Here is a 51,924-nt window from a genome sequence, read left to right as displayed (position 1 = left end):
GACGACTCTGAGCGGTGCGGTAACGGATATCACCAGTGCGGACACCAACCTGAGTGGAGCCAACACTGAGATTTCCAGTGCGCTGACGACGTTGAGTGGTGCAGTAACCAATATTACATCAGCAACAACCATGATTGGTAATACTAATTCAGCCGATACTCTGGTTATTGATGGTGCAACGACAGCGATCAATTCAGATGCAATTACCCTTGGTAATGAGGTAACAGATACCCTCGTGGTAACTGGTGCAAGCACTCTGATCAACTCTACAGCAACAACGATTAATGCAGGCGGTGGAACGGCTGAAGTGATGGTTAGTGCTGGATCAGTAATGACCGATGGTAACTTTACTGCAACAAGTTCAGATAACGGTAGCATTCTAAGCTTGAATAACGCGGGTATCAGCATTCAGAATACAACGGGTAACGGTGGTGGTCTTACCATTAACGATACAACGATTAGTCTGACGAATGGTGTCGGTGCGGGCCATGGTTTGACTATCGGTGCAAACTCAACCACATTGTCTGGTGGTACAACCTCAACAACCTTTACTTTGGATAATAATGGAGCAACCTTTGCTGATACAGTAACGGGTGGTCCTTCCAAGGTTACTGGTATAGCGAATGGTACCAGCAAGTACGATGCGATTAACTACGGGCAGTTAAAAGATCTTGAAAGAGATATGTCCGGTGGTATTGCTACCATGGCTGCGATGGGTAACATCCCTGCCATGGTTGATGGTACACACTTCAACTTCGGTGTTGGTGTAGGTAGCTTCAATAGCAGAAGAGCATTGGCCGTTGGTGGTAGCATGAGACTGCGTAATAACACTGCAGTTAAGGCTAGCGTTGGTCGTTCATTCGGCTCTGGTGGTGGTTCACTGGTAGTGGGTGCAGGTGCAGCTATCTCCTGGTAGTCTACAGGAACAGGCTTAACACCTGATTAAAAAACCCCGCTACTTTGGCGGGGTTTTTTTATGTCTGTGATATTTGTTGGTGCGCAATGCGCACCCTACCGGGGGGGTATTGGGTGTTATTGGGTAGGGTGCGTACTACGCACCATTGTCTTAATCCTCTCGTCCTTGTTGTATCTTCTGGATCAATGCATCAATGATGCTGTCTTCGGCTTGTAATAGCTGTTGCCCAAAGTCGTTATAATTGACGATGATATTGGTTTTCCAGGAATCAATACTCAGGCTCTCCTGGAATTTGATCGGGTAGACGGCGACAATATAACGTTCAAACTTGATCTCAAGTATTCCGGCACAGAGTTTTTTCCCATCAAAGCTGGCAACACTGCGACCACTGAGTTGAAAATGGATGACGTTCAGACTTTCCGTGTCGGTCTTGATCCGTTTTTTAGCCAGTTTTTGTTCTGCCAGTTGCATCAGTTGCCCAGGATGTGGCAGGCAGTTATCCGATACCTCACCTGAAAATTTGAGTGTGACATCACTGATATCAGTATAAAGTTCATTGTCTGCCATAACCATGCCGCTATGCAGAACGCAGACGGTGAGTAATGTGTTGGTTAGTTTATTCATATTGGTCAGTTTAAAATTTCTACGTTATCATTGATAGTGATCTTTCCACGCTGCTGTGCAATCATATTTTGTCCAAAAAAGATCCTGTGGTTCTTTTTACGGTAGCCAGCAAGGGTATTCGCCGGTTCCTTCTGGATGATAGCTGTAGCGGGTTCAATATTAGGGATGATGCAACGACTACAGGGCTTTACAATACGAAACTCGATCCCGTTAATCACAATTCCCTGCCAGTCATCCTCGGCATGAGGTTGGCAGCCCCTGACAACAATATTGGGTCGGAAACGCTTCATCTCAATGGGTGTCTCAAGACGGTTATTGAGACCATCCAGTGATGCCTGCGAGATTAAAAGAAAAGGGAAGCCATCACTAAAGGCTGTGTGGTCACCCGGTTGAGCATAGTCGAGATCAACCTGGCGTTGTTCATTCTGCGGAAAGTAGACTAGCCTGCATTGGATATCAAGGAATTGTCCTAGCCATAGAGCAGCCGGATCACCGCAGTCCAGTGCCTGACAGTGATCATTCCACACCTGTACTTCGCTTCGTTGTTTGCTATCGATATGCGGAATAATCATGTCATCCTGTCCATCGGCTGACAGTATGAGTTGTTCTTGTTGAAATGAGGGTTGGATAAGCCCCATGCGAGGTAGCTTGCGTTGGGTCAGCATCAAACCATCAGAGTCAACCAGCATCCAGCGCCGGTCAAGGTGCAGACCATAGCCTTCTACCTGGCTTTGTTGCAGGCTAATCTGCCCCATTGATTTAACCGGGTAGATGTTGATTTCACTGATAATAAGCTTATTCATGGAGTCGCCTGGTAGGGTGCGTACCACGCACCATTATTCTTGCATGTGTTGGTGCGCAATGCGCACCCTACGGATACTACGCATTATTATTGTGTATTTTTGCATGCCGCTAACAATGCCTGCATCTTCTCACACCCCATACTGCGTGTCAGTTCAATATTTCTATCCGGGATAGACTCTGGATCAGGGTGGTGTGCAATCGCTTGTTCCAGACTTTGTTCGCGGATCAGATGTAGCATGGGGTAGGGGGAACGGTTGGTATAATTAGACGCGTCATCGAAATCAGCGTCATTAAAGCAGTAATCGGGATGAAAACTAGCGACTTGATAGGTGCCTTCATAACCCTGATCAACCAGGATGCTGTCGGCCATCTCCACTAGATCCAGATAGTGATAAAAGTCTTGCCAGTGATCCGGGTAGATGAGTAGGATGGTCTCGATGGTATCATCCTGATCCAGTTGCTTACAGGCCTCAATCAGCGCCAGCAGGCTTTCTTCCATGTCTTGTGCATGACTAAGCTGGAACTGAACACGATCTTCCTGTAACGGTTTGCGCGCAAAAGGGCATAGATCGAGACCCACCACCACCGACACCAACCAGTTACGAGTCAGTATAATGGGGTCAGGTCTTGCATCGTTTTCCATCTTACTCCTGTTCCTGGCTCTTTAAATAATCCTCATAACTGCCACTGTAGTTGACCAGGCCATCGGCACTCATTTCAATGATACGAGTGGCAAGGGAGGAAACAAACTCGCGGTCATGACTGACGAAGATCAGGGTGCCGGGGTAGTTATCCAGGGCGAGGTTAAGGGATTCGATAGATTCCATATCCAGGTGATTGGTGGGTTCATCCATAACCAGGATATTGGGTCGTTGTAGCATTAGTTTGCCAAATAACATGCGACCCTGCTCACCACCGGAGATGATAGTGGTTGATTTATTGATGTCATCCTGCGAAAACAACAGTCGCCCCAGGGTGCCACGGATGACTTGTTCATCATCATTGTCCTGGCTCCACAGATCCATCCAGTCATACAGGTTCATGTCATTTTCAAAGTCAGCGGCATGATCCTGGGCGAAATAACCGATAGTGGCATTTTCTGACCACTTGATCTCGCCTTCTATGGTGGGCAGATCATTGACCAGGGTGCGCAGCAGAGTGGTCTTGCCGATGCCATTAGGGCCAATAATAGCGACACGTTCACCGACTTCGATCGGCATGTTAAGGCCTCTAAACAGGGGTTTATCATCGTAGCCATTAGCAATATCCGTGACCTCGACCGCCAGACGGTAGAGTTTTTTATCCTGTTCAAAACGAATATAGGGGTTTTGGCGACTGGATGGTTTGATATCATCCAATTTGATCTTTTCAATTCGTTTGGCGCGCGAGGTCGCCTGTTTTGCCTTTGATGCATTGGCAGAGAAACGACTGACAAAGGATTGTAGTTCAGCAATCTGTGCCTTTTTCTTGGCGTTGTTAGCCTGCATACGTTCGCGTACCTGGGTGGCTGCAATCATATACTCATCATAATTGCCTGGGAACAGGCGTAGTTCACCGTAGTCAAGATCAGCCATGTGGGTGCAGACACTATTCAGAAAGTGACGATCATGCGAGATAATAATCATGGTGCAGTTGCGTTCGTTGAGAATGGTCTCCAGCCAACGGATGGTGTTGATGTCGAGGTTATTGGTTGGCTCATCCAGCAGCATAATATCCGGGTCAGAAAACAGTGCCTGCGCCAGTAATACGCGTAGTTTCATGCCGGGCGCAACCGCACTCATGGGGCCGGTGTGTTGTTGCAGCGGGATATCCAGACCTAGTAATAATTCACCAGCACGGGATTCAGCGGTATAGCCATCCAGTTCAGCGAATTCGACCTCCAGTTCAGCCACCTTCATGCCGTCCTCTTCGCTCATCTCGGGCAGGCCGTAGATACGATCACGTTCCGCCTTGATCTGCCATAGTTCTTCGTGCCCCATGATAACGGTGTCGAGGACAGTGAACTCTTCATAGGCAAACTGATCCTGCTTGAGCTTACCGATACGTTCATTCGGATCAGTGGTGACGGTGCCTGAGCTGGGCACCAGATCGTCACCCAGAATCTTCATAAAGGTGGATTTGCCGCAACCGTTGGCACCAATCAGGCCGTAACGGTTGCCGTTGCCAAATTTGACCGAGATATTTTCAAACAGGGGTTTTGCCCCGAATTGCATGGTGATATTTGCTGTTGAGATCAATGTGTTAATTCCATAAGATGGTAGGGTGCGTATCATGTAAGATGGTAGGGTGCGTATTACGCACCAATTGCACCAATGAAGGTGCGTGCATTATCGCATAATTTTATCTATGGTAAAACATCCGTATCTGGGCTACATTACAAAGTCATGTTAAACCTGAAGATATATTTCAGACTGATCGTGTTGTTACTGTTCCCGGTGATACTGCATGCGGCAGACGGTCGTTTGTTGTATGAGGAAAACTGCGCGGTATGTCATGGCAATAATGGTGCTGGCGGGGTAGGTATCCCTCTATCCAATCAGCAGTTTTTGCAGCAGTCACCCGATGAATATCTAAGGCGCAGCATTCGTCATGGTCGACCAGGACGTATTATGCCCGCCTTTGCTTCATTGTCCGAGGCAGAGGTAGATGCCATTGTTGGTTTTATTCGTGCGTGGGGTAAAGCGCTGCCAGCGCAGTGGGATGATACCCCGATTCAAGCGGATTCTGTGCGCGGCAAGCGTATTTTCACAGAGTATTGTGTTGCCTGTCATGGTCAACAGGCACATGGTGGCAAAGGTACGGGGCTACGTTTTTCGCGTGCTCGTGACTTGCCTGTGATAGCCCCGTCTTTAAGTAATCCCGGTTTTTTGGCATCGGTATCGGATTTGATGCTAAAGCGTATTATTCTACAGGGACGAAAGAACACCCCCATGCAGCCAGCCAGCATCCTCGGACTTACTGATATGGATGTGAAGGACATCGTGTCTTATCTTCGTGGTTTACAACAGCCATTATTCTCTAATATTAGCGATGTGGCTGAACCCGCAATGTTGATCTACGATTCCCCCTATGATTTTGATACCACACTAAACAATATAAAACGGGCTGCAGAGGGGATCAATTTTAGATTGATTCGCACCCAGGCTGTTAATGCCGGGTTTGTGGATAAAGAAGATGAGTCACAGCAACAACAGGTGGTATATTTCTGTAATTTTAATTTTCTTTATGAAGCATTAGCGTTGGATCCACGGGTAGGTGTGTTCCTGCCTTGTCGAATCACTGTTGTTGAGCAGGCAGGGCAGGTTCAGGTGATGAGTGTGAATCCCAAACGTCTGAGTGTGCTATTCAACAACGAACAGCTCGATACCGCCTGTGATGAGATGACAGAACTTTATCGCTCAATTATGGAAGAGGCAACACTGTGATGAGAAACGTGACTTCATTACAGCTACTTTTTATTAGTTTGTTGCTGCTTCCAGTGGTGTCGCAGGCTGTGGTGACTGATGAATTGATTATGATTCGTTCACAACAGGATTTTCCGACCACTATGGTGAATCTACAAGATGCCATCAAGGTGCAGGGTTATCAGGTGTCCAGGGTACAGCGGGTCGATGTTGGTTTGAGCAAGAGTGGTTTCAAGACCGATCGTTACCGTCTGGTATTCTTTGGTAAGGGTAGCGAGATTGAATTTCTGAGGAAAAAATACCCGTCACTGATTCCTTATTTACCATTAAAGATTGTGATCTTTGCCGAGGGTGAAGAGACTTTACTGGTGACACTCAATCCGAAGCAGCTTATGCAGATGTATAGTGAACCATCATTGCAGCCAATATTCGTTCGTTGGCAACAGGATGTGATTAATATTATGCGTGTTGTACGGGTAGCAGATTAATGAGAGACCTTCTGGTGATGGTGTGATATGTTTATGTTATCTTCAGCAATGACCAATATTTTTTAACAGGGTGATCATGTATGGATATTTCAGAATTACTGGCCTTTGGTGTACAAAATAACTCTTCCGATCTGCATTTGTCAGCGGGTTTGCCGCCAATGATTCGCGTCGATGGTGATATTCGTAAGATCAATATCCCGGAGATGGATCACAAGACAGTCCATGGTCTGATCTATGACATTATGAATGATAAGCAACGCAAGGATTATGAGGAGTTTCTGGAGACTGATTTCTCTTTTGAAATTCCTGGTCTGGCGCGTTTTCGTGTCAATGCTTTTAATCATAATCGTGGTGCAGGTGCGGTATTTCGAACCATTCCCTCTGATATTTTATCACTGGAGGATTTGAAGGCGCCGTCAATCTTCAAGAAGATTTCCGAGCAGCCGCGGGGTCTGGTATTGGTAACAGGGCCTACCGGTTCGGGTAAATCCACTACCCTGGCAGCAATGGTGGATTATTTAAACGAGAATCATGCCGCACATATCCTGACGGTAGAAGATCCGATTGAATTTGTACACAAGAGTAAAAAGTCTTTGATTAATCAGCGTGAGGTACATCGGGACACCCTGAGTTTTAATGCTGCGCTGCGCTCTGCCCTGCGTGAAGATCCGGATATTATTCTGGTGGGTGAGATGCGTGATCTGGAGACGATTCGTCTGGCACTGACTGCTGCCGAGACCGGGCATCTGGTGTTTGGCACCTTGCATACCAGTTCAGCCTCCAAGACCATTGACCGTATCGTCGATGTGTTTCCTGCTGCCGAAAAAAGTATGGTGCGCTCGATGTTGTCTGAATCCCTGCGTTCAGTCATATCGCAGACCTTGTTGAAGCGTAATGGCGGTGGTCGTGTCGCTGCCCATGAGATTATGGTGGGTACTCCGGCAATACGTAACCTGATTCGTGAGGACAAGATTGCACAGATGTATTCAGCAATTCAGACCGGAGCCGGTGTGGGTATGCAGACCCTGGATCAAAACCTGAAGGAGTTGGTCGCCGCCGGTATCGTGAGCAAGCAAGCGGCAATGGGTAAGGCCGTAAACAAGGATATGTTTAGTTAGTATTTCAAGGGGTCAGAGCTCTTGAAATGCCTTAAAGTGATTCACATAGAATTTTTCAAGAGCTCTGACCCCTTGAAATTTTTACTCCGAAAAAACCTCATAGGCATCGAATACCGGGCCATCAACACAGACCCGCTTCATAGCAACACCCTCTTTAGTGGTGATCGGGACGGTACAACCCGCGCAGCCACCCACAGCACAGGCCATGTGTTCTTCCAGTGATACCTGACAAGGCAGGTCATATTCCCGAGCCAGTCGTGCAACGGCTTCCAGCATGGCATGGGGGCCGCAGGCAAAGAATTCTACGCGTTGATGTTCGCTGTTATCCAGTTGTTCTAGCCACAGACGTACCAGATCGGTGACATAGCCCTGGTGACAACCAGCATAATCTTGCAGACTACACAGACGGCTGGCAATGTCCTTGTCATCTAGCATAGGCATGGCAGCAATCACTCCGTCGGGTAGACCGGGCACCATGATGCTGGAGGGTATTATCTTGAACGGAAAGGGAACCTCGGAACCCATTACCACTAGCGGTTGATGAGTGTCGTGCTGTTTCATTTCCAATGCCAGGAAAATCATCGGCGGCATACCCACGCCACCCCCGATCAGTACGGGTAGATCACGTCCTTCACTGGGCTTAAAAGGCTTTCCAATGGGGCCCATGACGCTGAGTTGTTCACCGGGTTTACGTTGTGTTAGTTCACGCGTCCCTTCACCCAGAGCCTTGTACAGAATCTCGATCCAACCCGCCTGCGGATCACAGCGTAATAGAGATAAGGGTCGCCTCATTGGCAGGCGTTCAGCACAACGAATATGAACAAAGGAGCCCGCATGGGCATGACGCGCACACTCCGGTGCCTGTAGTCGGATGACATATTGGTCACCGGCAAAGCCCTGGTGGGAAAGAATCTCGGCATCCTCAACAAAGATGCTATCACGATGTTGTTTATTGTTTTTCAAGGGGTCAGAGCTCTTGAAATGGAACATCTGTTTTTCAAGAGCTCTGACCCCTTGGTTTTTGGTGTACGATTATGCCATCAACCAGTGTGTAATAGACCTGCCCTCTGAACTCCCAGCCCATAAAGGGTGTATTTTTGCCTTGGCTACGCATGCTTTGCTGGTTCAGTATCCAATCTTGTTGTGGATCAAAGATGCAGATATCCGCTCGTTGCCCCACTTGCAGCTTACCTGAATCCAGTCCGAGGATACTTGCCGGGCCACTGGTTAGTCGCTCGATCAGGGTGTTGATGCTGAGGATATTTTCCTCCACCAGTCGCATCCCTAGCCCTAACAGACTATCAATCGCTGATATGCCTGGCTCGGTTGCTGGAAAGGGAGCCAGTTTGGCATCGTCTTCATGCGGTTGATGGTCGGAACAGATCGCCATGATGACGCCGTCGGCAACGGCGGCACGCAGGCTGTCCCGGTCACGTTGTGTGCGTAGCGGTGGGCGTACATGGCAGTGAGGGTTAAAATCAGCAATATCCATCTCACTGAGGAATAGTTGATGCATCGCGACATCGGCACTGACACGCACGCCTTCATAATGGGCGCGTGCAATCATTTGTGCGCCGCGTCGGGTGCTGATGCGACAGAAATGAGCACGCACACCCGTCTCTTCAATTAGCGCAAGGTACTGAGCAACCGCAGCGGTTTCGGCCGCTGCCGGGATAGCCGGTAGACCCAGGCGGGTGGCAATACGACCTTCATGGGCGCAGCCATGATCGGCCAGACAGGGATCTTCTGCATGCAGGAACAAGGTAATACCAAAACTACTGGCATACTCCATGGCTAAGCGTGTCACCTGTAAATTATCCGCGCTCCCACGTTGATTACTGAGGGCAGGGCAACCGGCCTTTTGCAGAGCACCCATTTCACTGAGTTCCTTACCTTGCAATTTACGGGTTAAGGCACCGATACCGATAACCCTGGCTGCCGCGGCATCTTCGGCCCGTTGTTTGATGAGTTCTAGTACCGCCGGGGTGTCAATCACCGGATTGGTGTCGGGCGGGCAACAGAGCGTGGTAATCCCGGCAGCGGCAGCGGCGCGGGTCTCGCTTTGTATGGTTGCTTTATGTTCCAGACCGGGTTCACGCAGGTTGGCGCACAAGTCGATCAGCCCCGGACACACGATCATGCCAGTGGCATCAATGGTCCGGTCGGCATGCCAGTCCTCGGGTGCATCACCCAGCGCAACGACCTTGCTATCGGCAATAAATAGGTCCTGGATTTGATCAATGGCATTGGCGGGGTCGATCAGTCGTCCTTGCTGAATATGAATAGTATTATTCATGGCTGCTACCCTGCGTCTGCATCGCCATCGACATCACCGCCATGCGTACCGCGATGCCGTGGGTAACCTGTTGCAGGATGACTGAATGAGGGCCATCAGCCACCCTGGATTCAATCTCGACACCGCGATTAATGGGGCCGGGGTGCATCACTAATACATCCTTCTGTGCGTATTGCATGCGTTTTTCGGTGAGACCGTAGAGTTGGAAATATTCATGCTCACTGGGCAGTCGCGCACCTTTCATGCGCTCTCTTTGTAGTCGCAACATAATGATGACATCGGCATCGTTGATGCCTTCATCCATATCATGGTAAATCTTGACCCCCAGGTCTTCAGCATATTTGGGTAACAGAGTCTTCGGTGCGACAACGCGCACCTCGCCAGTATTCAGTAGATTGAGGGCATGGATCTGGGAACGTGCCACTCGTGAGTGTAGCAAGTCGCCAACAATGGCAACCCGTAGTCGACCAAAGTCATCACCCTTGTGGCGGCGAATGGTAAACATATCGAGCATGGCCTGGGTTGGGTGTGCATGTCGACCATCCCCGGCATTGATTACGCTGACATGAGGCGCGACATGGCGCGCAATAAAGTGGGCGGCACCACTATCACCGTGGCGCACGACAAACATATCACAGTTCATTGCCTCCAGGTTGCGCAGGGTATCAAGCAGGGATTCACCCTTGATCGTGCTGGATGCGCTGATGTTCAGATTGAGGACATCGGCAGACAGACGTTTGGCGGCGACTTCAAAGGTGGTGCGAGTGCGGGTGCTGGCCTCAAAAAACAGATTTACAATGGTGCGACCACGTAATAGAGGAACCTTCTTGACGCTTTGTTCAGCAACCCCGGAGAAGGATTCTGCGGTGTCCAGAATATCGATTAATAATTGTCGATTGAGACCTTCAATAGAGAGGAAGTGTTTGAGTTTACCCTGTTGATCTATCTGTAGGTTGGTCTGACTCATGATATCTTTTGTAGTACCAGTTCCAGTGGCGCAGGGCCTGTCAGTTTAATGTGTTCATCGTTGTTTAACTGTAACCGTTTGCCGATCACATCGGCCTGTATGGGCAGTTCATGGGCGTTACGTTCGACCAGTACGGCGAGCAGTATGGAGGCAGGACGACCATAGTCAAATAGTTCATTCATCGCCGCGCGGATGGTGCGCCCGGTATGCAACACATCATCAATCAGGATGATGTGTTGGTCATCAATGCTCATAGGGAGTTCAGAGGGTTGTACCTGAGGGTTCATGCCGATACGGGTAAAATCATCCCGGTAGAAGGAGATATCCAGGCTGCCCAGAGCGCTATCAAGCCCCATTTTTTCATGCAGGCGTTGTGCAATCCAGACTCCGCCACGGTGAATGCCGATCATTATCGGATCTTTAATCTGGCGTTGTTGTAGCTGCTGCTGTAGCTCGTTGACCATGTTATCCAGCAGTTGTTCGATATCCTGATTATTCATCATCTTCTTTTGTTGTTTGTGTTTGTAACCAATCCTGCACAATAAGCTGTGCAGACAGATGATCTATCTTACCACTTGTTTCTGTTTTAGGGGATGTCTTTAGCGCTTGTTCAACTGCCCATGAGCTCAGACGTTCATCCTGTAATATCACGGGTAGTCGATAACGCCCTTCTAATTGTCGGGAAAACCGCCGTGCTTCGATGGTGATTTGGTGTTCACTGCCATCCATATGTAGGGGCAGGCCAACAATTAATAGATCAGGTCGCCACTCGCGTATCAGCTTTTCGACTTCATGCCATTGGGGTTTTCCATCGCGTGCCGGGAGAATGTTCAGGGCACGGGCAGTTTGGGTCAGGGTCTGTCCAATGGCAATCCCGATACGCTTACGACCATAGTCGAATCCCAGTGCGGTTTGAGTCTGAGTGGTCATCGTAATACATCGCCATTAACAAATTCCCAGGTGCGTGTGATATGCAAGATGTCGGTTTTTTTTCGTATGTTTTTGGAGAAAGGGGCAAAGGGAGCCGATAGGTGGACGATGTGTATGGCAGCATCATCCATGACGCGACTGCCAGAGGAACGCAGCACCTTGACGCTTAGTATTTTGCCATTAGGTTTGATGGCGACATCGAGTAGCAGGTTTCCGGTGAGTGCCTTGCGCCTGACTTGATCGGGGTAGTTTAGATTGCCGACGCGCTCGACCTTATTGACCCACTCACTCATATAGTTGGCATAAGCATATTCCTTGGTGCGGGTAGAAATATAAGTCTGTTTTGGCATCTCTGCATAGGCATGCAGGTCTTGCTGGAGTTGTTCATCAAGCTGGATTAACTCCATACTTCGGTTAATCAATTCTGCGCCGGTGATGGCCTTTTTCTCGGGCGGTTTTAGCGGGTCGGGCAGGGTGGTCTCAATCTTTTTTTCGGATTGTTGGCTGGTTAGCACGCGAGGAAGCTGGTTGCTCTTTTGTTCCTGCGGTATGCCGCTGCTTTTAACCATGCGCCGCTTTTGTGGTGGGATCTCCTGCTGACTTTCACTGCGACCTTCCTGATTGCTTTGAGCCAGGTATTTGGCATCCTTGATCTCGGGGCTCTCCTGTTTGGCGGCCAGGTGAATATCAATAACCGGATGATCCTGTCTCTGTTCCCGTTGATCCGGGGTAAAGGTAATGCCGACAATCAATAATACATGCAGGATTGCCGCCAGCAACAGGCCGAGCAATAAGGAGTCGTTTTGATTATCAGTGTAGTAATGGGCCGTCATGTTTTTTGTCGCTTTCCTAGCATGCCAGAGACAATAATACCGTTGATGATACCAAAGATCAGGGCGGCACTCATTAATACGGGTAGCAGGTTGAATAATGCCGGGTGGGGGATGAATAATAACCAGGCACTGGTGAACTGACCAGCCATATGCGCCAATGCTGCCAGTATGGAGTAACCCACAGGCCCCGCCCCTTTGCCGGGCAGGTATTGTGCCAGACCGAGGATCAGGATGCTGCTAATGGCTCCACTAAGACTCAGTATAAAGGTTGGGCTCAAGAAGGTGCCGAGTACAATACTGCCAACAAATACACGTAGCAGACTAATCCAGAGAGCCGTTGACCAGCCGAAACGAAGCAATGCGGCAATCGTGATGATATTGGCAAGGCCGGGTTTGATGCCGGGTATCGGGCTGGGAAAGGCCGCCTCGGCAATATGAATGCTGATTGCCAGCGCAGCAAGCCCGGCAATACGGTAATCATCTTTGGTCGTTTGTATCATAATTAAACCGGGGTCAGACCACGATTAATCTAAGATTAATCGTGGTCTGACCCCGGTTATTAAAAGATGATGGCATCATATTCCTGATTATCCCCGGTAATATTAATCATGACCTGATTCGGTACGCAGGCACTAACAGCTCCCTGTCTTTCCAGCCAGCCATGGCGGATACAGACCTTGTTGGGGCAGGGTGATTCGACAAAGCGTACCCGCCCGGACTTGATCTGTAGGTGGCTTCCCCCCAGGGGGCCGGTTACATAAATATCCTGATCATGTTGCAGGCTATATTGACGTTTTTCATCGGCTGTCTGGATGATAACATATTGCCCGTTTTCTCCGCTGCCCCAGAAGCGGTAAAACAGGGTGTAGATGAGAGCTAAGGCAAAAATAAGAATGAGATAGTCAGCAGTTTTCATGTGCTGACCTCATGGCGCTTGACTGACGATGATGGTGTGGCTGCCGGATTCTGTGAACTGCACATGTTTTTGCATTGTGGGACTGAGTTGAATTTGTCCCTGGGCATCAATCAACATTACATCCTGCACCCTCATTGCCTTTGCTATCTCCTGCCAATGTTGTGGTCCGGCAATAAACAGGGCGGTGGCAGCGGCATCGGCGGTTGCGGCATTCGAATGTATTACCGTGACCGAACGTGTTTGCCGGGCGGGATAGCCTGTGCGTGGGTCAATGATGTGATGGTAGTTCTTACCTTCATAGCTGAAGTTGCGCTCATAATCACCCGAAGTAAAGACACTCATATCCTGTTCGATATCAATCGCTGCCAGAATACCAGGTTGCCGTGGGTGGCGAATACCAATACGCCAGGGGCGTTCACCATGTCGGCCAATCGCACGCAGATCACCACCGGCATTGATGATGGCATTGTCGATACCTTGTTGTTGTAGATAGGCTATCGCCAGATCAATAGCATAACCCTTGGCATAGGCACCAAAATCAAGTTGTACGGGGTGACCCTGGCTGTTGAGCTGATCGGGTTCCTGATTTAATTCTGCCAGACTGATGTGTTGACTAAGGAGTTGCTTGATTTTTTTATCGGACGGCGGTTTAACCGGAGCGGCATCCTGGCTGAACCCCCAGGCTCGAATGATCGTTCCGATGGCGGGATCAAATAGCCCCTGGCTGCGTTTAGATAGTTCTGTTGCTTGTTGGAACAGGGGTTGCAGAGAGGGTGGGATGGTGACGTTCTCACCGCGGCCTAGTGCCTGATTGAGTTGATATAGATCACCATTGCCCTGCCATGGGTGCCATGCCTGATGCCATTGTTTAAAACGCTGTTCGAGTTCGTCAATGGCCTGTTGTGCGCGGGGTTTGGTAACACCATAAATGCTGATGTCGATGATGGTGCCAAAGGCCAGGAACTGGCTACGGGTGAGGGTGTTATTATTGGTTTGGCAGGCTGTCAGGATTATGAATAGTATAAGTATCCATGCAACTTTAGCTCGGAGAGACAGGGATGACTCCTCTTTAGCAGAGACCGATGGCCGCAGGGATGCGGCCATCGAGCCTACATGGATGTATTCACGGCGTGTCTTTGCTAAAGAGGAGTTATGCATGTCTCGGTTTTATGCTGTTAGCGGAGCATTCGGTTGGGGTGTGATCTTTTGGATACAATCAATAAGCTGACCAGCAATATCCAGGTCATAGAGTTTGTCCAATTCACGGATGCAGGTGGGGCTAGTGACATTAATCTCGGTAAGGTAATCGCCGATAACATCGAGACCAACAAACAACAAACCCTTTTCGCGTAACACCGGCCCCACTTGTTGGCAGATCCAGCGGTCTCTCTCACTCAATTCAATCCCCTCACCACGCCCACCGGCTGCCAGGTTAGCACGTGCCTCACCCTTGGCGGGTATCCTTGCCAACGCATAGGGGATGGGTTCACCATCAATCATCAGTATACGTTTATCCCCGGCGCTTATCTCCGGGATGAAACGTTGAATCATAGCCTGTCGTTGACCATGTTGGGTTAGTGTCTCAATAATGACGCTGGCATTGAGGTCGTCCTGATGCAGGCAAAATACTAGCTCGCCCCCCATGGCATCCAATGGTTTTAATACGATTTTTTGATGTTCATGCAGGAACTCGCGAATCAACCCGGCATTGCGTGTCACCAATGTCGGTGGCGTACACTGCGGGAACCAGGCGGTATACAGTTTCTCATTGACATCACGCAGGCTACTGGGTTGATTAACCACCAGGGTGCCACGTGCCGCAGCATATTCCAGCAGGTAAGTGGTGTAGATAAATTCCATATCTACTGGTGGATCCTTGCGCATGAGGATAACCTGGAGTTTGTGCAGGGGGGCTTTTTTAGTCTCCCCCAGCTTGAACCAGTCATCGTTGTTGTCGCGCACGGTGAGTGGTTGCATGTGGGCATAAGCGACGCCATCACGCATAAATAGATCACCTTGCTCCATATAGAGTAACTCAAACCCTCGTGCTTGTGCTGCCAGTAACATGGCAAGACTGCTGTCTTTATAGGGTTTGATGGACTGGATGGGGTCCATGACGATACCGAGTTGTTTCATCGTATTATCTATTCTGAGGTGGTGTGTTCGGCAATCTCTCTGGCCGCTGCCAGCATGGCGAGGCGAGAGATAACGCCGTAGGCATAAAAGCGATTGGGCTCGGCATCAGGTTCCTGAGTTTGATCCGGGTTATTACAGGATTCAACAAAGGCCAGTGGTTGAAAGTGCATGCCGGGGGCATTGAGGTTTTCATTGATTCCACGACTGGTATGCACCCGGTAGAAGCCGCCGACAACAAAATGATCGATCATGTATACCACGGGTTCAGCAACTGATTCCTCTTTACCCCAGGTCTCGAAGGTGTAGACACCTTCTTGAATGAGCACCTTGCTGACGCTATGCCCGCCCTTGGTGGATGCCAGTTTGGTGCGTTGCTTGCGATTGAGTTGACGTACTTCATCGACGCTGTGGGCGGTGATGATGCCCATGCCATAGGTGCCGGCATCCGCCTTGATGATGACGAAGGGTTTTTTGGTGATACCGTATTCATCATATTTTTTCTGAATATTTTCCAGTAACGGGGCAACGTTTTTAGCCAGGCAATCACTGTCTCCTGTTTGCATGATATTAAGCTCACCACAATTCCTGAACAGAGGATTGATGAGCCAGGGGTCAATGTCAATTAGCCTGGAGAATTCTTCAGCTACCTGTTGGTAGTGAGTAAAATGATCAGACTTTAGCCGGTCGGACCAGCCCAGTGCCGGTGGTGGCAGGATCATTTGCTGGAGGCCTTGCAGGATATCGGGTAGGCCCTCGATTAAATCATTGTTGAGCAGGATCAGGCAGGGATCAAAGTCGTCAACATAGATACGCCCATTTATTCGTTGGATGGGCTCCAGACAGACCTGTTTGCCGGAGGGCAGGTCAAGGGTTGTCGCCTCTTGCAGGTCAGGGATCAGACTGCCAATACGCACATGGTAGCCTGCCTTGCTGATGATATCCCGGAGTGTTACCAGGCTCTCCAGGTAAAACAGATTGCGAGTATGGTTTTCCGGTATCAGCAGGATATTACGGGCATCTTCGCAGGCCTTTTCCAGCATGGTTTGCATCACCTGTATACAGAGCGGCAGGAAGGCTGGGTTTAGATTATTGAAGCCTGCCGGGAACAGGTTGGTATCAACCGGGGATAGTTTAAAGCCGGAATTGCGTAGATCAACCGAGGTATAAAAGGGTGCGGGTGTCTTTAGCCATTCGCTACGCAACCAGGTCTCGATACAACTCTGGTGGGTGAGTAACAGTTGTTCCAGTTCTTCCAGTGGGCCATTGAGGGCAGTGGTCAGGTGAGGAACGGTTGGCAAAGGGTTGGTGCTCATACGCAGGCAGGACTCCAAATTATGTTGAAGAGGGCTCTATTGTACCGAAAAAAAGTAGGCGGTGCGTTTTTTATCCTGTTCTCATTTCCATGAAGGAGGTAATCCATGTAAAATACAATTCTTGGGTAGGATGCGTACCACGCACCAATAAAAAGAATAATCATTGATAGTAGAGACTAACAAATGGGATGTTATTGTGAAGATTGCTTTAATTGCGCAAGATAAAGATCGGAAGGATCAGCTGCAAGGCTTGTTGCAAGCGCATGGCTTACAGGTGCTGGAGCAGCAACCAGGGGCTGAGGTTCACGCCTTGGCAGAGGTGCTATTGGTTGATTTACCCGGCTTGGAGGAATCCCAATTTGATGAGTTGATCCAGTTTTCAATGATTCCGGTGTTGTTCAATGAAGGTGAGATCAGGGGCGGAGAGTCCTGGTGTGAAGGTCTGCTCGATAAATTACATCTATTGTTACGGCATCATTCATCCATGACACCGACTGAAGACGATCAGATAATGATGAGCAATTCTCCGGTAAAACTGGTTCCTGAGGATGCTATGATGAATACCTCAGCACCGAGCAAAGTCTTTGTCATGCTCGCCTCATTAGGTGGGCCACAGGCAATCAAGCGTTTCTTGCAGCAGTTACCGGAGTATCTACCGGTGGCGTTTATCCTGGTGCAACAGGTGGGTGAGGTGTTGCAGTCATTGATGGTTGAACAGATGACACGCTTTTCTTTTCTTAATATCAGAATGGCATCGGGTGGTCAGAGTTTGATGGCCAACTCATTGATGATGTTGCCGTCCAGACGTTTGTTTACTATTGATCATACCGGAGTGATGGATTTTTCTGTACCCGCGAGTGATCAATCGCTGGATCTTAATCAGGCAATGGTTGAGGTGGCACGCTGCTACGGTAAAGATGCCGGTGTCATTATTTTTAGTGGCCTGGAACATGATATTAGTGAAGGTTGCCAGCAGATTCATCATTCGGGTGGTGTGGTGTGGGCACAGGACTCAGTAAGTTGTGCCATGAGTCGCTTGCCTGATGAAGCACGAAGTAGCGGCGTGGTGAGCTTCAGCGGAAGCCCCGAGGCCTTAGCTGATCAGCTGGTTAATTACCTAAAAAAACCACTAATCTAAGGCCGGCACAAGCCGGGGACAGCGCCGGTTTTTGGCTCTGTCCCCCGTTAGAGCGTACCCCAGGCCTTAAACGAGCCCCTCTCCTCTGTCCCCCGTTAGAACGTACCACTGTCCTCGTTAAGAAAAATCCCCCCACAAAGCCTGCAGTGCACTTAACGTAGCCAGTGCCGCCGTTTCCGTACGCAGCACCAATGAACCCAGACGTATCGGGATAGCCCCTTGTTGCAAGGCTTGTTGATGCTCCTCACCGGATAGCCCCCCTTCAGGGCCAATAAGTATATTGATATTACCTTTTGGTTGTTGTATATCAGTCAGTTTATGACTGCCTTCAGGATCTAATATTAATAACGTTTCATCAGCATCGTGCTGGTCTATCCATGCGGGATATTTCTGTGCCGGAGCCAACAGGGGGAGTCGATTCTGACCACATTGCTCACAGGCATTAATAATAATGGATTGCCAATGTTGCTGACGTTTTTGCATGCGTAGGCGATCCAGGTGTCGCTGACTATATTGTGTCCACACCGGGATGATTCGGTTAGCTCCTAACTCAACAGATTTCTGTAGCGTTAGATCCATGCGGTCACTTCTGGATATCCCCTGTATCAGGGTCAGGTTTAATTTAGGCGTATATTGATCGGGGTGAAACTGTCCGATTTTAATCTCGGATGCCTGTTTGTGTGAACGGCTTAAACAAGCGTCATATTCACCACCCCGGCCATTGAATACGCGTAAAGGCTGCCCTGTCTCCATGCGTAATACCTTGCTGATATGCAGAGATGTCTGAGCCTCCAGGGTAATGGTCTGATCACTGTGTAGATTATCGAGATGGTATATTCGGGGAATACGCATAGACTTGACCCCTTTTGTTTTTAGGTTGGCAGGTTCAGGTTTTTGCAGATAGCTAATGTTGGGGCAGCCTGGTTCATGGTGTAGAAATGTAGACCGGGTGCGCCCGCGCTCAACAGTTGATTGCAGAGTTCGCTGACGACCTCTTCGCCAAAGGCGCGTAAGGACTCCATGTCTTCACCATAAGACTCCAGACGCTTACGGATCCAGCGTGGTATCTCGGCACCACACATATCAGAGAAGCGAATTAGAGAGGTGTAGTTGGTAATGGGCATGATGCCTGGGATGATGGGTAGCTTTAGACCCAGTTTTTCACATTGATCGACAAAATGAAGATAGGCAGCTGGATTATAAAAATACTGTGTTATTGCGCTGTCAGCACCCGCCTCGGCCTTGCGTTTGAAATTAAGCAGGTCTTCCTGAGCACTGTTTGCTTGTGGATGAAATTCCGGATAGGCGGCAACCTCGATATGAAAATGGTCGCCAGTTTCTGTGCGAATAAATTCAACCAGTTCATTAGCATAACGGAATTCACCCGCCTCACGCATACCCGAAGGCATGTCGCCGCGTAAGGCAACAATGTGTTTGATGCCTTGCTCTTTATAGTGCAAGAGTATCTTGAGGATGCTTTCCTTGGTGGAGCCAATACAGGATAAATGCGGTGCGGTTTCTATGTTAAAGGTCTGTTGCACACTCTGTACAGTATCAAAGGTGCGCTCCTGGGTCGAGCCACCAGCACCATAGGTGACAGAAAAGAACTTTGGTTTCAGCACCATCATCTGCTCACAGTTGGTGTGCAGTTTCTCGATGCCAGCTTCAGTCTTTGGTGGAAAAAGTTCCAAGCTAAGTTCAGGCTTTTGTTGCGAGGTCATGGTTGCTATTCCGTTCTGTGGATTCCCGCCTACGCGAGGATGAATGAGTGGAGTGCGCACCCTACCCGTTGTGCATTATTTGGTAGGGTGCGTACCACGCACCAATAATTAATAACGATAGTGATTCGGTTTATAAGGCCCATCAATCGGTATATTCAGGTACTCAGATTGTTGTTCGGATAGTTTTGTCATGTTAACACCCAATTGATCCAGATGCAGGCGTGCGACCTCTTCATCCAGTTCCTTAGGCAGGATATAGACATCATTACCATATTCGTCTGGTTTGCTCCATAGTTCCATCTGTGCCAATACCTGATTGGTGAAGGAATTGGACATAACAAAGCTAGGGTGGCCGGTGGCACAGCCCAGATTGACCAGGCGACCTTCGGCTAACATGATAATGCGTTTACCATCCGGGAAGATAATATGATCAACCTGAGGTTTGATGTTTTCCCATTTATAATCATTCAGACTGGCAACATCAATCTCATTGTCGAAGTGACCAATATTACAGACAATAGCCTGATTCTTCATGGCTGCCATGTGGTCATGATTGATGACGTGGAAGTTGCCAGTAGTGGTGACAAAGATATTGCCCATTGATGCCGCGTCATCCATATGTACTACGCGGAAACCCTCCATTGCGGCCTGTAAGGCGCAGATAGGATCAATCTCGGTGACCCATACGGTGGCACCCAGTCCACGCAGTGATTGTGCGCAGCCCTTGCCAACATCACCATAGCCCAATACCACGCAGATCTTGCCAGCAATCATCACGTCGGTGGCGCGTTTGATGCCATCGACCAGTGATTCACGGCAACCATAGAGATTATCAAACTTGGATTTGGTCACCGAGTCATTGACGTTGATAGCAGGGAAGGGCAGTTCACCATCCTTTTGCATCTGATAGAGGCGATGTACGCCGGTGGTCGTCTCTTCGGTGACACCACGGATATTGTCACGTCGTGTGGAATACCAGGTCGGATCCTGTTTCAGACGTTCACGGATGGTACCAAACAGGGCGATCTCTTCTTCGCTCTCAGGCTTGTCCAGGATGCTGATATCTTTTTCCGCCTTTGAGCCCAGGATTAGCAGTAAGGTAGCATCACCACCATCATCAAGGATCATGTTTGGACCACCTTCGGCCCATTCCATGATCTTGTGCGTATAGTTCCAGAATTCATCCAGGCTCTCGCCCTTGTAGGCAAAGACTGGGATGTCCTGTGCAGCAATGGCAGCGGCGGCGTGATCCTGGGTGGAAAAGATATTGCAAGAGGACCAGCGTACCTCGGCACCGAGATCAATCAGGGTCTCGATTAATACCGCGGTTTGAATCGTCATGTGCAGACTACCGGCAATACGGGTGCCCTTTAAGGGTTGCTCACTGCGGTATTTGTCACGGATGGCCATCAGTCCCGGCATTTCGGTCTCAGCGATACGAATTTCTTTATGGCCCCAGTCGGCTAGACTAATATCAGCGACTTTGTAATCTTGCTTGCTCATCAGGTTCTCCAGTATTAAGTTTTTTTATTCCCGTGTAGGCGGGAATCTATCTATGATAATGTGGTTTTATATGGATCCCCGCCTGTGCGGGGATGTCATTTTAAGTTTATAGGCCTGCGGCATCCTTCAGTGTTTCTGCTTTATCTGTACGTTCCCAGGTAAAATCATCTTGTTCACGACCAAAATGCCCGTAGGCGGCGGTTGCTTTGTAGATGGGTCGTAACAGGTCGAGCATGACGATAAGCCCGCGCGGGCGCAGGTCAAAGTGTTCGCGGATCAACTTCACGATGGCTGGGTCTGCAATCTTGCCAGTGCCAAAGGTATTGACGCTAATGGATGTCGGTTCGGCAACGCCAATCGCGTAAGAGACCTGAATCTCACAACGATCCGCAATCCCGGCGGCAACAATATTCTTGGCAACATAGCGTCCGGCATAGGCGGCTGAACGATCAACCTTACTAGGATCTTTGCCGGAGAAGGCACCACCACCGTGGCGGGCAGCACCACCGTAGGTATCGACAATAATCTTGCGTCCAGTGAGGCCACAATCACCCACCGGGCCACCAATAACGAAACGGCCGGTTGGATTAATAAAGAACTTGGTGTCCTTGCTAATCCATTCTTCAGGTAAAACTGGCAGGATAATTTGATCCATCACAGCCTCTTTCAAGGCCTCTAGTTCGATTTCCGGGTCATGCTGGGTGGATAGCACTACGGTATCAATACCTACTGGTTTGTTGTCTTCATAGCGAAAGGTCACCTGACTCTTGGCATCAGGACGTAACCAGGGCAAAGAGCCGTTTTTGCGTTCCGCTGCCTGACGCTGTACCAGTAAATGTGAATAAGTAATAGGGGCTGGCATAAGGACATCAGTTTCGTTGGTGGCATAGCCAAACATCAAACCCTGATCTCCCGCTCCCTGCTCGTGGTCGTCACCCTTATCTACACCCATGGCAATATCTACTGATTGCTTGCCAATGGCATTGAGAACAGCACAAGATTCAGCATCAAAGCCGATCTCGGAGCTGTTATAGCCAATTTCTCTCACGGTTTGGCGTGTAATAGCCTCAATATCAACCCAGGCACTGGTGGTGACTTCACCGGCAACAATAACCATGCCGGTCTTGACCATGGTCTCACAGGCGACACGCGCTTTAGGATCTTGTTCCAGGATCGCATCCAGTACCGCATCGGATATTTGGTCGGCAATCTTGTCAGGATGCCCTTCAGAAACAGACTCTGAGGTGAAGAGGTGACTAGTGCTCATATATTTTCCATTCTGGCTGTGTTTTGCTGAATTCTGTATATTCTATGTGAGAATATGCACTGGATTGTATACTTTTTTTATGTTGATTGTTAGTCCAGGGTCGTTGTGTATCCTATGTTATTTGGTGGGTTTATGTTTGTGTAAGTTGAGTTAACATCGGCTAATATAAATATTCCTTAGTTTTTTTTGATATTTTTCTCTGTGGAGGATGGTTTGCATGGTTAGTCTGGAAACACCTGTATGTAATTTTGGTAAGGCGGCGATTGATTTTGAATTGCCGGGTACTGATGGCAAGATATGGACCCTGGATGACTGTAAGGGTGAAAAGGGTCTGTTAGTGATGTTTATCTGTAATCATTGCCCCTATGTTAAGGCGATACATGAACGTCTGGTGCGTGATACGCGAGCCTTGATGGATGAGGGGATTAATAGTGTAGCAATTATGTCAAATGATCCGGTGGATTATGCCGAGGATGGTTTTGATAATATGAAAATCGTTGCTGAGCAATGGGGCTTTCCTTTTCCTTATTTGTTCGATGAGACTCAGTCAGTAGCTAAGGCCTATGGTGCGGTATGTACACCGGATTTCTTTGGTTATAACGCCGAGCTTGAGCTACAGTACCGAGGTCGCCTGGATGCCAGTCGTAAAGAGACCGCCGCCGCTGATGTGAGGCGTGATTTGTATGAGTCTATGCTAGAGGTGGCGCGTAGCGGCAAAGGACCTGCGGAGCAGATCCCGAGCATGGGTTGTTCTATCAAGTGGAAATCGAATGGGGTGGTTGGTGCGTAATACGCACCCTACCGGTGTGATACGTGTCATTGTTTGTTTTGACGTTGGTAGGGTGCGCACTGCGCACCATTTGTTTGACGTTTAATATTTAAACTGTGAAACCAACTGCTGTAACTCAGTTGCCAGTTGCGCCAGATTGTCACTGGCATTTGCCAGTTGATTAGAGGCCTGGGCATTTTCCTCGGCAACGTTGCTGATATTAACAATGTTGCGATTAATCTCTTCAGAGACGGCACTCTGTTCCTCGGAGGCGGTGGCAATCTGAAAATTCATATTACTGATAGTGGTAATAGACTCGGTGATTTCATTGAGCGAATTACCGGCATTGGAGGCACTTTCAACACTGGTGTGTGCCTTTTCCTGCCCCTGGGTTATGGCTGTCACAGCGGCTTGTGCTTGCGCCTGCAGGCTTGATATCATAGCCTCAATCTCGGTGGTTGATTCCTGGGTACGGCTGGCGAGGGTGCGTACCTCATCCGCCACTACGGCGAATCCACGCCCTTGTTCACCTGCACGGGCGGCCTCAATGGCGGCATTCAGTGCCAACAGATTGGTTTGTTCAGCAATACCCTTGATGACATCCAATACCGAGCCAATGGAATCGGCATCCTGAGATAACTTATTGATAACATTGGATCCTGTTTCAATCTCACCCGCCAGGGCGTTGATCGATGAGATGGTTTCGGTCACCACCTGTTGACCTGAGCGGGCATTCTGATCAGCCTGTTGCGCGGCATCTGCGGCTTGATTGGCGTTGGTGGCAACCTCTTGTACGGTGGCTGTCATTTCGGTAATGGCAGTAGCGACCTGCTCGGTCTGTTCTTGTTGCTGTTGTGATCCGACCTGGGTTTGATCAACAATATTGGAGACATCGCTGACCACGGATGATAAGTTGCCAACCCCTCCTGCCAGTTGTGAGACCAGTGCTTGTACCTTGCTGGCAAAGCTGTTGAAACCTTTTGCCAGCATGGCCATTTCTGATGTTCCTCGGTCATCCAGGCGGTGGGTCAGATCGCCTTCGCCTTCTGCCAGGTCTTTCATGGCGTTAACGGCGTTATTTATGGGTGCAATAATGATCTTTGCCATGAAAAATGCAACCAGAAGGCCGGCCAGTATGCCAAAGGTCGTACCCGATATAACCTTGGTGCTGGCATCAGAGGCTTGTTCCTGAAGGGCATTACTGGTGCTGGTAATGACGGATTTTAACTGGTCAACAAGGGTGTTAAGATTGATTTCAATCGTGTCTTCCAGTTGGCCGATCTCGTGCTTTACCAGCCAGGCATCTGTGCGGTAGCGGTCTGATCCGTGAACATCGGTTATTTCAGTGAGAAGTTTCTTATAGGTAGCATAGATTACCACCAGTCTTTCCATGTTTTCCTCCTGCTCGAAGGTATATAAGTCACTATTGGCGGTTATTATATTAATTTTACGGGCGATAACCTCGTGTATGGTTACCAGATTACGTACATTAATGTTCGAACGAAATGCTAGAAAGTTTCTTACCTCACTGAATAATTGTGAGATATAGAATCGAAGATCGTAGATGGTATGCCTTAATTCATTTCTGGAACCATCGGCATTGTCCTCGTCATAATCGGACTCGATCATTTGTGCCACTAACCCTTGAATCTCCTGGGCGATGGGACTGGCCCTTTCGGTAGCAATTTTTAGTGCCGGTATATTTTTCACATTGTCGTTGACCAGATCAACCATTTGCACCCGGTAAGCGGATAGTTTATCCAGGTCATTGCTGATGCCCGCTACCTGCGACTGATAGCTCTTGTTTTCAGTGACAAAACCAAATTGAGCGAGTTGATTGATGAGTTGGAGGGTTGTGTCCAGGTGCGATAGATAGCGATCTTTATAAGAATCTTCTTTGGTTAGCAGGTAAAAGCCTAATCCGTTACTGGCGGCCTCAATTTCACTTTCCAGGTGTTGTGCCGTGAGCACAACGGGTTGGATCTTTTCAGTGACCTCGCTGATGCCATCATTGAGTTGATTAAGGCGGTTTACTGTGTACAGGGAGATGAATAATAATATTGCCAGGATGAGAAGGAAGCCCATCCAGAGTTGGTTTCTAATGGACATGTTACGAAATAGATCAGTCATTGAGAAGTTCCTTAAAAGCTTTCAGTAGTGAACTTGTTGTTAAGTATGGTCTCTATAATTTATTGGTCAATGGAGCCTTTGTCGGCTCATCTTTGCGTAACATTACATAAACAGGGGAATATTTGCTATATTTTTTTAATGATTCAAATCTTTTTTGAGGTTTTAACGTATTGAATTTGGTAGGAATGGGTTCTATTCTTAATCGTAGAGGAGACCATTATGATGAATATGATGAAATTTATATTGGCGGTTTGTGTGATTGCCCCTGGTATCTTGTTGGCAGATCCCCCTTTGGTGTCACCGATTGTCTATATCCCCTTGGGGTTGGCCAATCAAGTGGTTGCTGTGGATGCCCCCAAGAATACGCAGGTACCCCGCGATGGGCGTTATGCTTCTGGCAGTGATTTGTTTGTAAGCAGCAAAAAAGATGATAGTCTGGTGGTGATTGATACTCAAACAGGTGTTAAGCGGAGAGTGAGTCTATCTCCCGCACCGGAAAACCTGAATGCCATTCGTGGTACAGCTAAGGTCTATATGTCCGATCGTAAGGAACCTATTGTATGGGAGGTTGATCAAAAAGATTCCAGGCCGCTGGAAACGATACCTTTACCTGCAGGTGACGGTCATCAGACGGCGGTTGTTGAGTGAAGATATTTTGTCTGAATATTTTAAGGAGAAATTATGGATTACAGAAAGGTGACAGCGATTATCCAGCCCTCGAAGCTGGAGGCGGTTGAGATAAGACTTAAGCAAATTAGCGTGCCGGGTGTCAGTGTGACCAAGGTGAAGGGCTATGGCCAGGTGCCTAATTTCTTTGAGAGCGACTGGACTTCGGCGCAGGCGCGTATTGAGATATTTATTGCGGCTAACAAAGTTGATGAGGTTGTTCAGGCGATTATGGAGGTGGCTTATACCGGGATAAAAGGCGATGGTATTATTGCTGTTTTACCAGTTGAGTCGTTGTATCATATTCGTTCCGGACAGCTGTTTGATGCCGATTGAGGGGCTTGTTTGTGACGATTTTGGATAAAAAACAGATGGAAGACCTGGTGTGTCACATGGTGGTTGATGACGATAGCCATGCCATAGAGTATAAAGGTCATGCCTATGCCTTTTGTTCGCGCCAGTGCCGGGATCGTTTTGAGGCCAATCCTCTTTTATATGTGGGTGGATATAATGATTCCTCACTTGAGCACGCCGGGCATGCGACTCTTAAAAAGAGAGTATTAAAACTGAAGGCTGCCTTAAGTGTAGATCAGTCGGCTGTTATTGTGGCGGCGCTGGAAGCGATGATGGGGATTGAGGCAGTTGTGGTTGAAACCGATCGTATCGTGATTACCTACGATTTGTTACAGGCAACGGTTGAACAGATTGAGGCAACGATAGAAAACAGCGGAGAGACGCTGGGTGGTGGTCTGGCTGCCGAGCTAAAGCGAGCATTTATCCATTATATTGAGGAGACTGAGCTGGATAATCTCGAACAACAGCAGGCCTCTGCCAAACCCGGTTGCCATTAGATTCATTATCGGACAGACCGGGGAGGTACGTTCTACCTTAAATCAATTGAATTATCTAATGCCCCCATTAGCCAGTATAATCGATAAGATGACTAATAATGACTTGATTTAGCCCCTGTCAGCCCCGTTTTCCGGTGTTTTTTTGGTCTTTTGGCGGTGATGCCATTATTTCTGAGTGGCTTTGTTTAGAGAGCCTGTTTCAGGGGTTAGATGTTTTTTCGGTTGCTGAATGTGTCCAAGTAAGCGAAAATGCTGTGCTCTGTGTGTTTCCAACATAGACACATGAGGAATCTTGATGCTGGGTTTTATATCCGGTAGCGGTATTTTTTACTGAATGATTAGCCTGCAATGATGGCTAATGGTTTATGTGATTATTTATATTTTCAATATTGTAGGAGGAAGCGATGTCATCGCGTAAAGAACTAGCTAATGCAGTCCGTGCTCTGAGTATGGATGCAGTACAGAAGGCCAATTCAGGTCACCCGGGCGCACCTATGGGCATGGCGGATATCGCTGAGGTTTTGTGGAATGGTTATATGAATCATAACCCGACCAACCCGAACTGGTCTAACCGTGATCGCTTTATCCTGTCAAATGGTCATGGCTCAATGCTGATCTATTCACTGTTGCATTTAACCGGTTACGATCTGAGTATTGATGATCTGAAAAACTTCCGTCAGTTACATTCAAAAACACCAGGGCATCCTGAATACGGTTATGCACCGGGTGTTGAGACGACAACCGGGCCCTTAGGTCAAGGTATTACTAATGGTGTCGGCATGGCGATTGCTGAAAAGGCATTAGCCGGTCACTTCAACCAGAAGGGTCACGATATCGTTGATCATAATACCTATGTCTTTATGGGTGATGGTTGTTTGATGGAAGGTATCTCGCATGAGGCTTGTTCCCTTGCCGGTACTCTCGGGTTGGGTAAGCTGATTGCCTTCTGGGATGATAATGGTATCTCGATTGATGGTAATGTTGAAGGCTGGTTTACTGATGACACCCCTAAACGTTTTGACTCTTACGGCTGGCATGTGATTGCCGATGTTGATGGGCATGATGCTGAATCACTCGTCAAGGCGATTGATGCCGCTAAGGCAATGACCGACAAGCCTACGCTGATTTGTTGTAAGACCACGATTGGCTTTGGCTCGCCTAATAAGGCCGGTTCACATGCCTGCCATGGTGCGCCACTGGGTGAAGAAGAAATTAATCTGACCAAGGCCGCTTTAGGTTGGGATCATGCGGCATTTGAAGTGCCTGCCGATGTCTACGCCGGTTGGGATGCAAAGGAAAAGGGTGCGACTACCGAGGCGGCATGGAATGACAAGTTTGCTGCCTATAAGTCAGCGCATCCTGAGCTGGCTGCTGAATATGAGCGTCGCATAGCCGGTGATCTGCCTGCCGACTGGGCAGAGAAATCAGCGGCTTATATTGCCTCTGTCAATGCCGATGCCAAGAGCCCTGCCACACGTCAGGCATCATTGGCGGCTATCGAAGCCTATTCACCCATGGTTCCCGAGATGTTTGGTGGTTCTGCTGATCTGGGTTGTTCAAATCTGACCGAATGGTCAGGTTACAAGCCAATGATTAATAATGACGATGCCAACTATCTGAATTATGGTGTGCGTGAGTTTGCTATGTCTGCCATTATGAATGGCATGACCTTGCACGGTGGTTTGATTCCCTTTGGCGCCACCTTCCTGATGTTCTCGGAATATGCACGTAATGCCTTGCGTATGGCGGCCTTGATGAAGATTCAAAGCATCTTTGTTTACTCCCATGACTCTATCGGTCTGGGTGAAGATGGCCCGACTCATCAGCCTGTTGAACAAATCCCTACTCTGCGCATGATTCCTAATATGGCGGTATGGCGGCCCTGTGATGCGGTTGAATCAGCGGTCTGTTGGGCGCAGGCTATTGAACGTAAGGATGGTCCTTCTACACTGATCTTCTCGCGTCAGGGTCTGCCGCATAATGAACGTACGGATGCCCAGATTGCTGATATTGCCAAGGGTGGTTATATTCTGAAAGATTGTGAAGGTACACCGGATGCCATCATTATTGGTACCGGTTCCGAGATTGCTTTGGCAACCGGTGCGGCTGAGGCCATGTCAGGTAAGAAGATTCGTGTGGTTTCCATGCCATCAACGAATTTATTTGATGCCCAGGATGATGCCTATCGCTCCTCTGTATTGATTAAGGGTGTTCCAACGGTTGCTGTTGAAGCCGCTGTTCCTGATGCCTGGTACAAGTATGCTGATGCAGTAGTGGGTATCAATCACTTCGGTGAATCTGCCCCGGCTGGCCAGCTATTTAAGGAATTTGGTTTTACTGTAGAGAATGTGGTTAAGACAGTAGAAGGCATACTGTAAAAGTCTACAAATAATTTATTTTAAGATAATATTTTAGGAGAAAGAACAATGACAATTAAAGTCGGTATTAATGGTTTCGGTCGTATCGGGCGCATGGCTTTCCGTGCGATTGCCAAAGATTTTTCAGACATCGAAGTAGTTGGTATTAATGACCTGCTGGATGCGGATTACCTGGCTTACATGTTGAAATATGATTCAGTACACGGTAATTTTGACGGTGATGTTGCTGTTGATGGTGGTAACCTTATTGTGAATGGTAAAACTATCCGTCTGACGGCTGAGCGTGATCCTGCTGATCTGAAGTGGAGCGACATCGGTGCTGATCTGGTGATTGAATGTACCGGTTTCTTCCTTACCGAAGAGACTTGTCAGAAGCACATTGATGCCGGTGCCAAGAAGGTTGTGATGTCTGCACCGTCTAAGGATGGTACACCCATGTTTGTGCATGGTGTTAACCATGACACCTACACCGGTCAGGCGATTATCTCTGCTGCCTCTTGTACCACTAACTGTCTGGCACCTGTTGCCAAGATCCTGAATGATACCTGGGGTATCAAACGTGGTCTGATGACAACGGTTCATGCGGCAACAGCAACACAGAAGACGGTTGATGGCCCCTCCATGAAGGACTGGCGTGGTGGTCGTGGTATTCTGGAAAATATCATTCCATCTTCAACCGGTGCTGCCAAGGCTGTGGGTGTGGTTCTGCCTGAGTTGAATGGTAAGCTGACCGGTATGGCGTTCCGCGTACCAACCTCAGACGTATCGGTTGTTGATCTGACGATTGAGCTGGAGAAAGAAGCCTCTTATGAAGAAATCTGTGCGGCTATGAAGGCGGCATCTGAGTCGGGTCCAATGAGTGAAACCCTGGGTTACACCGACGAGAAGGTGGTTTCTACCGACTTCCGTGGTTGTGGTAAATCTTCTATCTTTGATTCCGGTGCGGGTATTGCGCTTGACGGTACCTTCGTGAAGGTCGTTTCATGGTATGACAATGAGTATGGTTATACTTGCAACATGCTACGTTTTGTAGAGCATGTGTCTAAATAGGATGAGTGGATCTTTGCGCCCATAGCGGCGTTGCGGAAGTGATTTGAGTGCTCACGTACTAGTTGTACGCTCCGCGCTCAAATGACTTCCGCGCCTTGCTCTGAACGCAAATCTCTCACTCAGAGTGAACCAGAGTTTAAGAAAAATTCTGATTTACTGATCTTTAACTGACCCGAAATGGTTCGGGTCAGTTAATTATTAAAGGTGTTTGTTAAGCCCTGATGGGGTTTACCAAACAGTTTTGAAAAAATATAATTTAGGAGTTACATCATGGCTTTTATCAAGCTGACGGATCTGGATCTGGCGGGTAAGCGTGTTTTGATCCGTGCGGATATGAATGTCCCTGTTAAGGATGGCAAGGTAACATCGGATGCGCGTATTACCGCATCAATGCCCAGCATTGAACACTGCATGAAGGCAGGTGCCTCGGTGATGGTGATGTCACATCGTGGTCGTCCTGAAGAGGGTGTGGTGGATGAGGCTAACTCCATGCAGCCGATTGCGGATGTGATGTCTGCCAAGTTGGGTAAGACGGTACCATTGATTAAGGGTTATCTGGATAATGCCCCTGAGGTTGCTTCGGGTGATGTCGTGCTGCTGGAAAATGTACGCTTTAATGCCGGTGAGAAAAAGGATGATGAGGCACTGGCAAAACAATATGCCAGTCTATGTGATGTCTATGTGATGGATGCCTTTGGTACCTCACATCGTGCCCAGGCTTCGACGCATGGTGCGGGTGTGTTTGCACCAATAGCCTGTGCCGGTATCCTGCTGAGTGGTGAACTGGATGCACTGAATAGTGCCTTGGCTAATCCTGCTCGTCCAATGGTGGCGATTGTGGGTGGCTCCAAGGTGTCAACCAAGTTGACCGTGCTCGAAGCATTGTCCGAGAAGGTTGATCAATTAGTAGTGGGTGGCGGTATCGCCAATACCTTCCTCAAGGCAATGGGTAACAATGTGGGCAAGTCGCTGTGTGAAGATGATTTAGTGGATACCGCTAAAGCCCTGGTTAAAAAGATGGATGCACGCGGTGCCTCAATCCCCATTGCCGTTGATATTGTTTGTGGTAAGCAGTTTGATGAGAATGAACCGGCTGTATTGAAGGCTGCGGGCGATGCTTCTGATGATGATATGATTTTTGATATTGGGCCAAAATCCGCACAAGAGCTGGCTGATATTATCAGTAAGGCAGGCACTATTATCTGGAACGGCCCGGTGGGCGTATTTGAGTTTGATCAGTTTGGTGAGGGGACTAAAACAGTGGCAATGGCGATTGCCAATGCCGATGGTTTTTCTCTTGCCGGTGGTGGTGATACCATTGCTGCCATTCAAAAATATGATATCTATGATAAGGTGTCTTATATCTCGACAGCCGGTGGCGCCTTTCTCGAATTCCTTGAAGGCAAGACCTTACCCGCTGTCGCCATGCTGGAAAAACGAGCTGCTGAGGCTTCCTGATTGATATTTTTTCACACTAACCGAGAGTGAGTAGGCAATGTCCATGATGAAACGAACCAAGATTGTTGCCACTTTGGGGCCAGCTACCGATGACCCCAAGGTTCTGGATGACCTTATTCAGGCGGGTGTAGATGTCGTACGCGTGAATTTTTCACATGGTAGTGCTGAGGATCATATCAGGCGTGCCGAGACGGTGCGTAATCGTGCGCGTGCGCATGGTCGCCAGGTCGGTGTGTTGGCTGATTTGCAAGGTCCCAAGATTCGCATTGAACGTTTTATTGACGGCAAAATCACATTGAACGATGGTGATCAATTTGTGCTGGATGCGGCACTATCCTCCACCGAGGGCACCCAGGAACGGGTGGGTATCATGTATAAGGCGTTAACCGATGATGTCCGCCGTGGTGACACCTTGTTACTGGATGATGGTGCCATTGTACTGTGGGTGGATGAGGTTATTGATCAGGAGATTCGCTGCCGTGTTGTAGTGGGTGGTGAGCTCTCGAATAACAAGGGCATTAACCGCCAGGGTGGTGGTCTTTCTGCTGGAGCGATTACCGATAAGGATCGGGCTGATATCAAGATTGCTGCCGATATGCAGGCGGATTACATCGCCGTTTCCTTCCCGCGTAATGCTGAAGATATTCATGAGGCGCGTCGTTTATTGCGTGCCGCAGGTGGTCACGGTGGTATTGTTGCCAAGATTGAACGTGCCGAGGCACTCGATGAGCTGGAAGCGATTATTGAGGCGACGGATGTCGTGATGATTGCACGTGGTGATTTGGGTGTAGAGATTGGTGATGCTGAGTTACCCGCTGTACAAAAGCGTATTATCAAGATGTCGCGTGCCCAGGATCGTGTGGCAATTACGGCAACCCAGATGATGCAGTCGATGGTTGATAGCCCGATACCAACACGCGCCGAGGTGTTTGATGTTGCCAATGCGGTAATTGACGGCACTGATGCAGTGATGTTATCGGCTGAGACAGCCACCGGTAAATACCCGGTCAAGGCGGTTGAGGCGATGGTGCGTATCTGTCGTGAGGCTGAATTACAGCGTGGTACGCTGGCGGTTGATCGTCGTACCTATGCCGAGTTCAAGAGTATTGATGAGGCTATTGCCAAGGCCGCGATGTATACCGCTAATCAGTTGAATGTAAAGGCGATTGCCACCTTGACAGAATCAGGTTCAACCCCCTTGTGGATGTCACGTGTGAGTTCAGGTATTCCGATCTATGCCCTGACACGGCATGTGGAGACGCGTAGAAAGGTGACCATGTATCGCGGTGTTTATCCGGTGAGTTTTGATGTGACAACAACGGATCATGCGGAGATTAACCAGGAGGCGATTGATGAGCTGGTGCGTCGTGGCGCGGTGCGTGACGGTGATCGGGTTATCCTTACCAAGGGTGATCTCAGTGGTGTAGAGGGTGGTACCAATGCGATGAAGATCATCTGTGTTGGTGGTCTGTGCAAGACCTGAGTAATAACAATTGAATTAGTAAGCATATTCTATGTCTGTTATGGCGTAGAGTAGTATAAATATTTTAAGAATAGACATTTTAGGAGAGCATAATGGCATTAGTTTCACTTCGACAATTACTGGATCATGCTGCAGAACATAGCTATGGTTTACCTGCATTTAATGTAAACAATATGGAGCAGGTGCATGCCATCATGCGTGCTGCATCCGAGACCGATAGCCCGGTTATCATGCAGGGTTCTGCGGGTGCCCGTGGTTATGCTGGCGAACCCTTCCTGCGTCACCTGATTCTGGCGGCGATTGAGACCTATCCGAATATTCCGATCTGTATGCATCAGGATCATGGTGCTTCACCGGATGTTTGTCTGCGTTCACTACAAAGTGGCTTCTCCTCAGTTATGATGGATGGCTCGCTGGAGGCTGATGCCAAGACCCCTTCTTCCTTTGAATATAACGTCAATGTGACGCGTCAGGTGGTTGAGATGGCGCATGCGGGTGGTGTATCAGTTGAAGGTGAGTTAGGTTGCTTGGGTTCACTGGAAACCGGTGAGATGGGTGAGGAAGATGGCCATGGTGCCGAAGGCAAGCTGGATCTGGATCTGTTGTTGACTGACCCGGATGAAGCCGCTGACTTTGTTAAGAAGACCGGCGTTGATGCCCTCGCGATTGCGATTGGTACCTCTCATGGTGCCTACAAGTTCACCAAGGAGCCAACGGGTGAAATCCTGCGTATTGACCGTATCAAGGAGATTCATGCGCGTATCCCGAACACTCATTTGGTGATGCATGGTTCATCCTCTGTGCCGCAGGAATGGCTGAAGGTGATTAATGATTTCGGTGGTGATATGGGGCAGACCTATGGTGTACCTGTTGGAGAGATCGTTGAAGGCATTAAGAATGGTGTGCGTAAGGTGAATATTGATACCGATCTGCGTATGGCATCAACCGGTTCTGTGCGCCGTCATCTGGAACAGAACAAGTCCAACTTTGATCCACGCAAGTTCCTCAAGGAAGCCACTAACGGTATGACAGAGATCTGTAAGAATCGTTATGAGTCCTTTGGTTGTGCCGGTATGGGCAGCAAGATCAAGGTAATCTCTTTAGAGGCCATGTTTGAGCGTTATGCCTCGGGTGAGTTGGATCCAACCATTAAGTAGACGGTACAAAAAAATGGTGCGCAATGCGCACCCTACGGTGGATATTTGGTAGGGTGCGTACTACGCACCAATAAATAAGGGGGGAGGGCATTAGCTCTCCCCCCTTTTTTATTTATCTATTCAAAAAATGAATTAATATTGACCAATAAGGCTGTATTGGTCTAATATAACCTTATTGTATCTATTCTGGTATCTATTCATGCCGACTCTATCAGAGCGTTTAATTCGTTTGTTGAGCGATGCTGCCGTATTTTCATCAACGCAGTTACAGGCTCAGCTTGGGATCAGTCAGCCATCATTATCCAGGTTGGTAGGCAAGGAAGCTTCGAAAATACTGCGAATAGGTCGCGCACGTTCAACACGCTATGCACTATCTCGCTCGATATTTGGTGTGCAGGGTGAAATCCCAGTCTATGCTATTGATGAAAAGGGTCTGCCACAACAGTTGGCAAACCTGCATGGGATAGGATGTGATCAATTCTATATTGAAACAGAGAGCACTAGTTGTTGGTTAAAGGGCTGTGATAATAATGCTATGTATCCCTCATTACCTTATATCTTTGATGATCTTCGTCCGGAAGGGTTTATGGGGCGGCAGATTGCACGCAGTTTTGCTTCGCGTCTGGGATATCCTGCGGATGCCAGATACTGGTCTGTCGATCAGGTCGGTCGTTATTTAATGCAGGAAGGTTATGACTTGCCCGGGCATCTTATTTTAGGTGATTCAGCGTTACATGCCTTTCAGCATCGGTCGCTGGATGTGGTCGATGATCGTGAATCTGAGTACCCGGATCGTGCAAATGCAATCTTGAGCCAGTGGCAAGGTGGCTCATCTGCGGGTGGGGAACATCAGAAGTTTACAGTTTATACGCGTGATAAAGGTCATGCCATTGTTAAGTATTCTCCCGCCGGTGATTCGCCTGAGGCACGTCGTTGGCAGGATTTGTTGATTTGTGAATATCATGCGCTGAGTGCTATGCAGCAAGCAGGCAGGGCCACTGCCAATACGCAGTTATTTCAATTTTCCGGACGTGTATTTCTTGAGAGTCAGCGTTTTGATCGTGTTGGTGCATCGGGGCGAATGCCGATGATTTCACTGTTGGCCATTGATGCTGAATTTGTTGGCCTGGCACAGGGATGGTCGAAGGTAATGCATCAAATGTATCAGAAAAAATTGATCAGTTTAGATGATGAACATGATTGTATCTGGAATGAATTGTATGGACACTGGATTGGTAATACGGATATGCATCTTGGTAACCTGAGTCTGGCGCCAGGTAATACCGGTTTTAAATTACTCCCAGCCTACGATATGTTGCCAATGATCTATGCACCGGTACGTGGTGAGATTATTGAACGTAATTTTATTTTGCCAGTCAGGCCAATGCAGCATTTAGCACTGTGGCAATCATCGGGTGAGGTTGCTAGTGGGTTTTGGGAGTGCATCGCGGAGGATCAAAGGGTATCTGATCCTTTCAGGCGCATTGCAGAGAAGAATGCAGCAAGGATTCGGTTGAATAGCAGGTAATTAACAATGGTGCGCAATGCACACCCTACCGGTAGGGTGCGTACCACGCAGCAATAAAAAAGGGGGAAGAGCGTTAGCTCTTCCCCCTTATTTTGTCTCTGGCTTGCTATTTTCCGGCAATATCTTCCAGCTGTTTGGCACGGATGATCTGTCCATCCAGTCCCGCCTGCTTAACATTGCCGCCATAGGCAACACTCATTAGCTGGCTGTAATAGACCACTGGGATATCAAACTTGGTGCCATACTTCTGGTTGATCTGACCCTGATAGACTTCGACGTTTAACTGACAAACCGGGCAGGGTGTTGCAATCATATCAGCGCCATTATCATAGGCGGATTCAATAATACCCTTGATCAGCTCCTGGCTCTTTTCAGGCTCGGAGAAGGCTAAGGCACCACCACAACAGGATACCTTCTTCTCGTAGTCGCCACAGGCCTCAGCACCCATAGTCTCGATCATCTTGTCCAGGTATTTAGGGTTCTCAAAGGATTCACCATCAATACCAAAGGGACGATTGGTCTGACAACCGACATAGCCGGCGATCTTGATGCCTTCCAGTGGTTTCTTGACCGGTGCGCCCAGGCCGTCAAAACCGAAGTCTTCGATCAATACCTCAACCATGTGACGTACATTCTGGTTTGCCTTAACGCTTAGACCGGCCTCGGCCAATATCTGGTTGGTCTCGGTCATCAGTCCATCGTCCTGATGCAGGCGCTCCTGCGTCTCCTTGGTAGCGAGCCAGCAGGCAGCACAGGTGGCTACAATGTCTTGTGTCGGATTGGCCTGTTCACTCAATGCCAGGTTACGGGCAGACAATGCCATACGCGGGAGTTCACCACCACCGGCATAACCGATGGATGCCGAACAACAGTTCCAGTCCGGGATCTCGTTGAGCTGGATATCCAGCGTATCACAGATATTATTGACCGAGGTCTGGTAGTTGGAGGCAGAGGCTGCTTTTTGTGAGGAACAACCCGGGTAATATGAATATTCTTTCTTCGCCATGATGTATTTCCTCAGTTTCCTGCTTGTGCCATCTTGTTGTCTTCGATTTCCTGCGCCTTCTTGAGGATGGCGTGTAAACCGCTCTTGTCTTTACAGCTATGCCCTACGAAGAACTCCATTGGGCTCATGCGTTTGGTCATCATCATGCCCATACCAACATCCTTCATCTTCAGCGAGGTCTTGATACCTTCGGCAAAGCCATTCATGAAATACAGTTGTATGCCCAGACGTAGTTCGTTAACACGACCGGTCTTGGTCAGGTTGTCCCAGAATAACTGGGCAAACTTGGCGGTGGGCTGATTCTTCGGTGCAATGCCGAGCTTCTTGGCATAATGCGCCAGACCATGCATGATATGAGTGATGGGTAACTCACGTGGGCAACGCACGATACAGTTGTAACAGGAGGTACACATCCACATGGAATTGGAACTCAATACCTCGTCACGTTTACCGGCACGAATCATCATGAACAGCTCTTGTGGCGGGTGATCCCAATGGGGCCCCATGGGGCAGGAGCCGGCACATACGCCGCACTGCATACACATGCGTACCCATTCACCTTCTTCAACATTGTCGGCAACTTCCTTGAGGAAGTTGTTGCGATATTTTTCTACTACTGCATTACTCATATTATGCTCCCGTAGGCACGAATTGCTCCGTGTTACCTCCAGCATTGACGTAAGGTATCTTACGTCAGATTATCATCTAAATAACATTAGAACTTGAATGGACTCATGCCGATCTTGTCAATGGTTTCAGCCATCTCGTTAATCAGTCGTGGTGCACGTTCGATATCGGTGATTGCGATCTCGTAGGTCTCGACACGCTCTGTCTCCAGATTCAGTGTCTTCAAGGTCTCATCAATCTTGCCCATACGTTCGTGAGCTAGTTCGGAACCCTTGACGAAGTGACACTGGTAGTCGTCACCCTTCTTGCAACCCATCAGGATAATGCCGTCATAACCACTGTTCAATGCATCGGTGATCCAGATGGTGCTGGTGCTGCCGAGGCAGCGTAGTGGGATCACTCGCGTCCATTGACTGTAATGGTTGCCATTACTGGCGGCCATATCCAGTGCCGGGTAGGCATCGTTTTCACAGGCGAGTACCAGGATACGTGGTTTTTCATCGAACTCATCCGGGATATCAACGGTCTTGATCTGTTGACCAACGGTCTCCACGGAATAGTTCTCAAACGAGATAACACGTACCGGACAGGCACCCATACAGGTACCACAGCGACGACAACGCGCCTCATTGTAGACCGGGTAACCCTTTTCATCTTCGTCGATAGCACCAAACGGGCACTCGACTGTGCAGCGTTTACACTGGGTACAGCCTTCCTTGCGGAAGGTTGGGAAGGATAGATCACCGGAACGTGGATGTGCGGCTCGACCAATTTTGGAATTCTCCAGCGCCTGTATTGCCTTCAGTGTCGCACCGGTTGCATCCTCCATTGCCTGTGCCATGTCCATGGGACGGCGTACAGGGCCGGCGGTGTAGATACCGGTACGACGGGTCTCATAAGGGAAACAGATAAAGTGAGAGTCATTAAAGCCATGCTTCAAGTGAGGCAGATCCTTGCCCTGGCGATAATCCAGGTTAAGAATGGAATCAACGGTCACCTCAGGTGCGGCTTCATCGTCGGTAGCGACGGCGGGTAATGAGATATCAACCCCCGAGTTTGGCAGCAGACCGGTTGCCAGCACCACCAGATCAACCGAGCTATTCACCTCTTCGTTGAGGATCAGATCCTTGAATTTAACCTGTACATCACCACCTGAAACACTGACCTCACTCACTTCACCCTTGGTGAAGGTAATGCCGCGATCCTGACCGCTGCGGTAGAAATCCTCACCACCGGCACCGGGGGTGCGCAGATCGGTATAGATAATATTGGTATCAATCGCTGAGTTCTGATCCTTGAAGTAACTGGCCTGTTTGATCGAGGTCAGACAACAATGACCGGAACAGTAAGGCAGATGGCCTTCTTTCTCACTACGTTGACCGGCACACTGTACAAAAACAACGCTGCTGATTTCTTTGCCATCGGATGGACGCTTGATAGCACCGCCATCGGCAGCCTTAACCAGACGTTCGAGTTCCATCTGATCAATGACGTCAGGACTGTCCTTGTAACTGAATTCAGTCAGTTGATTGGCATCATAAGGTGTGAAGCCGGATGCCATGATGATGGCACCAAAGTTTTCAGTGACAGTAGAGCCGGATTCAACGCTGATATCAGCCGAGAAACGACCCGGCGCACCACTGGTCTTGCTGACGGTGGAGTTTAGATGCACGGTAATATTGTCATCAGACTCGATAGTCGCAATCATTGCGGCAATGCCGGTGTCCTGCGGGCCATCAAACGGGGCACGGGAAGGGATACGCTTGCTGAAATCAGCTGCGGCACCACCTAAGTGGTCACTCTTCTCAATCAGGCTGGACTTGTAACCGGTTTTAGAGGCCTCAATTGCTGCCGTCATGCCGGAGATACCGCCACCAACGATCAGGATGCTGGCGTTACCCTCACTCTCGCCGCTATTGGATGGTGGTGTGGAATACTTCGCCTCAGCACAGCCCATGCGGATGTAGTCATCACCCATTTCCTGCGTGGTTTCGCGGGATTCCTCATTATCAGGGCGCACACGGATCACGCCTTCGCGCAGGTTGGTGCGGATAATGACGACATTCTCGAAGCTAAAGGCCTCAACCTTTGAACGACGCGAACAGGCAGCGATAACAACGCGATTAACACCTTCGTTGTCAATATCACTCTGAATCATGGCAACACCTTCGGCGTTACACAGGAAATCATGCTCTTTAGTAATAGCGGACTTGCCATCGCGTGTTGCGGTGGTGGCAAGTTGTGAACAATCCAGACGTGACTCAATGTCACAGCCCTTACAGATATAGGTTCCGATCTTCATGTCAGACATAACTTAACCCTCTGCCCTGGAGACTTTATTAATGACCTGAATGGCACGAAGTGCACTAGCGGTCGCATTTTGTACGGCACGGTTAACGTCCAGCGCATCGCTTGAACAACCGGCGGCGAAGATACCCTGATCGCTGTCATCGGCATCAATGAAGCCATGCTCGTTGACAGTCACCTGTGTTGGCAGGCTATCCGCTGCAACACTGGGCTCCATGCCAATCGCCAGCACAACGAGGTCATGCGGGTTGCTGTAACGATGGTAGCCTTCGGTGTCGACACCATTTAACACTGGGTTACGGGTATCACGATCCTCGGTGATGTTGGCAACCTTGGACTTGATGAAGGTGACATGCTCATCTTCCTTAACCTTACGATGGAAGTCATCGATACGGTCAATGGCGCGGATATCAATATAGTAGACCGATGCTTTGTAATCCCCTTCCAGCTGTTCAGCCAGATAGGTGGTCTGCTTCAGGGTTGCCATGCAGCAGACGCGTGAACAATGTTTTAGATGGTTACGGTCACGCGAACCGGCGCACTGAATGAAGGCGATATTGCTCGGTGTGGCACCATCGGATGGACGCTGGATCTTGCCGCCGGTTGGGCCCTGTGGGTCTAACATGCGTTCAAATTCCAGGCTGGTGATCACGTTGTCATAACGATCATAGCCATAAGGTTGAATCTTGTTGGCATCATAAGGACGCCAGCCGGTGGCCCAGATGATGGCACCGACATTAAGTGTGGTCTCTGTTGCCTGTTCGTCCAGATCAATGGCACCATATTTACAGGCGGCCTTGGCGGCTTCAGCCTCATCGGTGCCGATAATACGTGAATCCAGTACATAACGTTGTGGATAGGCCATATCAAACGGGAGATAAGCGCCCTTGCGTTTGCTCTTGTCAAAGTCGTAGGCATTATCAAATTCGGTCTCGACCACATCACCACAGGCACCGCAGGCGGTACAGTTGGCATTGACATAACGTGGGCTGGTCTTGATGATGACGCTGTAATTACCGGCGTCGCCTTCAACCGTGCTAACCTCAGCCATGGTCAGGATACGCAGGTTCTTATTCGCCTTTAAGCGGCGTAGATTGATCTCCATGCCACAGGAAGGGATACAAAGCTTGGGGAAATATTTGTAGAGTTGGCTAACTCGGCCACCTAGAGACGGGTTCTTTTCAACCAGTATCACCTGTTTGCCACATTCCGCGGCCTCCAGGGCTGCTGATAGACCGCTAATGCCTCCGCCTACCACCAGAATGGTCTGGTTGGTTGCGATTACCTCAGACATGGTTCTTCCTCCTGTGAATAACAACATGGATAACTGTTATTCAGTTTGTTTAGAGTATGCCCCTGCCGATTCGTTTGAATTGTAACCGGAGCTTGCTCGAGAATTTGGATCGTTTATCAACGACATTTAACGCGTATACAATACAGTATCTATGGTATAGAGGCTAGCGACAATGAGAGGTTTTTTATCGAATCTCCGAATGCTGGGATAGAATAAATGTATAGGTGTGAAAGGTAGAGTGCGTACCACGCACCAAATAATCTATGCTAGAATGCGCCTTTAACCAAGTGATTTACTCAAGTATTAAGGCAAGAGACTCTCACATGACACAGGCACGCGCATTAAAGATTGAAGAAAACATTCTTCGTGAAGAACCTTATTACGAACCTGTCGGTGATGAGATTGCACTGTTTGAAAGTGCCTATCGTAACCAGATTCCATTATTGCTGAAAGGCCCCACAGGTTGTGGCAAGACTCGTTTTATGGAATACATGGCATGGCGGCTGCAACGACCATTGATTACGGTGTCTTGCCATGATGATCTGACCGCTTCGGATCTGGTGGGAAGGTTTTTGGTAACGGCAGGTGAAACTCTCTGGGTCGATGGGCCCTTGGCACGCGCCGTGCGTAATGGTGCCATCTGCTACCTGGATGAAGTGGTAGAGGCGCGCAAGGACACAACAGTCGTTATTCACCCACTGGCGGATGATCGCCGCATGTTACCGATGGAAAAATCCGGTGAGTTACTGGAATCGGGGCCGGAGTTCTGTCTGGCAATATCCTATAACCCAGGCTATCAAAGTATTCTCAAGGATCTCAAACAGAGTACCCGTCAGCGTTTTGTGGCACTGGAGTTCGATTATCCGAGTGCCGAGCTGGAAGCGATGATAGTCAGTAAGGAAACTGGGATAGATCTGGATCAGGCACATCAACTGGTGCGTTTTGCACAAATGACGCGCAATCTCAAAGGTAGCGGTCTGGAAGAAGGCGCAAGTACCCGCCTGTTGGTGCATGCCGCCAAATTAATGGTCGACGGGATTGCCCCGGCAACCGCCTGTCGTGCCTGTATTGCCCAGGCATTAACCGATGATCCCGAGATGCTGGCCGCCGTTAGTGAGTTAAGTGCAGCTGTTTTTTAACTTTCAAGAGCTCTGACCCCTTGAAATAAATAGGAACTATCTATGCCTCGCCCTGCCCAAGCACCACTAACACCTGATATCCTGCATGAACGTATTGCCGTCATCCTGATGTCGGATGTTGAAGCAGATGAGACTATCGATGTGGTCGTTGGTCTGAGTCGTGCACAACAGGAATTTGTCCTGCATTGGGCCGAGGCGACTGCACGCACCAGTTCGGGGCTTGCCTATCAGTTTATTGCCCATGCGAATCGTGCCCTTCAGTGTATGAATGAAGAGGGTGTTGAGTCGTGGCTGGTGCATTGTATGGATGTCTACGACACCTCCGGTCTACATGCGGCGGTATGCGTTATTCAATCACTGGATGAATTCTCCGCGCAACGGGAACGACGTAAAAATGCGCTGGGTCTTGAATCGGTGCGTCAGGTGCTAGAGACCTTTGTCTGTGGACTCGGTGGACGTGCGTTGAAGATTACCGTGGGTGAGACGGTCTACACTGATACCGAGACCATTTTTTTGCCTGAATATATTAGTCATGGCGATAATCGTGCTGAACACTTTGATCATTATAAGGTGTTGGCGGTGCATCAATGGGCGCAGTGCATGTATGGCACCTGGCGCATTGACCTGGAACAGGTCTTACTGGTTTATGCCAATCCTGATCGGGCATTGGCTCTGTTTTATATGTTGGAAACCGTGCGTTTAGATGCTTGCATTGCACGCGATCTACCTGGTATCTATCGACAGATGCAACTCATCAAGGCTGGCTTGCAGCCTGAGTTACAAGTGCCACCACGGGTGTTGGAAAAGCTTGAACATGTTGATGCTTGTGTCGAGTCTGTTGTGGAATTGCTGCATAGTCTGTATGTCAGTGTTACCCCTGTTGTGTTGCCTTATCAAGGAGAGTTATTCCCTGATAAGGTCAAGGCGGTGCGTGATGCCCGTCTGGCGCAGGATTACTCGGGTTTTCGCAAGACGCTGGCGCAGATGGCGGATGAATACCAACAGGCACAGGATGAAGAGGATGTGCTTGCCAATGTGTTACCAACGATTGAATTGCGTACGGTTGAAAGTGAGTCAGGCGAGATGAACCAGGTATTTGAGCTGGAAGGTCAATTGATGGCACCCCCGGATGACGTCAAAGGCACACTGGCATCGATCATGCAAGATCTCGGTATGATCCCGGATGAATATCTGCATGCCGCCGGTGATGGGGGTTATTATGCCGGCGTGATTGAAGAGGAGGCATTGAACCCCGAGGACGTGTGGAAGGGGACCTATCATGAGGAGGGTGCCTTCTTGTATAATGAGTGGGATTTTAATCGTAAATATTATCGCAAGAATTGGGCAGTGTTGCGTGAGCTGGAGGTGCATCCGGTACATGATGGTTTTGTCGCCGACACCTTGAAAAAGTATCACGGTTTGATTGCTGAGTTACGGCGTAGTTTTGAGGCCTTGCGTGGCGAGGATCGCCTGCTTAGAAAACAGCCCTTCGGAGATGATGTCGATATTGATGCGCTGGTTGAGGCGTATGCGGATGTGCGTAGCGGGCTGGAGATGAGTGATCGTTTGTTCACCCGCAAGCGACGGCTGGATCGTAATATTGCAGCACTGATTATGGTCGATATGAGTGGTTCTACCAAGGGCTGGATCAATGATGCCGAACGTGAGGCGCTGGTGTTGTTGTGTGAGTCGCTGGAGTCACTCGGTGATCGCTATGCGATTTATGGTTTCTCCGGGATGACGCGTAAACGCTGTGAAGTCTATCGTATCAAGTCCTTTGATGATGCGTATGATAATGAGGTGCGTGCCCGTATCAGTGGTATTAGTCCGCGTGATTATACTCGTATGGGTGTGGCGATTCGGCATTTCAGTTATTTGTTGAATGAGCAAGAGGCGCGTACGCGTCTGTTGATTACCTTGTCGGATGGTAAGCCGGATGACTATGACGGTTATCGTGGAGCCTATGGTATTGAGGATACGCGACAGGCTCTTATTGAAGCACGACAGGAAGGGATACATCCCTTTTGTATTACTATTGATACCGAGGGTGCTGATTATCTGCCACACATGTACGGCGCGGTGAATTATGCCGTGCTGGATGATGTGCGCAAGTTACCGTTGAAGGTGTCGGAGATTTATCGACGTTTAACCACGGCTTAATGGAATGGTGCGTGGTGCGCACTTTACAGGTAGGGTGCGCACTGCGCACCAAGGTTTTTAAATGAATATGAAGAGCGGTAATTATGACTGGACAGAACGAAAATATTTTTGATATCAACCTGGAAGACTTTGAAGAGCAGGTGATACAACGCTCTCATCAGCAATTGGTGTTACTGGACATGTGGGCTGACTGGTGTCCGCCCTGTATTGTGATTGCGCCAATTCTTGCGCAATTGGTTGAAGAGCATAAGGGGTCTGTAGCATTGGCCAAGATTGAGGTGGACGAGGGTAGGAATATGAAGATTGCCGGTCGTTATCATGCACGCGGTTTCCCTACTATTATTCTGTTTGCCAAGGGTGAAGAAGTGGAGCGTTTCAGTGGTGCCAAACCACTGGGTTTTGTGCGTAATCTGATTGATCAGCATCGTTAAGTTTGCTTGGAACGGGATATAAAAGGTATGGTAAAACAGGAAATTTTAGTTATAGCAACCCAGGGGCGTTCCACCATTGATATTACCTGCAAGGTGCAGGCACTTATTCGTGAATCCGGTATCTCATTGGGGGTATGCAATCTTCTTATTCAGCATACCAGTGCCTCATTAATGTTGTGTGAGAATGCCGACCCCGATGTGCGGCATGATCTGGAGACCTTCATGTCTGATCTGATCCCGGATGGCGATGATCGTTTTCGACATCAGAATGAAGGTATCGATGATATGCCTGCGCATATCCGAACCGTGTTGACTAATCCCGATCTCACCATTCCTGTTAGTGATGGGCAATGTGGTTTGGGTAACTGGCAGAGTATTTATCTGTGGGAACATCGCGCACAGTCAAATAAACGCCAGGTTATGGTGACGATTTATGGTGAATAATCATTACTGTCCCGTTAACTCAAGAGATAGGGATTGTTCTTCTCTAACAGAGACCGATGCCCGCATGGACGCGGGCATCGAGCCTACAGGGATGTATTCACGGCGGGTCTCTGTTAGAAGGAGAGCAATTCCTGTCTCGACCTTACTGGGGCAGCAGTGGTGAGTAATAATAAAAAAACAGGTGGTATGACAACACCGCTATCATCACGCTATCGCCTGGTTGCGGTGATCTTTGTTGTCGCAATGTTGATCTTCGCTATAACGCGAACCCTTCTTGCCTTTATGAGCCCGGTTGATGCGGAGCTTGATTTATCGACGGTGATGGCTGTTTATGCAGGAGGTCTCCTGTATGACATCGCATTCTTTGGCTACGCGCTGATACCCGTTAACCTCTACTTATTGTTATTACCTGAACGCCTGTGGCATTCCTGGGCTAACCGATGGTGGGTGCGTCTTTGTTGTTTCGCTGTGATATACGGTCTGCTTTTTATTGTGGTGGCAGAGATATTATTCTGGCTGGAGTTTCAGGTTCGTTTTAATTTTATCTCGGTTGATTATCTGGTCTACCGACGAGAGGTGACCAATAATATCCTGGAGTCCTATCCGGTCTTTACCATCCTGTTTGTGCTGTTGTTTATTACGGCTGGAATCTATCGACTAGCAATGCCGTTTATCGAACAGGGACTGGAGCAATATGAGTCCCTGCGTCGGCGCAGTGTTTTTGCCTTGATACTCTGGTTGTTGCCACTGGTGAGTTATGTCTTGCTGGATTCTAATTTAAGGGATATCCCGAATAACCATTATCAGAAGGAGTTGTTGTCCAATGGGCCCTACCAGTTTTTTGCTGCCTTTCGAAATAATGAGCTGGAGTATTCCGGGTTTTATTTTACTTTGGATGATCAGCAGGCATCAATGATCTTGCGTAAGGAGGTGCTGGAGGCCAACGCTCATTACAGTGATAATGAATTATTCAGTATCCGTCGCCAGATCAAAAATGATAAGGCTGTTGGGGATCGACTGAATATTATGCTGGTGATGATAGAAAGTCTGAATGCCAATGCCTTGACCCACTTTGGTGGTAAACGAAGGCTCACGCCTTATCTTGATGGCTTGCTACAAAAGAGTCTGTCTTTTGATCGTTTTTATGCTGTCGGTACACGGACTACGCGCGGACTTGAGGCGGTTACCCTGTCGATACCACCGACACCCGGTCGTTCTATTGTTAAGCGTCTAGGACGAGAGTCTGATATGTGGTCGTTGGGTAATGTCCTTGCTGCACAGGGTTATGATGTTGCTTTTCATTATGGCGGTTTTGGTTATTTTGATAATATGAATGCCTTTTTTAGCGGTAATGGTTATCGTATTGTGGACCGATCCAGTGTGCCGGATGAGATGATTGGTTTTGCTAATGCCTGGGGAATGTCTGATGAATACCTCTACACAGCAGCACTGGCATCAGCTGATGAGGCCTTTGTACAAGGGAAGCCCTTTTTTTATCACATTATGACAACCTCTAATCATCGACCCTATACCTATCCGAGTGGTCGTATTGATATTCCTTCGGGTAGTGGTCGTCATGGTGCCATCAAGTACACCGACTGGGCGATTGGTGATTTTATCGAACGGGCACGCAGTAAGCCCTGGTTTGATAGTACCCTGTTTGTCTTTATGTCCGATCATACCGCAGGTAGTGCGGGCAAGATGGCGTTACCTGTCAGAAAGTATCATATTCCTTTTTTCATCTATAGCCCGCGTTATATAAAGGCGCAGCATGTTGACAAGATTGCCAGCCAGATTGATGTGGCACCGACTTTGTTGGCGCTGTTGGGAGTGGACTACACCTCTAATTTCTTTGGCAAGGATATCTTGTCCATGAGAGCGGAGGATGAACGCGCCCTTATAGGTAATTATCAGCACCTGGGCTTATATACAAAAGGTTTATTATCGATAATTAGTCCAAAGAAAATTCTTAGTCAACAGATAAAACCTGAGGATAAGGAATCTCTGGTTATTGCTGCTGATAAGGATGATATCTCTATGCAACGTGCGCTAGCTTATTATCAGGGGGGTAGTTATATTTATGGTCATCATTTGAATCAATGGGTGGCGCCATCGAATATTAAGGGAGTGGCTGATCCGCATGACTGAAAAACGTAGAGGTCTTTCCCGTATTTTGTATGCGGCATTATATTCTGTGCAGGGTCTAAAGGCGGCATGGCAATCCGAGGCCGCATTTCGACAGGAACTGATAGCTTGTGCAATTTTATTGCCGCTGGTTTTTATGTGGTCTGACAATGGGGTGGAGCGTGCATTGTTGATCGGGAGTCTGTTCCTGGTGCTGATTGTGGAGCTGCTTAATTCAGCAATAGAGAGTGTGGTGGATCGTATTGGCAGTGAACAACATGAACTGTCCGGTCGCGCCAAGGATATCGCTTCAGCTGCGGTATTGATTGCACTGATACAGGTGCCGGTGGTTTGGTGGTTGATATTGTTTTGATTAGAGGTTCATTGAGTTCTTTAATCAAAATGGATATGAATCTCTTCCACATCCTTCATTAGCTGAATCGCCTTTTCGAGATCAATCTCATCATTGTTATTCTCTTCCTGCTCAAGCAGGGTCTGCCATAATTCTTCTTGTTCCATTAGCGTGTAGCTGCCATCTTCCCGGTGCACCGATGCCGCCCAGGGGACAAATTTAGTTAACGGGAAAAGTTGCCCCTGTTGTGGTGATATGTCAATATTCAGGCCGGATATCAAAACTACATTTTTATTTTTGTAGGCATGTTCCTTGATGATGCTGCGGAAACTGCGTTCAAACTCAATGCGGGTGTTGATGCAGGCAGCAGCCAACATCGGGTTGGCTGAACAGATAATGACAGGCATCTGGCTGAGAAGGTTTATTTCCAGATGGTCACGACCTTCCTTATCATACTGCATCTCTTTTTTGAAACTGAATAATTCAGGACTCAGTTGATCCATGATGGGTGTCTTGTGTTGTTCCTGCCAACTGTCTATATTCATTTTATGAACAAATTCGGGGGTGGCAAGATAACCTTTTGCTGTGCTCCAGCTTTGTGTGCAACGGGGATAACCGTATTCATCATATTGAATAATCTTGTCTTGGTATAATTCGAGTCCGGCTGCTTTTTGTTTTTCTATCAGCTGATTATCGATGATGACATGGTATTGTCCCTCTTTCTTGTGCAGAAAAATATTGTTGCGGGCAAATTCGTATTCTTCCAAATACCAGTTGAGTACGCTCTCAATCTTGCCACAATTAGTGCTGATATCATTATTGGCAGTCTGTAATCGACGATAGTCACCAAAGGTTCGGGTCTGTGGATCATAGCCGACATGGCTGGCCTGGATGATAACAGCATCTTTGCCGTGTGTGGCATGAGGACCATGTCGGTCAGTTGCGACAATACCACCAACGTGGCCATGATTAAAAGGGAAGGCACCAAAGTGTTTGGCAATCAGGATGATGGGATAGCCCTGGCTTTCATCCGAACAGAATGCACGTGAGGGGATGATCTTGCCGGGAGTTAGCCCCAGTGTCTTGCAAAAATTATAAAAACGAGGAATGAAGCTGCTATAACGCAACATATGATTCTCGATCTTGAAGTCTCTTAGGTCTTGCTGGATGGCTTGTCGGTTAATGACTGCGCCCTCCCTAAGTGGGTTCCGGTCCCAGGATAAATTGCTGTGGGATAAAGCCATGATCCTCCAGAGTATCCGCCAGTTCCTCCCAGCCGGAGTCCGGGTATTCTTCTTCAACCTTGGCAATCAGGCCGGTAACAGTGCGATATGCTTCGTGTTCCTCATAGTCATCCGGGATTAGTAATAGCCTGATATCTTTCGAGTTGCTGGCAGGTAACAGCATTATCTTTTTGGACATGGTTATTTTTCCCATTCCCTGACGACGGTTTTTTCACGCACCTGCATCAGGGTCTCCTCGGCCTCTAGTTCTGTACCGGCAAAGATGACCTTGAACTCATGGTTATCCTCGGCGGGTTTATTTTTGCGCATCTCGCGCGCAGCATTCTTTGCATCCTTGAAGACATCAAAGCGATCCAGCAGATCCAGTGTTTTTAACAAGGGTTTGGGTGCAGGGGTGATTTTGTAGATAAAATAAGGCATGGTTTCAGTCTTTCAGTTGTTGTTTATCAGGCATCCAGGTCAGGGATGAGTTTGCTTTCCAGTTTTGCAATAATATCCTTTAATAGCAACTTTCTCTTTTTGATGCGGCATATCTGTAGTTGATCGATAGCGGTATCTAGCATAATGCGCTTGAGCAGATCATCCAGATCCTGGTGCTCCAGCTGTAATTCATTGATGCGCAGCAGGAGATCATTGTTTTGTTCGTCCATCAAGATTCCTTGTTAAAGTACCACAATTGCAGGGGAGGCACCACGGTAGAGTATGTCCCATGGGTAGGGTGCGGATCACACACCAATATTTATTCCTTAGCCGCCAGATGAAATGCCTCAATTTGGTTTCCTAGCATAATGATAATCCCTTCGTGACGTGTTTCACCGGTATTACTGTATTCAAAGTGGTATATGCGGCGTAGGTTAATGCGGCCCTGTGAATTGCGTTTGAGTCTGATGCTACGTGCGGCTACCGTGCCATCGAGAAATTTAACTCCCTGACGCTCGCAGAATGTATTACATATTGTGTTGGCATTTTCTCGCGCACTCAAACTATCAAGCCAGAACCAGGCGATGAAGATCAGGATAATCCAGGGGACAATATCAATCATCGCTCAGCACTTTACCTAGAATACACCCACATCAATATAGGAGCGGGCAATTTTGCGAATGGCAATCACATAGGCGGCGGTGCGTAGATCCTCGATCTCGGGGGTTTCTATTATGGCGTTACGCATCTCCTGATAGGCCAGACGCATGGTGTCATCTAGTCCCGAAAGCACCAGATCAATCTCGCCTGCACCACGCACAAAGCCCTGACGTTCCATATCCTGTATATTAGTACCCGTTGCCTTTTCCAGTAGGGCTGCGTATTGGTTATTGCGTATTTCATCATGTCGGCGTTGCATACGGCCAAAACGGATGTGGGAGATGTTTCTAATCCATTCAAAATAGGATACGGTGACACCGCCGGCATTAACATAAAGATCAGGTAACATGATGATGCCCCGTTTCTTCAGGATTTGATCGGCACCAAAGGTGACCGGGCCATTAGCGGCTTCAACAATGAGCTTGGCCTGTATGCGTTCGGCATTCTCGCTGGTGATCTGTCCCTCCAGGGCAGCAGGGATCAGGATGTCACATTCCATTTCCAGGGCAGCAGCACCATCTTCATTATATTCACAACAGGGACAACCGGTGATGGTGCCGTTCTCTACGATGTGGGTGTGCAGATCATCAATATCGATACCCTTCTCATTGTAGACCACCCCGTCACGTTCGATAACGGCGATGATAACGGCACCATCCTCTTGAGACAGAGCGCGTGCGGCATGGTAACCCACATTACCCAGCCCTTGTATTACAACACGCTTTCCAGCAATGCCTGCACTTAGCCCAGCCTTACTGATATCCTCCGGGTGACGGAAGAACTCACGAATGGCATATTGCACACCGCGCCCCGTCGCCTCAATGCGTCCTTGAATACCGCCTTGATGCAGGGGTTTTCCGGTAACACAGGCTTGATAATTGATGTCTTCCGGGTGTAGATGTTTATAAGTATCGGCAATCCATGCCATCTCACGTTGACCGGTGCCCATGTCGGGGGCAGGGACATTCTCGGATGGGCTCAGAAAGCCCTTGCGTACCAGTTCTACCGTGAAGCGCCGGGTGATGGCCTGCATCTCGTCACGATCATAATTGGCAGGGTCAATGACCAATGCACCTTTTGAACCCCCGAAGGGGACATCAACCAATGCACACTTGTAGGTCATTAAGGCGGCGAGCGCCTCAACCTCATCCTGGTCGGCATGAGGGGCGTAGCGGATACCACCTTTGGCAGGCAGACGATGGGTGCTATGCACGGCACGCCAGCCAGTGAATATTTCGATTTTGCCACGAATCTTGACTGGAAAGCGAACCTGCAATACAGAGTTGCAGCTCTGGATGGCCTCTGCAACATGTGGTTCCAGACCCATGGCATGAAACGCTCGATTAGACATGTGCTGAACATTTTGACAGAAGGAGAGTTCGGGTTGTGACATGGGCATGATCCTTTATGTGGGTATGGGGCTACTTATGAATTTTTACCTTTATTGCCCGAAGTGTCCAGTTGCACGATAACATTGCTACTCGGTTCATCCGTATAGCGTGGGCGATGGTCGTGGCTACGTCCGGAATCTTCTATTAGCTCGTGCTCACGTACGGTAATCAACGATAGACAATCACGTATGCCTTGTATGGTATTGTCCGATAATTGATGTTTGAAGCCAGGGCGGGTGAAGGTATCTTTAGCGACATCGGTCAACACGCGTTTCATTACCCGCAGGATTTGTTCTTCTTTGGAGGCTTTATTTTCACTCATGTTTGTTCTCAGAATTAATAGCGATGACATAATATAGCACTGATAGAGCACAGGCACACTCCGAACCGAGGTAGGGTGATGAGATGGTCTCCTCCCCCCTTTAATACGGCGTCGTAATGCGCCATGATGGAAGTTCAACATACCATCAACATAAAGAAA

52 protein-coding genes are annotated in these 51,924 nt (G+C 48.6%); 21 read left to right on the top strand and 31 right to left on the bottom strand.

Going from position 1 to position 51,924, the window contains the following annotated elements; genetic code table 11:
• The coding region (locus GXP22_00260) for a hypothetical protein (protein ID NOX07925.1) at positions 1–916 on the top strand (916 nt) is incomplete at its 5' end.
• A 150-nt stretch (positions 917–1,066) separates the two neighbouring features.
• Here the strand turns inward: GXP22_00260 and GXP22_00255 are convergent.
• The 4 genes from GXP22_00255 to GXP22_00240 all read right to left on the bottom strand — a co-directional run bounded on the left by GXP22_00255 (position 1,067) and on the right by GXP22_00240 (position 4,581).
• On the bottom strand, positions 1,067–1,483 hold the full coding sequence (locus tag GXP22_00255) for a hypothetical protein (GenBank protein ID NOX07924.1): 417 nt from the start codon (positions 1,481–1,483) through the stop codon (positions 1,067–1,069).
• Between the two features lie 62 nt (positions 1,484–1,545).
• The gene (locus GXP22_00250; GenBank protein ID NOX07923.1) at positions 1,546–2,343 is read right to left on the bottom strand and encodes an MOSC domain-containing protein; all 798 of its coding nucleotides are present in this window, start codon (positions 2,341–2,343) and stop codon (positions 1,546–1,548) included.
• An 86-nt stretch (positions 2,344–2,429) separates the two neighbouring features.
• Positions 2,430–2,987 (bottom strand): DUF1415 domain-containing protein, encoded by a 558-nt coding sequence (locus GXP22_00245; protein NOX07922.1) that lies wholly within the window; start codon positions 2,985–2,987, stop codon positions 2,430–2,432.
• Between the two features lies 1 nt (position 2,988).
• Positions 2,989–4,581 (bottom strand): ABC-F family ATPase, encoded by a 1,593-nt coding sequence (locus GXP22_00240; protein NOX07921.1) that lies wholly within the window; start codon positions 4,579–4,581, stop codon positions 2,989–2,991.
• Between the two features lie 147 nt (positions 4,582–4,728).
• Between GXP22_00240 and GXP22_00235 the strand changes: the two genes are divergently transcribed.
• The 3 genes from GXP22_00235 (at position 4,729) to GXP22_00225 (ending at position 7,354) form a co-directional block, all read left to right on the top strand.
• Positions 4,729–5,769, top strand: coding sequence for a c-type cytochrome (locus tag GXP22_00235; GenBank protein NOX07920.1), 1,041 nt, complete (start codon positions 4,729–4,731; stop codon positions 5,767–5,769).
• A complete protein-coding gene (locus GXP22_00230; GenBank protein NOX07919.1) occupies positions 5,769–6,236 on the top strand; it encodes a DUF302 domain-containing protein in 468 nt (155 codons plus the stop codon). Before GXP22_00235 ends, GXP22_00230 begins: the two co-directional genes overlap by 1 nt.
• 80 nt (positions 6,237–6,316) lie before the next feature.
• Positions 6,317–7,354: a type IV pilus twitching motility protein PilT gene (locus GXP22_00225; GenBank protein ID NOX07918.1), complete on the top strand. Its 1,038-nt coding sequence runs from the start codon at positions 6,317–6,319 to the stop codon at positions 7,352–7,354.
• 81 nt (positions 7,355–7,435) lie between these two features.
• Here the strand turns inward: GXP22_00225 and GXP22_00220 are convergent, their stop codons facing one another.
• From GXP22_00220 to gshA, 11 genes are read right to left on the bottom strand one after another with little or no spacing between them, the layout of a single operon-like run.
• The gene (locus GXP22_00220; GenBank protein NOX07917.1) at positions 7,436–8,344 is read right to left on the bottom strand and encodes a dihydroorotate dehydrogenase electron transfer subunit; all 909 of its coding nucleotides are present in this window, start codon (positions 8,342–8,344) and stop codon (positions 7,436–7,438) included.
• 7 nt (positions 8,345–8,351) lie between these two features.
• A complete protein-coding gene (locus GXP22_00215) occupies positions 8,352–9,650 on the bottom strand; it encodes a dihydroorotase (GenBank protein ID NOX07916.1) in 1,299 nt (432 codons plus the stop codon).
• Entirely contained in the window at positions 9,643–10,617 is a 975-nt protein-coding gene (locus tag GXP22_00210) for an aspartate carbamoyltransferase catalytic subunit (protein NOX07915.1), read from the bottom strand. The genes GXP22_00215 and GXP22_00210 overlap by 8 nt, the downstream gene beginning before the upstream one ends.
• On the bottom strand, positions 10,614–11,120 hold the full coding sequence (gene pyrR, locus GXP22_00205) for a bifunctional pyr operon transcriptional regulator/uracil phosphoribosyltransferase PyrR (protein NOX07914.1): 507 nt from the start codon (positions 11,118–11,120) through the stop codon (positions 10,614–10,616). Before pyrR ends, GXP22_00210 begins: the two co-directional genes overlap by 4 nt.
• Positions 11,110–11,547 carry a Holliday junction resolvase RuvX gene (gene ruvX / locus GXP22_00200; protein ID NOX07913.1) on the bottom strand — a complete coding sequence of 146 codons (438 nt, stop codon included), beginning with the start codon at positions 11,545–11,547 and terminating at the stop codon, positions 11,110–11,112. Before ruvX ends, pyrR begins: the two co-directional genes overlap by 11 nt.
• Positions 11,544–12,380 (bottom strand): energy transducer TonB, encoded by an 837-nt coding sequence (locus GXP22_00195; protein ID NOX07912.1) that lies wholly within the window; start codon positions 12,378–12,380, stop codon positions 11,544–11,546. Before GXP22_00195 ends, ruvX begins: the two co-directional genes overlap by 4 nt.
• A complete protein-coding gene (locus GXP22_00190) occupies positions 12,377–12,883 on the bottom strand; it encodes a Gx transporter family protein (GenBank protein NOX07911.1) in 507 nt (168 codons plus the stop codon). The genes GXP22_00195 and GXP22_00190 overlap by 4 nt, the downstream gene beginning before the upstream one ends.
• 56 nt (positions 12,884–12,939) lie before the next feature.
• On the bottom strand, positions 12,940–13,296 hold the full coding sequence (locus tag GXP22_00185; GenBank protein NOX07910.1) for a NusG domain II-containing protein: 357 nt from the start codon (positions 13,294–13,296) through the stop codon (positions 12,940–12,942).
• Between the two features lie 9 nt (positions 13,297–13,305).
• Entirely contained in the window at positions 13,306–14,454 is a 1,149-nt protein-coding gene (locus tag GXP22_00180; GenBank protein ID NOX07909.1) for an FAD:protein FMN transferase, read from the bottom strand.
• Positions 14,455–14,463: 9 nt separating this feature from the next.
• The gene (gene gshB / locus GXP22_00175) at positions 14,464–15,411 is read right to left on the bottom strand and encodes a glutathione synthase (protein ID NOX07908.1); all 948 of its coding nucleotides are present in this window, start codon (positions 15,409–15,411) and stop codon (positions 14,464–14,466) included.
• A gap of 29 nt (positions 15,412–15,440) precedes the next feature.
• Positions 15,441–16,745, bottom strand: coding sequence for a glutamate--cysteine ligase (gshA, locus tag GXP22_00170; protein NOX07907.1), 1,305 nt, complete (start codon positions 16,743–16,745; stop codon positions 15,441–15,443).
• A gap of 196 nt (positions 16,746–16,941) precedes the next feature.
• Here gshA and GXP22_00165 point away from each other — a divergent pair, with 196 nt between their 5' ends.
• Complete coding sequence (locus GXP22_00165; protein NOX07906.1) at positions 16,942–17,883, top strand: chemotaxis protein CheB; 942 nt, start codon at positions 16,942–16,944, stop codon at positions 17,881–17,883.
• Positions 17,884–18,000: 117 nt separating this feature from the next.
• Here the strand turns inward: GXP22_00165 and GXP22_00160 are convergent, their stop codons facing one another.
• The 4 genes from GXP22_00160 to GXP22_00145 form a co-directional block, all read right to left on the bottom strand.
• Entirely contained in the window at positions 18,001–18,735 is a 735-nt protein-coding gene (locus tag GXP22_00160; protein ID NOX07905.1) for a 16S rRNA (uracil(1498)-N(3))-methyltransferase, read from the bottom strand.
• A 20-nt stretch (positions 18,736–18,755) separates the two neighbouring features.
• Complete coding sequence (gene metF / locus GXP22_00155) at positions 18,756–19,604, bottom strand: methylenetetrahydrofolate reductase [NAD(P)H] (GenBank protein ID NOX07904.1); 849 nt, start codon at positions 19,602–19,604, stop codon at positions 18,756–18,758.
• 108 nt (positions 19,605–19,712) lie between these two features.
• Positions 19,713–21,107: an adenosylhomocysteinase gene (locus tag GXP22_00150; GenBank protein NOX07903.1), complete on the bottom strand. Its 1,395-nt coding sequence runs from the start codon at positions 21,105–21,107 to the stop codon at positions 19,713–19,715.
• A 106-nt stretch (positions 21,108–21,213) separates the two neighbouring features.
• On the bottom strand, positions 21,214–22,374 hold the full coding sequence (locus GXP22_00145) for a methionine adenosyltransferase (GenBank protein ID NOX07902.1): 1,161 nt from the start codon (positions 22,372–22,374) through the stop codon (positions 21,214–21,216).
• A 217-nt stretch (positions 22,375–22,591) separates the two neighbouring features.
• On the opposite strand from GXP22_00145, the gene GXP22_00140 reads away from it, so the two are divergent.
• Positions 22,592–23,164 carry a thioredoxin family protein gene (locus tag GXP22_00140; protein ID NOX07901.1) on the top strand — a complete coding sequence of 191 codons (573 nt, stop codon included), beginning with the start codon at positions 22,592–22,594 and terminating at the stop codon, positions 23,162–23,164.
• Between the two features lie 81 nt (positions 23,165–23,245).
• Here GXP22_00140 and GXP22_00135 read toward each other — a convergent pair whose 3' ends face one another.
• On the bottom strand, positions 23,246–25,273 hold the full coding sequence (locus GXP22_00135; protein ID NOX07900.1) for a methyl-accepting chemotaxis protein: 2,028 nt from the start codon (positions 25,271–25,273) through the stop codon (positions 23,246–23,248).
• A 219-nt stretch (positions 25,274–25,492) separates the two neighbouring features.
• On the opposite strand from GXP22_00135, the gene GXP22_00130 reads away from it, so the two are divergent.
• From GXP22_00130 to yjjJ, 9 genes are all read left to right on the top strand, one after another.
• Positions 25,493–25,921 carry a hypothetical protein gene (locus GXP22_00130; GenBank protein NOX07899.1) on the top strand — a complete coding sequence of 143 codons (429 nt, stop codon included), beginning with the start codon at positions 25,493–25,495 and terminating at the stop codon, positions 25,919–25,921.
• 33 nt (positions 25,922–25,954) lie between these two features.
• Positions 25,955–26,275: a P-II family nitrogen regulator gene (locus GXP22_00125; protein ID NOX07898.1), complete on the top strand. Its 321-nt coding sequence runs from the start codon at positions 25,955–25,957 to the stop codon at positions 26,273–26,275.
• Between the two features lie 11 nt (positions 26,276–26,286).
• A complete protein-coding gene (locus tag GXP22_00120) occupies positions 26,287–26,790 on the top strand; it encodes a YHS domain-containing protein (GenBank protein NOX07897.1) in 504 nt (167 codons plus the stop codon).
• A 404-nt stretch (positions 26,791–27,194) separates the two neighbouring features.
• The gene (gene tkt, locus GXP22_00115) at positions 27,195–29,168 is read left to right on the top strand and encodes a transketolase (protein NOX07896.1); all 1,974 of its coding nucleotides are present in this window, start codon (positions 27,195–27,197) and stop codon (positions 29,166–29,168) included.
• Positions 29,169–29,216: 48 nt separating this feature from the next.
• The gene (gene gap, locus GXP22_00110; GenBank protein NOX07895.1) at positions 29,217–30,218 is read left to right on the top strand and encodes a type I glyceraldehyde-3-phosphate dehydrogenase; all 1,002 of its coding nucleotides are present in this window, start codon (positions 29,217–29,219) and stop codon (positions 30,216–30,218) included.
• A 270-nt stretch (positions 30,219–30,488) separates the two neighbouring features.
• Positions 30,489–31,676, top strand: a complete 1,188-nt coding sequence (locus tag GXP22_00105) for a phosphoglycerate kinase (protein ID NOX07894.1) — start codon at positions 30,489–30,491, stop codon at positions 31,674–31,676.
• 43 nt (positions 31,677–31,719) lie between these two features.
• Positions 31,720–33,159 (top strand): pyruvate kinase, encoded by a 1,440-nt coding sequence (gene pyk, locus GXP22_00100; protein NOX07893.1) that lies wholly within the window; start codon positions 31,720–31,722, stop codon positions 33,157–33,159.
• A gap of 92 nt (positions 33,160–33,251) precedes the next feature.
• Positions 33,252–34,316: a fructose-bisphosphate aldolase class II gene (locus GXP22_00095; protein ID NOX07892.1), complete on the top strand. Its 1,065-nt coding sequence runs from the start codon at positions 33,252–33,254 to the stop codon at positions 34,314–34,316.
• Positions 34,317–34,515: 199 nt separating this feature from the next.
• Positions 34,516–35,844: a type II toxin-antitoxin system HipA family toxin YjjJ gene (gene yjjJ / locus GXP22_00090; GenBank protein ID NOX07891.1), complete on the top strand. Its 1,329-nt coding sequence runs from the start codon at positions 34,516–34,518 to the stop codon at positions 35,842–35,844.
• A 106-nt stretch (positions 35,845–35,950) separates the two neighbouring features.
• Here yjjJ and GXP22_00085 read toward each other — a convergent pair whose 3' ends face one another.
• From GXP22_00085 to GXP22_00070, 4 genes are all read right to left on the bottom strand, one after another.
• Positions 35,951–36,850 (bottom strand): heterodisulfide reductase, encoded by a 900-nt coding sequence (locus GXP22_00085; GenBank protein NOX07890.1) that lies wholly within the window; start codon positions 36,848–36,850, stop codon positions 35,951–35,953.
• Positions 36,851–36,861: 11 nt separating this feature from the next.
• Positions 36,862–37,479, bottom strand: coding sequence for a 4Fe-4S dicluster domain-containing protein (locus GXP22_00080; protein NOX07889.1), 618 nt, complete (start codon positions 37,477–37,479; stop codon positions 36,862–36,864).
• An 86-nt stretch (positions 37,480–37,565) separates the two neighbouring features.
• Positions 37,566–39,788 carry a hydrogenase iron-sulfur subunit gene (locus GXP22_00075; protein NOX07888.1) on the bottom strand — a complete coding sequence of 741 codons (2,223 nt, stop codon included), beginning with the start codon at positions 39,786–39,788 and terminating at the stop codon, positions 37,566–37,568.
• Positions 39,789–39,791: 3 nt separating this feature from the next.
• Positions 39,792–41,078, bottom strand: a complete 1,287-nt coding sequence (locus GXP22_00070; protein NOX07887.1) for a CoB--CoM heterodisulfide reductase iron-sulfur subunit A family protein — start codon at positions 41,076–41,078, stop codon at positions 39,792–39,794.
• A gap of 323 nt (positions 41,079–41,401) precedes the next feature.
• Between GXP22_00070 and GXP22_00065 the strand changes: the two genes are divergently transcribed.
• The 6 genes from GXP22_00065 to GXP22_00040 all read left to right on the top strand — a co-directional run bounded on the left by GXP22_00065 (position 41,402) and on the right by GXP22_00040 (position 47,749).
• Complete coding sequence (locus GXP22_00065; protein ID NOX07886.1) at positions 41,402–42,217, top strand: CbbQ/NirQ/NorQ/GpvN family protein; 816 nt, start codon at positions 41,402–41,404, stop codon at positions 42,215–42,217.
• A gap of 42 nt (positions 42,218–42,259) precedes the next feature.
• Positions 42,260–44,377: a nitric oxide reductase activation protein gene (locus GXP22_00060; protein NOX07885.1), complete on the top strand. Its 2,118-nt coding sequence runs from the start codon at positions 42,260–42,262 to the stop codon at positions 44,375–44,377.
• An 83-nt stretch (positions 44,378–44,460) separates the two neighbouring features.
• Positions 44,461–44,808 (top strand): thioredoxin, encoded by a 348-nt coding sequence (locus GXP22_00055; GenBank protein NOX07884.1) that lies wholly within the window; start codon positions 44,461–44,463, stop codon positions 44,806–44,808.
• 27 nt (positions 44,809–44,835) lie between these two features.
• A complete protein-coding gene (locus GXP22_00050; GenBank protein ID NOX07883.1) occupies positions 44,836–45,252 on the top strand; it encodes a YjbQ family protein in 417 nt (138 codons plus the stop codon).
• A 186-nt stretch (positions 45,253–45,438) separates the two neighbouring features.
• On the top strand, positions 45,439–47,400 hold the full coding sequence (locus GXP22_00045; protein NOX07882.1) for a sulfatase-like hydrolase/transferase: 1,962 nt from the start codon (positions 45,439–45,441) through the stop codon (positions 47,398–47,400).
• The gene (locus tag GXP22_00040) at positions 47,393–47,749 is read left to right on the top strand and encodes a diacylglycerol kinase (GenBank protein NOX07881.1); all 357 of its coding nucleotides are present in this window, start codon (positions 47,393–47,395) and stop codon (positions 47,747–47,749) included. Before GXP22_00045 ends, GXP22_00040 begins: the two co-directional genes overlap by 8 nt.
• Before the next feature lie 20 nt (positions 47,750–47,769).
• On the opposite strand, the gene GXP22_00035 is transcribed toward GXP22_00040, so the two are convergent.
• From GXP22_00035 to GXP22_00005, 7 genes are all read right to left on the bottom strand, one after another.
• The gene (locus GXP22_00035) at positions 47,770–48,972 is read right to left on the bottom strand and encodes a hypothetical protein (protein NOX07880.1); all 1,203 of its coding nucleotides are present in this window, start codon (positions 48,970–48,972) and stop codon (positions 47,770–47,772) included.
• On the bottom strand, positions 48,926–49,150 hold the full coding sequence (locus GXP22_00030) for a hypothetical protein (GenBank protein ID NOX07879.1): 225 nt from the start codon (positions 49,148–49,150) through the stop codon (positions 48,926–48,928). Before GXP22_00030 ends, GXP22_00035 begins: the two co-directional genes overlap by 47 nt.
• Positions 49,151–49,152: 2 nt before the next feature.
• Entirely contained in the window at positions 49,153–49,392 is a 240-nt protein-coding gene (locus tag GXP22_00025; protein NOX07878.1) for a hypothetical protein, read from the bottom strand.
• Positions 49,393–49,418: 26 nt separating this feature from the next.
• Positions 49,419–49,625, bottom strand: a complete 207-nt coding sequence (locus GXP22_00020; protein ID NOX07877.1) for a DUF465 domain-containing protein — start codon at positions 49,623–49,625, stop codon at positions 49,419–49,421.
• Between the two features lie 86 nt (positions 49,626–49,711).
• A complete protein-coding gene (locus GXP22_00015; protein ID NOX07876.1) occupies positions 49,712–50,014 on the bottom strand; it encodes a DUF3301 domain-containing protein in 303 nt (100 codons plus the stop codon).
• Positions 50,015–50,029: 15 nt separating this feature from the next.
• Positions 50,030–51,451: a Glu/Leu/Phe/Val dehydrogenase gene (locus GXP22_00010; protein ID NOX07875.1), complete on the bottom strand. Its 1,422-nt coding sequence runs from the start codon at positions 51,449–51,451 to the stop codon at positions 50,030–50,032.
• A gap of 26 nt (positions 51,452–51,477) precedes the next feature.
• Positions 51,478–51,765, bottom strand: a complete 288-nt coding sequence (locus tag GXP22_00005) for a segregation and condensation protein A (protein NOX07874.1) — start codon at positions 51,763–51,765, stop codon at positions 51,478–51,480.
• Positions 51,766–51,924 lie beyond the last annotated feature (159 nt).

It is taken from the genome of Gammaproteobacteria bacterium (assembly GCA_013151035.1).
Classification (GTDB): domain Bacteria; phylum Pseudomonadota; class Gammaproteobacteria; order JAADJB01; family JAADJB01; genus JAADJB01.
Note: the sequence above shows the minus strand (reverse complement) of the source record. Positions and strands in the feature narration are given on the sequence as shown.

What these genes read in the sequence shown, in the direction of transcription:
- GXP22_00255 (NOX07924.1), bottom strand. Translation starts at nt 1,483, where the DNA reads ATGGCAGACAATGAACTTTATACTGATATCAGTGATGTCACACTCAAA.
- GXP22_00250 (NOX07923.1), bottom strand. Translation starts at nt 2,343, where the DNA reads ATGAATAAGCTTATTATCAGTGAAATCAACATCTACCCGGTTAAATCA.
- GXP22_00245 (NOX07922.1), bottom strand. Translation starts at nt 2,987, where the DNA reads ATGGAAAACGATGCAAGACCTGACCCCATTATACTGACTCGTAACTGG.
- GXP22_00235 (NOX07920.1), top strand. Translation starts at nt 4,729, where the DNA reads ATGTTAAACCTGAAGATATATTTCAGACTGATCGTGTTGTTACTGTTC.
- GXP22_00230 (NOX07919.1), top strand. Translation starts at nt 5,769, where the DNA reads ATGAGAAACGTGACTTCATTACAGCTACTTTTTATTAGTTTGTTGCTG.
- GXP22_00225 (NOX07918.1), top strand. Translation starts at nt 6,317, where the DNA reads ATGGATATTTCAGAATTACTGGCCTTTGGTGTACAAAATAACTCTTCC.
- GXP22_00220 (NOX07917.1), bottom strand. Translation starts at nt 8,344, where the DNA reads ATGTTCCATTTCAAGAGCTCTGACCCCTTGAAAAACAATAAACAACAT.
- GXP22_00215 (NOX07916.1), bottom strand. Translation starts at nt 9,650, where the DNA reads ATGAATAATACTATTCATATTCAGCAAGGACGACTGATCGACCCCGCC.
- GXP22_00210 (NOX07915.1), bottom strand. Translation starts at nt 10,617, where the DNA reads ATGAGTCAGACCAACCTACAGATAGATCAACAGGGTAAACTCAAACAC.
- pyrR (NOX07914.1), bottom strand. Translation starts at nt 11,120, where the DNA reads ATGATGAATAATCAGGATATCGAACAACTGCTGGATAACATGGTCAAC.
- ruvX (NOX07913.1), bottom strand. Translation starts at nt 11,547, where the DNA reads ATGACCACTCAGACTCAAACCGCACTGGGATTCGACTATGGTCGTAAG.
- GXP22_00195 (NOX07912.1), bottom strand. Translation starts at nt 12,380, where the DNA reads ATGACGGCCCATTACTACACTGATAATCAAAACGACTCCTTATTGCTC.
- GXP22_00185 (NOX07910.1), bottom strand. Translation starts at nt 13,296, where the DNA reads ATGAAAACTGCTGACTATCTCATTCTTATTTTTGCCTTAGCTCTCATC.
- GXP22_00180 (NOX07909.1), bottom strand. Translation starts at nt 14,454, where the DNA reads ATGCATAACTCCTCTTTAGCAAAGACACGCCGTGAATACATCCATGTA.
- gshB (NOX07908.1), bottom strand. Translation starts at nt 15,411, where the DNA reads ATGGACCCCATCCAGTCCATCAAACCCTATAAAGACAGCAGTCTTGCC.
- gshA (NOX07907.1), bottom strand. Translation starts at nt 16,745, where the DNA reads ATGAGCACCAACCCTTTGCCAACCGTTCCTCACCTGACCACTGCCCTC.
- GXP22_00160 (NOX07905.1), bottom strand. Translation starts at nt 18,735, where the DNA reads ATGCGTATTCCCCGAATATACCATCTCGATAATCTACACAGTGATCAG.
- metF (NOX07904.1), bottom strand. Translation starts at nt 19,604, where the DNA reads ATGACCTCGCAACAAAAGCCTGAACTTAGCTTGGAACTTTTTCCACCA.
- GXP22_00150 (NOX07903.1), bottom strand. Translation starts at nt 21,107, where the DNA reads ATGAGCAAGCAAGATTACAAAGTCGCTGATATTAGTCTAGCCGACTGG.
- GXP22_00145 (NOX07902.1), bottom strand. Translation starts at nt 22,374, where the DNA reads ATGAGCACTAGTCACCTCTTCACCTCAGAGTCTGTTTCTGAAGGGCAT.
- GXP22_00140 (NOX07901.1), top strand. Translation starts at nt 22,592, where the DNA reads ATGGTTAGTCTGGAAACACCTGTATGTAATTTTGGTAAGGCGGCGATT.
- GXP22_00135 (NOX07900.1), bottom strand. Translation starts at nt 25,273, where the DNA reads ATGACTGATCTATTTCGTAACATGTCCATTAGAAACCAACTCTGGATG.
- GXP22_00130 (NOX07899.1), top strand. Translation starts at nt 25,493, where the DNA reads ATGATGAATATGATGAAATTTATATTGGCGGTTTGTGTGATTGCCCCT.
- GXP22_00125 (NOX07898.1), top strand. Translation starts at nt 25,955, where the DNA reads ATGGATTACAGAAAGGTGACAGCGATTATCCAGCCCTCGAAGCTGGAG.
- tkt (NOX07896.1), top strand. Translation starts at nt 27,195, where the DNA reads ATGTCATCGCGTAAAGAACTAGCTAATGCAGTCCGTGCTCTGAGTATG.
- gap (NOX07895.1), top strand. Translation starts at nt 29,217, where the DNA reads ATGACAATTAAAGTCGGTATTAATGGTTTCGGTCGTATCGGGCGCATG.
- GXP22_00105 (NOX07894.1), top strand. Translation starts at nt 30,489, where the DNA reads ATGGCTTTTATCAAGCTGACGGATCTGGATCTGGCGGGTAAGCGTGTT.
- pyk (NOX07893.1), top strand. Translation starts at nt 31,720, where the DNA reads ATGATGAAACGAACCAAGATTGTTGCCACTTTGGGGCCAGCTACCGAT.
- GXP22_00095 (NOX07892.1), top strand. Translation starts at nt 33,252, where the DNA reads ATGGCATTAGTTTCACTTCGACAATTACTGGATCATGCTGCAGAACAT.
- yjjJ (NOX07891.1), top strand. Translation starts at nt 34,516, where the DNA reads ATGCCGACTCTATCAGAGCGTTTAATTCGTTTGTTGAGCGATGCTGCC.
- GXP22_00085 (NOX07890.1), bottom strand. Translation starts at nt 36,850, where the DNA reads ATGGCGAAGAAAGAATATTCATATTACCCGGGTTGTTCCTCACAAAAA.
- GXP22_00080 (NOX07889.1), bottom strand. Translation starts at nt 37,479, where the DNA reads ATGAGTAATGCAGTAGTAGAAAAATATCGCAACAACTTCCTCAAGGAA.
- GXP22_00075 (NOX07888.1), bottom strand. Translation starts at nt 39,788, where the DNA reads ATGTCTGACATGAAGATCGGAACCTATATCTGTAAGGGCTGTGACATT.
- GXP22_00070 (NOX07887.1), bottom strand. Translation starts at nt 41,078, where the DNA reads ATGTCTGAGGTAATCGCAACCAACCAGACCATTCTGGTGGTAGGCGGA.
- GXP22_00065 (NOX07886.1), top strand. Translation starts at nt 41,402, where the DNA reads ATGACACAGGCACGCGCATTAAAGATTGAAGAAAACATTCTTCGTGAA.
- GXP22_00060 (NOX07885.1), top strand. Translation starts at nt 42,260, where the DNA reads ATGCCTCGCCCTGCCCAAGCACCACTAACACCTGATATCCTGCATGAA.
- GXP22_00055 (NOX07884.1), top strand. Translation starts at nt 44,461, where the DNA reads ATGACTGGACAGAACGAAAATATTTTTGATATCAACCTGGAAGACTTT.
- GXP22_00050 (NOX07883.1), top strand. Translation starts at nt 44,836, where the DNA reads ATGGTAAAACAGGAAATTTTAGTTATAGCAACCCAGGGGCGTTCCACC.
- GXP22_00045 (NOX07882.1), top strand. Translation starts at nt 45,439, where the DNA reads ATGACAACACCGCTATCATCACGCTATCGCCTGGTTGCGGTGATCTTT.
- GXP22_00040 (NOX07881.1), top strand. Translation starts at nt 47,393, where the DNA reads ATGACTGAAAAACGTAGAGGTCTTTCCCGTATTTTGTATGCGGCATTA.
- GXP22_00035 (NOX07880.1), bottom strand. Translation starts at nt 48,972, where the DNA reads ATGGCTTTATCCCACAGCAATTTATCCTGGGACCGGAACCCACTTAGG.
- GXP22_00030 (NOX07879.1), bottom strand. Translation starts at nt 49,150, where the DNA reads ATGTCCAAAAAGATAATGCTGTTACCTGCCAGCAACTCGAAAGATATC.
- GXP22_00025 (NOX07878.1), bottom strand. Translation starts at nt 49,392, where the DNA reads ATGCCTTATTTTATCTACAAAATCACCCCTGCACCCAAACCCTTGTTA.
- GXP22_00015 (NOX07876.1), bottom strand. Translation starts at nt 50,014, where the DNA reads ATGATTGATATTGTCCCCTGGATTATCCTGATCTTCATCGCCTGGTTC.
- GXP22_00010 (NOX07875.1), bottom strand. Translation starts at nt 51,451, where the DNA reads ATGCCCATGTCACAACCCGAACTCTCCTTCTGTCAAAATGTTCAGCAC.
- GXP22_00005 (NOX07874.1), bottom strand. Translation starts at nt 51,765, where the DNA reads ATGAGTGAAAATAAAGCCTCCAAAGAAGAACAAATCCTGCGGGTAATG.